The organism is Streptomyces sp. AC512_CC834 (assembly GCF_019049325.1).
GTDB lineage: Bacteria > Actinomycetota > Actinomycetes > Streptomycetales > Streptomycetaceae > Streptomyces.
Window position 1 is genome coordinate 1 of the sequence record NZ_JAGMUO010000104.1, and the last position, 47,923, is coordinate 47,923.

Annotated in this window: 44 protein-coding genes and 1 pseudogene; 26 read left to right on the forward strand and 19 right to left on the reverse strand. The window is 71.3% G+C overall.

Features of this window, described 5'->3' with window-relative positions:
* Positions 1–235 precede the first annotated feature (235 nt).
* From KUM40_RS33565 to KUM40_RS33575, 3 genes are read right to left on the reverse strand one after another with little or no spacing between them, the layout of a single operon-like run.
* Positions 236–997: a TIR domain-containing protein gene (locus KUM40_RS33565; protein WP_217170082.1), complete on the reverse strand. Its 762-nt coding sequence runs from the start codon at positions 995–997 to the stop codon at positions 236–238.
* Positions 994–2,586 carry a hypothetical protein gene (locus KUM40_RS33570; RefSeq protein WP_217170083.1) on the reverse strand — a complete coding sequence of 531 codons (1,593 nt, stop codon included), beginning with the start codon at positions 2,584–2,586 and terminating at the stop codon, positions 994–996. Before KUM40_RS33570 ends, KUM40_RS33565 begins: the two co-directional genes overlap by 4 nt.
* Positions 2,587–2,592: 6 nt before the next feature.
* Positions 2,593–3,330 carry a hypothetical protein gene (locus tag KUM40_RS33575; protein ID WP_217170084.1) on the reverse strand — a complete coding sequence of 246 codons (738 nt, stop codon included), beginning with the start codon at positions 3,328–3,330 and terminating at the stop codon, positions 2,593–2,595.
* Between the two features lie 259 nt (positions 3,331–3,589).
* On the opposite strand from KUM40_RS33575, the gene KUM40_RS33580 reads away from it, so the two are divergent.
* From KUM40_RS33580 to KUM40_RS33590, 3 genes are all read left to right on the forward strand, one after another.
* Entirely contained in the window at positions 3,590–4,045 is a 456-nt protein-coding gene (locus KUM40_RS33580) for a DUF4396 domain-containing protein (RefSeq protein ID WP_217170085.1), read from the forward strand.
* Between the two features lie 467 nt (positions 4,046–4,512).
* Positions 4,513–6,546: a flotillin family protein gene (locus tag KUM40_RS33585; RefSeq protein WP_217170086.1), complete on the forward strand. Its 2,034-nt coding sequence runs from the start codon at positions 4,513–4,515 to the stop codon at positions 6,544–6,546.
* A gap of 84 nt (positions 6,547–6,630) precedes the next feature.
* Entirely contained in the window at positions 6,631–11,736 is a 5,106-nt protein-coding gene (locus tag KUM40_RS33590) for a DNA repair ATPase (RefSeq protein ID WP_217170087.1), read from the forward strand.
* Positions 11,737–11,772: 36 nt separating this feature from the next.
* Here the strand turns inward: KUM40_RS33590 and KUM40_RS33595 are convergent, their stop codons facing one another.
* Positions 11,773–12,228, reverse strand: a complete 456-nt coding sequence (locus KUM40_RS33595) for an arsenate reductase ArsC (RefSeq protein ID WP_217170088.1) — start codon at positions 12,226–12,228, stop codon at positions 11,773–11,775.
* 95 nt (positions 12,229–12,323) lie between these two features.
* On the opposite strand from KUM40_RS33595, the gene KUM40_RS33600 reads away from it, so the two are divergent.
* A complete protein-coding gene (locus tag KUM40_RS33600) occupies positions 12,324–12,632 on the forward strand; it encodes a helix-turn-helix transcriptional regulator (protein WP_217170089.1) in 309 nt (102 codons plus the stop codon).
* Entirely contained in the window at positions 12,629–13,747 is a 1,119-nt protein-coding gene (gene arsB, locus KUM40_RS33605) for an ACR3 family arsenite efflux transporter (RefSeq protein ID WP_217170090.1), read from the forward strand. The genes KUM40_RS33600 and arsB overlap by 4 nt, the downstream gene beginning before the upstream one ends.
* Positions 13,748–13,817: 70 nt before the next feature.
* Here the strand turns inward: arsB and KUM40_RS33610 are convergent, their stop codons facing one another.
* Positions 13,818–14,183: a helix-turn-helix transcriptional regulator gene (locus KUM40_RS33610; RefSeq protein WP_217170091.1), complete on the reverse strand. Its 366-nt coding sequence runs from the start codon at positions 14,181–14,183 to the stop codon at positions 13,818–13,820.
* A gap of 154 nt (positions 14,184–14,337) precedes the next feature.
* On the opposite strand from KUM40_RS33610, the gene KUM40_RS33615 reads away from it, so the two are divergent.
* On the forward strand, positions 14,338–15,759 hold the full coding sequence (locus tag KUM40_RS33615) for an FAD-dependent oxidoreductase (protein WP_217170092.1): 1,422 nt from the start codon (positions 14,338–14,340) through the stop codon (positions 15,757–15,759).
* Between the two features lie 92 nt (positions 15,760–15,851).
* On the forward strand, positions 15,852–16,646 hold the full coding sequence (locus KUM40_RS33620) for a cobalt-precorrin-6A reductase (protein WP_217170093.1): 795 nt from the start codon (positions 15,852–15,854) through the stop codon (positions 16,644–16,646).
* An 83-nt stretch (positions 16,647–16,729) separates the two neighbouring features.
* Here KUM40_RS33620 and KUM40_RS33625 read toward each other — a convergent pair whose 3' ends face one another.
* Positions 16,730–17,374: a precorrin-8X methylmutase gene (locus tag KUM40_RS33625; RefSeq protein ID WP_217170094.1), complete on the reverse strand. Its 645-nt coding sequence runs from the start codon at positions 17,372–17,374 to the stop codon at positions 16,730–16,732.
* 89 nt (positions 17,375–17,463) lie between these two features.
* Positions 17,464–18,708 (reverse strand): cation:proton antiporter, encoded by a 1,245-nt coding sequence (locus KUM40_RS33630; protein ID WP_217170095.1) that lies wholly within the window; start codon positions 18,706–18,708, stop codon positions 17,464–17,466.
* A 291-nt stretch (positions 18,709–18,999) separates the two neighbouring features.
* Between KUM40_RS33630 and KUM40_RS33635 the strand changes: the two genes are divergently transcribed.
* Genes KUM40_RS33635 through KUM40_RS33645 form a run of 3 tightly spaced genes read left to right on the forward strand, consistent with a single transcriptional unit; the run spans position 19,000 to position 22,866 of the window.
* Complete coding sequence (locus tag KUM40_RS33635) at positions 19,000–19,584, forward strand: (2Fe-2S)-binding protein (protein WP_217170096.1); 585 nt, start codon at positions 19,000–19,002, stop codon at positions 19,582–19,584.
* 10 nt (positions 19,585–19,594) lie between these two features.
* A complete protein-coding gene (locus KUM40_RS33640; protein ID WP_217170097.1) occupies positions 19,595–20,623 on the forward strand; it encodes a xanthine dehydrogenase family protein subunit M in 1,029 nt (342 codons plus the stop codon).
* The gene (locus tag KUM40_RS33645; protein WP_217170098.1) at positions 20,620–22,866 is read left to right on the forward strand and encodes a xanthine dehydrogenase family protein molybdopterin-binding subunit; all 2,247 of its coding nucleotides are present in this window, start codon (positions 20,620–20,622) and stop codon (positions 22,864–22,866) included. The genes KUM40_RS33640 and KUM40_RS33645 overlap by 4 nt, the downstream gene beginning before the upstream one ends.
* A gap of 16 nt (positions 22,867–22,882) precedes the next feature.
* Here the strand turns inward: KUM40_RS33645 and KUM40_RS33650 are convergent, their stop codons facing one another.
* Complete coding sequence (locus KUM40_RS33650; protein WP_374227443.1) at positions 22,883–23,308, reverse strand: winged helix-turn-helix transcriptional regulator; 426 nt, start codon at positions 23,306–23,308, stop codon at positions 22,883–22,885.
* A gap of 106 nt (positions 23,309–23,414) precedes the next feature.
* Between KUM40_RS33650 and KUM40_RS33655 the strand changes: the two genes are divergently transcribed.
* Both KUM40_RS33655 and KUM40_RS33660 read left to right on the forward strand, forming a co-directional pair.
* Entirely contained in the window at positions 23,415–24,128 is a 714-nt protein-coding gene (locus KUM40_RS33655) for a DsbA family protein (protein ID WP_217170100.1), read from the forward strand.
* Positions 24,129–24,189: 61 nt separating this feature from the next.
* Positions 24,190–24,837, forward strand: a complete 648-nt coding sequence (locus KUM40_RS33660) for an FMN-dependent NADH-azoreductase (protein WP_217170101.1) — start codon at positions 24,190–24,192, stop codon at positions 24,835–24,837.
* 81 nt (positions 24,838–24,918) lie between these two features.
* Here the strand turns inward: KUM40_RS33660 and KUM40_RS33665 are convergent, their stop codons facing one another.
* A complete protein-coding gene (locus tag KUM40_RS33665; protein ID WP_217170102.1) occupies positions 24,919–25,557 on the reverse strand; it encodes an HAD-IA family hydrolase in 639 nt (212 codons plus the stop codon).
* Positions 25,558–25,779: 222 nt separating this feature from the next.
* On the opposite strand from KUM40_RS33665, the gene KUM40_RS42745 reads away from it, so the two are divergent.
* Complete coding sequence (locus tag KUM40_RS42745) at positions 25,780–26,184, forward strand: DUF5753 domain-containing protein (RefSeq protein ID WP_374227448.1); 405 nt, start codon at positions 25,780–25,782, stop codon at positions 26,182–26,184.
* 131 nt (positions 26,185–26,315) lie between these two features.
* The gene (locus tag KUM40_RS33675) at positions 26,316–26,861 is read left to right on the forward strand and encodes a flavoprotein (RefSeq protein WP_217170104.1); all 546 of its coding nucleotides are present in this window, start codon (positions 26,316–26,318) and stop codon (positions 26,859–26,861) included.
* A 34-nt stretch (positions 26,862–26,895) separates the two neighbouring features.
* Here the strand turns inward: KUM40_RS33675 and KUM40_RS33680 are convergent, their stop codons facing one another.
* Positions 26,896–27,522 carry a hypothetical protein gene (locus KUM40_RS33680; RefSeq protein WP_217170105.1) on the reverse strand — a complete coding sequence of 209 codons (627 nt, stop codon included), beginning with the start codon at positions 27,520–27,522 and terminating at the stop codon, positions 26,896–26,898.
* 339 nt (positions 27,523–27,861) lie between these two features.
* On the opposite strand from KUM40_RS33680, the gene hemL reads away from it, so the two are divergent.
* The 7 genes from hemL (at position 27,862) to ccsB (ending at position 35,834) form a co-directional block, all read left to right on the forward strand.
* The gene (hemL, locus tag KUM40_RS33685) at positions 27,862–29,178 is read left to right on the forward strand and encodes a glutamate-1-semialdehyde 2,1-aminomutase (protein WP_217170106.1); all 1,317 of its coding nucleotides are present in this window, start codon (positions 27,862–27,864) and stop codon (positions 29,176–29,178) included.
* A 26-nt stretch (positions 29,179–29,204) separates the two neighbouring features.
* Positions 29,205–29,903: a histidine phosphatase family protein gene (locus tag KUM40_RS33690; RefSeq protein ID WP_217170289.1), complete on the forward strand. Its 699-nt coding sequence runs from the start codon at positions 29,205–29,207 to the stop codon at positions 29,901–29,903.
* A gap of 186 nt (positions 29,904–30,089) precedes the next feature.
* Positions 30,090–31,388 (forward strand): hypothetical protein, encoded by a 1,299-nt coding sequence (locus KUM40_RS33695; protein WP_217170107.1) that lies wholly within the window; start codon positions 30,090–30,092, stop codon positions 31,386–31,388.
* A gap of 66 nt (positions 31,389–31,454) precedes the next feature.
* Positions 31,455–32,168: a TlpA disulfide reductase family protein gene (locus tag KUM40_RS33700; RefSeq protein WP_217170108.1), complete on the forward strand. Its 714-nt coding sequence runs from the start codon at positions 31,455–31,457 to the stop codon at positions 32,166–32,168.
* A 1-nt stretch (position 32,169) separates the two neighbouring features.
* Positions 32,170–32,940: a cytochrome c biogenesis CcdA family protein gene (locus KUM40_RS33705; RefSeq protein ID WP_217170109.1), complete on the forward strand. Its 771-nt coding sequence runs from the start codon at positions 32,170–32,172 to the stop codon at positions 32,938–32,940.
* A gap of 3 nt (positions 32,941–32,943) precedes the next feature.
* On the forward strand, positions 32,944–34,695 hold the full coding sequence (locus KUM40_RS33710) for a cytochrome c biogenesis protein ResB (protein ID WP_217170110.1): 1,752 nt from the start codon (positions 32,944–32,946) through the stop codon (positions 34,693–34,695).
* Positions 34,692–35,834, forward strand: coding sequence for a c-type cytochrome biogenesis protein CcsB (ccsB, locus tag KUM40_RS33715; protein ID WP_217170111.1), 1,143 nt, complete (start codon positions 34,692–34,694; stop codon positions 35,832–35,834). The genes KUM40_RS33710 and ccsB overlap by 4 nt, the downstream gene beginning before the upstream one ends.
* A gap of 53 nt (positions 35,835–35,887) precedes the next feature.
* Here the strand turns inward: ccsB and KUM40_RS33720 are convergent, their stop codons facing one another.
* From KUM40_RS33720 to KUM40_RS33750, 7 genes are all read right to left on the reverse strand, one after another.
* Positions 35,888–36,853 carry an SDR family NAD(P)-dependent oxidoreductase gene (locus tag KUM40_RS33720; RefSeq protein WP_217170112.1) on the reverse strand — a complete coding sequence of 322 codons (966 nt, stop codon included), beginning with the start codon at positions 36,851–36,853 and terminating at the stop codon, positions 35,888–35,890.
* Positions 36,854–37,027: 174 nt separating this feature from the next.
* Positions 37,028–38,437 carry a condensation domain-containing protein gene (locus KUM40_RS33725; RefSeq protein ID WP_217170113.1) on the reverse strand — a complete coding sequence of 470 codons (1,410 nt, stop codon included), beginning with the start codon at positions 38,435–38,437 and terminating at the stop codon, positions 37,028–37,030.
* 149 nt (positions 38,438–38,586) lie between these two features.
* Positions 38,587–39,291 carry a MerR family transcriptional regulator gene (locus KUM40_RS33730; protein ID WP_217170114.1) on the reverse strand — a complete coding sequence of 235 codons (705 nt, stop codon included), beginning with the start codon at positions 39,289–39,291 and terminating at the stop codon, positions 38,587–38,589.
* A 10-nt stretch (positions 39,292–39,301) separates the two neighbouring features.
* Entirely contained in the window at positions 39,302–40,024 is a 723-nt protein-coding gene (locus KUM40_RS33735; RefSeq protein WP_217170115.1) for a hypothetical protein, read from the reverse strand.
* Between the two features lie 8 nt (positions 40,025–40,032).
* The gene (locus KUM40_RS33740) at positions 40,033–40,380 is read right to left on the reverse strand and encodes a hypothetical protein (protein ID WP_217170116.1); all 348 of its coding nucleotides are present in this window, start codon (positions 40,378–40,380) and stop codon (positions 40,033–40,035) included.
* A complete protein-coding gene (locus KUM40_RS33745) occupies positions 40,377–40,931 on the reverse strand; it encodes a DUF6232 family protein (RefSeq protein ID WP_217170117.1) in 555 nt (184 codons plus the stop codon). The genes KUM40_RS33740 and KUM40_RS33745 overlap by 4 nt, the downstream gene beginning before the upstream one ends.
* Positions 40,932–41,204: 273 nt before the next feature.
* The gene (locus KUM40_RS33750) at positions 41,205–42,053 is read right to left on the reverse strand and encodes an alpha/beta fold hydrolase (protein WP_217170118.1); all 849 of its coding nucleotides are present in this window, start codon (positions 42,051–42,053) and stop codon (positions 41,205–41,207) included.
* Positions 42,054–42,331: 278 nt separating this feature from the next.
* Between KUM40_RS33750 and KUM40_RS33755 the strand changes: the two genes are divergently transcribed.
* Complete coding sequence (locus KUM40_RS33755; protein WP_254396073.1) at positions 42,332–43,771, forward strand: FAD-binding oxidoreductase; 1,440 nt, start codon at positions 42,332–42,334, stop codon at positions 43,769–43,771.
* Between the two features lie 39 nt (positions 43,772–43,810).
* Here the strand turns inward: KUM40_RS33755 and KUM40_RS33760 are convergent, their stop codons facing one another.
* Both KUM40_RS33760 and KUM40_RS33765 read right to left on the reverse strand, forming a co-directional pair.
* Complete coding sequence (locus KUM40_RS33760) at positions 43,811–44,278, reverse strand: cupin domain-containing protein (protein ID WP_217170119.1); 468 nt, start codon at positions 44,276–44,278, stop codon at positions 43,811–43,813.
* A 199-nt stretch (positions 44,279–44,477) separates the two neighbouring features.
* Positions 44,478–45,425, reverse strand: a complete 948-nt coding sequence (locus KUM40_RS33765) for an NADP-dependent oxidoreductase (protein WP_308401292.1) — start codon at positions 45,423–45,425, stop codon at positions 44,478–44,480.
* Between the two features lie 147 nt (positions 45,426–45,572).
* Here KUM40_RS33765 and KUM40_RS33770 point away from each other — a divergent pair, with 147 nt between their 5' ends.
* The 4 genes and pseudogenes from KUM40_RS33770 to KUM40_RS33780 all read left to right on the forward strand — a co-directional run.
* Positions 45,573–46,109: a MarR family winged helix-turn-helix transcriptional regulator gene (locus KUM40_RS33770; RefSeq protein ID WP_217170120.1), complete on the forward strand. Its 537-nt coding sequence runs from the start codon at positions 45,573–45,575 to the stop codon at positions 46,107–46,109.
* Between the two features lie 153 nt (positions 46,110–46,262).
* Positions 46,263–47,222 carry a helix-turn-helix transcriptional regulator gene (locus tag KUM40_RS33775; RefSeq protein WP_217170121.1) on the forward strand — a complete coding sequence of 320 codons (960 nt, stop codon included), beginning with the start codon at positions 46,263–46,265 and terminating at the stop codon, positions 47,220–47,222.
* Entirely contained in the window at positions 47,170–47,283 is a 114-nt protein-coding gene (locus KUM40_RS41800; protein ID WP_308401299.1) for a DUF397 domain-containing protein, read from the forward strand. Before KUM40_RS33775 ends, KUM40_RS41800 begins: the two co-directional genes overlap by 53 nt.
* Before the next feature lie 262 nt (positions 47,284–47,545).
* Positions 47,546–47,923 (forward strand): annotated as a pseudogene (locus tag KUM40_RS33780) (helix-turn-helix domain-containing protein); the annotation flags it as partial.

Genomic DNA, 47,923 nt, shown 5'->3' on the forward strand with positions numbered 1-47,923 from the left:
GTGGCGGGTCTTCCGGGGCTGGGGTGGCGCGGGTTCTCCCGGGCCGGGGACGGCGCTGGCCCCGGGGTGGCTGGTCTTCCCGGGCTGGGGGTGGGGCGGGTCTTCCGGGCCGGGGGAGTGCGGGTCCTCTCGGGCCGGGACGGCGCCGGCCCCCGGGGTGCGTTCCGTGGTGACGGGACGTGCCCCGGGGGCCGGTTGCGCCGGTCCCCCGAGCGGCGCGGGATCCGCCGGACGGCTACGGCCGGCGGTGGTAGGCGGACAGGTGCTGGAACGGGTAGGTGTGGCGCCAGTCCGAGCCGGTGTCGTTGACCGTGCAGCCCGCCAGCTTCAGCCGCTCCACGATCTTGCCGAGCGCCGTGTCGGAGCCGTCGAAGCGGATGACGTTGCGGCCCGCGATGTCGGCGATCGGCCGCACGCCGCCGACCTCGACGATCAGCGTGCGCTCGGGGTAGGCCATCAGGACCATGCCCAGCTCGATCAGGACGTTCGGGCGCGGCTGGCACACCGGTCGGGTCTCGTACTCGGGCTCGTTGTGACCTCGCAACTCCGGGTGGAGGGTGACGACGTCGTCCGGAGTCAGCAGGACGAGCGCCGCCTGGGCCTGTGCCGGGGCGGCGGCGACCACGTCACCTAGGAACGGGGAGGGGTGACCGGTCGCTCTGACCAGGTCCTCCCACTCCTTGGGGCGCAGATCGAGCCGGCGCAGCAGCTCGTACATCTCGCGCCGCACCTGGTCGTCGCGGCCGTGGACGACGAAGACGCCGCGCGCCCGGTCGGCGTTCGCGGGCACCGCGGCCGCGTCGCGCCCCCACCCGCCGGCGTACGGCTGTCCGCCCGGGGCCGGGGCCGGGACCGAGGGTGGGGCCGAGGGCGGGGCGTGGACCGGGGAGTTGTCCCCGGCGGTCTGGATGTTGTTGTCGCCGACGCTCTGGTTGCCCCCGTAGTTGTTGTTGCTGTTCTGGCCGGACCGGTTGCCGCGGATGTGCTGGCCGCTCATACGGGTCGTGCCTCCCTGGTGACGCCGGAGTTGTTGCCGGAGGTCTGGGTGTTGTTGTTGCCGACGCTCTGGTTGTTGCCGAAGTTGTTGTTGCTGCCCGCGCCGAAGTTCTGCTGGAGGATGTTGGTCTGGCGGGCCTCGTGCTCGCTGGTGTCCACGTCGTGGTCGAGCAGGAAGTCGCCGACGATCTGCAGCAGATGGCGCTCGATGATCTGGATGTACTTGATCGTGTCCGATTCCTGGAAGAAGTGGTGGAAGTCGTTGCTGGGCGCCAGTTCGCGGACGCTGGTGAGCGCGCCGCGGTCCACGACGGCCAGCGCGTAGCGGCCGAGCCGGAACTCGCTGGTGTCGGCCGGCTGGGCGACCAGTTTGCGGACGGTGTCGTTGCCGGATCGGCTGGGCAGCCGCTCGCGCAGCGGGTTGGTGATCAGCCGCAGGAGTTCGCCGGGCGCGCTGCGGGTCACGTCCCAGGCGATGCGCCACATGAGCTTGCCGTCGATCGTGGCGGGCAGCCGGTCGACGAGGTGGAAGCCCTCCGGGACGGGACCGAGCACGTACGTGTAGAACTCGGTGTGCAGGGTGCTGCCCTTGATGTCGAACCCGATGAACACCGAGGTGACCAGCTCCTGTTGCCAGGCGCCGATCCGGATGGACAGGTACTCGCGCCGCGCGTCGTAGTCCTCGCGCCAGTGTTCGTCCGGGTGGGCCGCGTCGGCCGCGTCGAGGAGCACGGCGACGGGCTCGTCGGCGTCGACCTTCCCGACGATCTTGGTGAATCGGCGCCGGTCGACGGAGAGCAGTTGGATCCGGTCGCTCGGCGCGGGTCTGTCGCGCAGTTCCGCGAGCAGTTGGGCGTGGACGCGTGTGGTGAGGTCCTCGACGGTGAACGGGATGATCGGCTTGCGCTCGGTCGGTCCGGTCCCGCCCGGCGACCCGTTCTGGGCGGAGCCGTTCTGGGCGGAGCCGTGCTGGGTCGGGACGCGCCCGTTGAGCAGGCCCTGCCCGAGCGTGTCGTCACGGGCCACCGGAGCGCCGAGCAGCAACTCCGCGTTGGCCCACCGGCGGACGGAGTGGCCGGCGCCGACGAACGGCTTGTAGCCGCCGTAGCAGACCGTGTCCTGTGCCTGCTCGGCGTTGATCTTGCCGACCAGCTCCGGGGTGAGGCGCGAGGTCACCGGGTGGGCGCCGTCGAACCCCCTGCGGTCGTCCGCCGGCGGTGCGAGGTGCTCGGTGAGGGTCTGGAGGATGGCGAGGCGGCGCAGGAACATCGTCGCCCAGGCGATCCAGAAGACGAAGAGGACCGCCGTGAGTCCGTTGAGTACTCCCGCGGCGAGCAGCAGGACGACGAGGAGGGTCCCCGTACCGAGGGCGATCAACTGGTTGCGGCGCAGGTTGTGGGCGGCGAGCGCGTGCGCCAGCACGGGCGCGGCGTCGTAGCCGTAGGAGGGGGCCACCACCCGGTAGCGGTGGGTCAGCAGCTCCCGGATGACCGCCTTGCGGTAGACCGGGTCGAGATAGGTGCCCGCGCACAGCAGGCGGGTGGCGTTGCTCGTGGTGTCCGGGGGCGGCGGGCCGGCGTGGGTGGTCATGGCTGCTCAGTTCCCTTCCCGCATGTCGGCCGAGATGATGACGCCGTCGCTCACCGTGTAGGTGCCCTCGTACGTCGTCTGCGTGCCGTCGGTCTCCCAGGCCACGATCGTGATCGACACGTCGTCGCCCGTGGTGCCGTGCACGGTGATGTCGTCCCGTTGGGTCGTCTCGAAGCCGGCGACGAAGTGGTCGTAGTCCTGGTCGAAATTCTTGCCGCCCAGCTCCCACGCGGTCGCGAAGTCGCGGTTGTTGATGGCCTCGAAGTAGGCCGTCACGGTCGCCTCCGGCCCTTCCCCGTCCCCGTCCTCGTCGGTGGCGGTGTCGTCCGTCGCCGTGTCGTCCGTGGTGTCGTCGTACGGGTCGTCGTACGTGCCGTCGTCGTACGTGTCGTCGGTCGGCTCGTCGGTCGTTCCGTCGTCGTCCCAGGGGTAGGTGTCCTCGCCGGTCAGGCCGCCGGATCCGTCGGGGTTGGTCCCGTCGTCCGAGGTCCCGTCGTCGGTCGTGCCCTCGTCCGTGCCGCCGGACCCCCAGTCCGGAAGCGCTCCGCTGCCGTAGAGCCCGTCGGTGGAGTACGTCCCGTCGTCGCGGCCGGCCGTGGCGAGCACGACGGCCAGCACGACTATGAGGACGAACGGGACCGCGATCACGGTCAGGGCCTGGTTGCGTACGTGACCGTGTGTGAGTGCGAGCCCGGGTGCGGGGTAGGAACCCCGGGCGCCGGGCGGGACGCGTGTATTACTCATCTGTCACCTCACTGCCGCCGGTATCCGGCTGAGCGGATACGGCACGCGCCCCGAGTGGGCCGATGTGCCTTGTGCATCGATCGATCCGACCAGTGCCGGCGCTTCCGGAACCAGATTTCTGCGGTTCCGATGCGCTTCCGATCGGCTTCCGGTATGACGCGGCGCGGTCGGTTCCAGGGTGCTGGGAATATACCCCTAGGGGGTATGGTTCTCCCTACGTACGAGATGTAAGAGACGCACGCACCGGAAGGAAAAGGCCATGGACCACTCCGCCCATCACTCGGCGTCCTGGGGAATGGCGGCGCGGGCGACGCTGCACTGCCTGACCGGCTGTGCCGTCGGCGAGATCCTCGGCATGGTCATCGGCACCGCCCTGGCCTGGGGAAACGCACCGACCATGGCCCTGGCGATCGCGCTCGCGTTCGTCTTCGGCTACTCGTTCACGCTGTTCGGCGTGGTCCGGGCCGGCCTGGACCTCAAGTCCGCCGTCAAGGTCGCGCTGGCCGCCGACACCGTCTCCATCGCGGTGATGGAACTGGTCGACAACGGGATCATCGCCCTCACGCCGGGCGCGATGGACGCCCAGTTGTCGGACGGCCTGTTCTGGTCCGCCCTGCTCGGCGGCCTCGCCGTCGCCTTCGTCCTCACCACGCCGGTCAACAAGTGGATGATCGGCCGCGGCAAGGGCCACGCCGTCGCCCACGCCCACCACTGACCCGCGCACCGAACCCGGCCCGCACGGCGCCCTCTTGGCGGATCACCGGCACTCAAGCCCTGGTGAACGCTTCCGGAAACCGGCAATGCGCACACGTGGCACCCTCACGCATCATGAGTGCACGGGGAGCACTGCGGAGAGGGGGCGGACGATGAGGACGATGACGACGAACAGTTCCTTCGTCCGCCCCCTCCACAGGCTCCGCCCTGACGAACCCGGCCGCGCCGCTCGCGCCGCCGGTGCCGCGGCGCACGACCGCCGTGCGGTCTGCGCAGTCCGCGCCGTCTGAAACACGCTGAAGCGCGCTGAAGCACGCCGACGCGCTGAAACACGCACATCTCGCCCCGGCCGGGGCCCCGGCACGGCTGCCGCCTGCCGTGACCCGGCCGCTGCCCCAGCCGGCTCATGCCGTCTCCCGTCGTCACATGCCGTCTCCTGCCGTCTCCTGCCGTAAGGACGTACGCCTCATGGAAGTCATCGGTGTCCTCGCCGTCGTCTGCCTGCTCCTCGTCGCCGTCGTGCTGTTCGGCGTCTCGCGGCTCTTCCGCAAGGTGGAGCAGGGCAAGGCGCTGATCGTCTCGAAGATGCGCAAGGTGGACGTGACCTTCACGGGTCAGGTGGTGCTGCCGGTGCTGCACAAGGCCGAGGTGATGGACATCTCGGTGAAGACGATCGAGATCACGCGGGCCGGCAAGGAGGGGCTGATCTGCCGGGACAACATCCGCGCCGACATCCGCATCTCGTTCTTCGTCAAGGTCAACAAGACCGCCGAGGACGTCGTCAAGGTCGCCCAGGCGGTCGGCACGGCCCGCGCCAGCGACCGGGACACCTTGCAGGAACTGTTCCACGCGAAGTTCTCCGAGGCCCTGAAGACCGTCGGCAAGCAACTGGACTTCACCGACCTCTACACCAAGCGCGAGGAGCTGCGGTACCGGATCATCGAGGTCATCGGCGTAGACCTCAGCGGGTATCACCTCGAGGACGCGGCGATCGACTACCTCGAGCAGACGCCGCTGACCCAGTTGGACCCGGCGAACGTCCTCGACGCCCAGGGCATCCGGAAGATCACCGAGCTGACCGCCGTGGAGCACGTACGCACCAACGAGGCGCGGCGCACCGAGGAGAAGGAGATCACCCGGCAGAACGTCGACGCCCGCGAGGCCGTACTGGAGCTGGAGCGCCGCCAGAAGGACGCCGAGATCAAGCAGAAGCGCGAGATCGACACGACCCGGGCCCGCGAGGAGGCCGAGACGGCGCGGGTGGTGGAGGAGGAGCGGCTGCGGTCGCAGGGGGCGTTCCTGCGTACGGAGGAGCAGCTCGGTGTGCAGCGCGAGAACCAGGCCCGTGAGGTCGCGGTCGCCGCGAAGAACCGCGAGCGGGTCATCGCCGTGGAGAACGAGCGCATCGAGAAGGACCGCATGCTCGAGGTCATCGGCCGCGAGCGGGAGACCGAGCTGACGCGGATCGCCGCCGAGAAGGAGGTCGAGGCGGAGAGGCGGGACATCGCCGAGGTCATCCGCGAGCGCGTCGCCGTGGACCGCACGGTCGCCGAGCAGGAGGAGTCCATCAAGAAGCTGCGCGCCGTGGAGGAGGCAGAGCGGGACCGGCAGACCGTGATCATCGCCGCCGAGGCCCAGGCGCAGGAGCGGCTGGTCAAGGACATCAAGGCCGCCGAGGCGGCGGAGTCGGCGGCGACCCACCGTGCCGCCGAGGAACTCACCCTGGCCGAGGCCCGGTTGAAGAGCGCCGACCTCGACGCGCAGGCCAAGCTGCGGATGGCCGAGGGACTCCAGGCGGAGGCCGCCGCCCAGGGGCTGGCCGCGGTGCAGGTGCGGGACAAGGAGGCCGAGGTCATCGAGAAGGCCGGCCGCGCGGAGGCGGAGGCGACCGAGGCCCGGATGCGGGCCGAGGCCGAGGGCGCGCGGGCCAAGGCCCTCGCCGAGGCGGAGGCCATCGGCGGCAAGCTCAAGGCGGAGGCCGCCGGACTCACCGAGAAGGCCGCCGCGATGGCCGCCCTGGACGACGCCTCGCGCGGTCACGAGGAGTACCGGCTGCGCCTGGAGGCCGAGAAGGACATCCGGCTCGCCGGTCTCGACGTGCAGCGGCAGGTCGCCGAGGCCCAGGCCACGGTGCTCGCCACCGGCCTGGAGCACGCCGACATCGACATCGTGGGCGGCGACACGGTCTTCTTCGACCGGCTGATGTCCTCGGTGGCACTCGGCAAGGGCGTCGACGGGTTCGTGAAGCACTCCGAGACCGCACAGGCTCTCGCCGGTCCCTGGCTGGACGGCTCGTCGAACTTCACCGACGACCTGACCCGCGTACTCGGCTCGTTCTCCACGGCCGACGTGCAGAACCTGACGGTCTCCGCGCTGCTGATGAAGCTGATGAAGTCGGGCGGCACGGACGCCGGGCAGGTGCAGCGGCTCCTGGACCGCGCCGGTGAACTGGGGCTCGCCGACACGCCGCTCACCGCCCTGAACGGCACGGCCAGGGTCTGACCGGCCACCACAGACCGGGTGCCGAGGCTGCCGCACGGGGGTCGGCGGCTTCGGCACCCCGCATCCTGGAAGGACCAACCGCTCATGGCCACCGCTCCGGAGACGGCTACGAGGGACACGTCGGGGACGACCGACACGACCGACGCGACGGGGACGACGGCTACGGCGGCTACGGCGGCTACGGCGGCTACGACAACGGGGACGACGGCTACGACGGCTACGACGGGCCCGCGCGACACCGCCGACACCGCCGACGCCGGCGCGTACGAGGTGCTGCGCGACCGGCTCGCCGCGCAGAGCGCCGAACTCACCCGCCGGGCCGAACTCCTCAACACCCGCCGGGTCGAGGAGTTCGGGTCGGCCCGGCTCGAACTGGCCGGCACCGAACGGCTGCGCACCGAGCACCCGGGCGTGCCGTGCGACATCGCCGCCGTCGGCGACACCCTGCTCCTCGGCTCCACCGGCCGCCCGGGTCACCGCGCGCAGACCGCGGTGGCGGACGTCTTCACGCTCTACGACCGCGACCTGAACCCGCTGCCCCACTCGGCCGTGCCCGGCCTGCTCGACGACCGGGCCTTCGTACGGGAGTTCGCCGACCTGCACCGCTACTACCGGCAGGCCCGGCTGCTGCGGCTGCGCCCCGTCGACGGCAGGCTGCTCGCCGTCTTCCGCACCGGCGAGAAGGCCGACGACATCCGCGTCCTGCGCTGGACGCTCACCGAGGACGGGCGGGCCCGGTTCCTGGACGCGCGGGGGGAACGCGACGACGTCTTCCCCCCGTCGCACGACTTCGAGTGGACCGGCGCGAGCCGCGAGGACCACGTCCTGGGCCGCCATCCGCACGTTTCCGTCCGGGGCGAGTTCTACGTCAGCGCCGTGGGCGGCACCCTCACCGTCAAGCTGGACAACGACACCGAGACGGACCGGGGCATCCACGGCGAGCCGGTCGCCGAGCCCCTCCAGGCGCTGGCCGACGCGGACATCGCGCACGCCCGGGTCGGCGCCCTGATCCTGCTGCGCGTACGGCCCTACAAGGAGGACACCGACCGCCACCTGGTGTTCAACACCCTCACCAAGTCGGTGGTCCGCCTGGACGGCATCGGCCTGGCCTGCCGGCGCCTGCCCGACGACCAGGGCATCGTCTTCCCCGGCGGCTACTGCCTGGCCACGGGCGTCCACAAGGCGTACGAACTCGACGCGGCGGGGCTGGAGTTCGAACGGGAGACGCGCTCCCCGAACGGTGAGGACGTGCTGTACGCCTTCCACGCGCGCGGCGAGAGCCGGGGCCTGCTGCTGTCGTACAACACCATCCGCAAGGAGGTCGCGAACCCGCTGCCCTGCCGGGGCTGGGCGCTGTCCGGCGACGGCACCTTCGCCGTGCTGCGCGCGGACGGCGACGAACCGGCCCAGGTGCATCCCGTGCAGCTATGGCACTCGCCGTACGTCTCCGACACGCACGCCGCCGACGCGCCCACCGGGAGCGGCCCGCTGGCCCGCGTGGGCAACGCCGACCTCGTGCGCGGCATCTCCGCCTGTCTGTCCGTCGCGGGGGCCGTCGGCGAGGGCATCACCACGGCCGAGGGCTACCGGGCGCTGACCGCGGCCTGCGTGCGCGCGGCCGACGGCCACCACTGGCTGGGCGAGGACGACCTGGGCGACCTGGCCGGCGCGCTGGCCGCCGTACGGGGGACCGCCGAGCAGGTACTGGCCGAGTTCGAGACGGTGCGGGACCTGACCCGGCGGGCGGCCGGGGCCCGCGACGAGGCCGCCGAGCGGATCGCCGCCGTGGTCCGCCGACTGCGCGGCGAGGCACCGCGCCAGGCCGCCGCCTGGGTACGGGGCCTCACCGAACTGCGGCACGCCCACGGGCACCTGCTGAACGTCAAGGAGATGCGGTACGCCGACGCCCCCGGCATCGACGCCCTCGCCGGCGAGGCCGAGGACGCCCTCGCCGACCTCGGACGGCGGGCGGTGACCTTCCTCGCCCGCGAGGACGCCTTCGACACCCAGCGCGAGGACGTGGAGCGCCTTGCCGCGGACGCGGAGGCCGTCACCACCGTCGCCGAGGCGGCCCCCGTCGCCGCCCGGCTCGACGAACTCGCCGACGGACTGCGCACGGTCACCGACGTCGTGGCCGAACTCGACATGGGCGACGCCACGGTCCGCACCGCCCTGCTGGAGCGGATCGCCGCGGTCCTCGGCGGGGTCAACCGTGCCCGCGCCGTCCTCGACGCCCGCCGCCGCGCCCTCCTCGACCACGAGGGCCGCGCCGAGTTCGCCGCCGAGACGGCCCTGCTCGGCCAGGCGGTCACCGCCGCGCTCGCCGCCGCGGACACCCCCGAGCGCTGCGACGACCAACTGGCACGGCTGCTGGCCCGACTTGAGGACCTGGAGTCCCGCTTCGCGGAGTTCGACGGCTTCCTCGGTGAACTCGCCGACCGGCGCGCCGAGATCTACGAGACGCTCGCCGCCCGCAAGCAGACACTCGACGACACCCGCGCCCGCCGCGCCGAACAACTCGCCGCCTCCGCCGCCCGCATCCTGGAGACGATCACCCGGCGGTGCGTCACTCTCGCCGACGCCGACGCGGTCAGCACCTACTTCGCCTCCGACCCGATGCCGGCCAAGGTCCGCCGCACCGCCGGGGAACTGCGCGCCCTCGGGGACACCGTCCGCGCCGAGGAACTGGACGGCCGCCTCAAGTCGGCCCGCCAGGAGGCCTCCCGCGCCCTGCGCGACCGCGTCGACCTGTACGCCGACGACGGCCGCACCCTGCGCCTGGGCGCCCACCGCTTCGCCGTCAACACCCAGCCCCTCGACCTCACCCTCGTCCCCGACGGCGACGGACTCGCCTTCGCCCTCACCGGCACCGACTACCGCGCGCCGGTCACCGACCCCGGCTTCGCGGCCACCAGCCCCTACTGGGACCGATCCCTGCCCTCGGAGTCCCCCGGCGTCTACCGCGCCGAACACCTCGCCGCCCGCCTGCTGCGCGGGCACGGCGCGAGCGCCCTCGCCACCGCCGACGACCTGCCCGCCCTCGTCCGCGAGGCCGCGCAGCAGGCGTATGACGAGGGCTACGAGCGGGGTGTCCACGACCACGACGCGACGGTCCTCCTGACCGCGCTCCTGCCCCTGCACGAGCAGGCCGGGACGCTCGCCCACGAGCCGGCCGCCCGCGCCGCCGCCCAGCTCTTCTGGGCTCACGGCACCACGCCCGCCGCGCGCCAGACATGGCAGCGGCGCGCGGTGTCACTGGCCCGGGCCCGCGACACCTTCGGCCTCTCCACCGCGATCGCGGACCTGGAGGCCGAACTGGCCCGCGCCATCTCCGCATGGACCCCGACCGCGGAGCAGGGGGAGGGGGAGGGGGAGGGGGAGGGCGCAGGCGAAGGGGGGACGACCGGTGTCGCCGGGGGCGCGGTCGCCTCGTACCTCTTTCACGAACTGACCGTCGCCCCCGAGGGCTTCGTCCTCGGCGCGGGTACGCGCACGCTGCTGGAGAAGTTCCGCCGCACGGTGGGCACCCCGGCCTACGACGAGGACCTGGCCGCACTCGACGACCTCGCCGCCCGCCGACAGCTCGCCGAGGCGTGGATCTCGTCGTACGCCACCACCGGCACCGGCACCGGCACCGACCCGACCCCCGGTGACCTGGCGGAGGCGGTCGCCGCCGAACTCTGCCCCGACCTGACCCGCTACGACGGGGACGCCCCGCCGACGGCCACGGCGGAGGGGCTGCTGGGCACGCACCCGCGCATCACCGGTGGCCGACTGACGCTGCGCCTCGACGAGTTCCTCGCCCGCACCGCGCGCTTCGCCGCGACGGACGTACCCGCGTTCCGCGCCTACCAGCGGCGGCGCACCGCGCTGGTCACGGCCGAACGCGCCCGGTTGCGGCTGGACGACCACCGCCCGCGGGTCATGTCCGCCTTCGTCCGCAACCGCCTCGTGGACGAGGTCTACCTCCCGCTCATCGGGGACAGCCTGGCCAAACAGCTCGGCGCCACCGGCGGCACGAAGCGCACCGACACCGGCGGCCTCCTGCTGCTCCTCTCCCCGCCCGGCTACGGCAAGACCACCCTGGTCGAGTACGTCGCCGACCGCCTCGGCCTGATGCTGGTGAGGATCAGCGGCCCCGCGCTCGGTCACACCGTCACCTCGCTCGACCCGGCCGACGCCCCGAACGCCACCGCACGCCAGGAGATCGAGAAGATCAACTTCGCGCTGGCGTCCGCGAACAACACGCTCCTCTACCTGGACGACATCCAGCACACCTCCCCGGAACTCCTCCAGAAGTTCATCCCGCTGTGCGACGCCACCCGCCGCGTCGACGGCGTGTGGGACGGGCGGCCCCGCACCTACGACCTGCGCGGCAAACGCTTCGCCGTCTGCATGGCCGGCAACCCCTACACCGAGTCGGGCGCCCGCTTCCAGGTCCCCGACATGCTCGCCAACCGGGCCGACGTCTGGAACCTCGGCGACGTCCTGACCGGCAAGGAGGAGGCCTTCGCGCTGAGCTTCCTGGAGAACGCGCTCACCGCGAACCCGGTCCTCGCCCCGCTCGCCGGCCGCGACCGGGCCGACCTGGAGCTGCTCGTCCGCCTCGCGGCCCAGGACCCCGCCGCACGCGCCGACCGCCTCACCCACGCCTGTCCGCCGGCCGAGCTGGAGCGCGTCCTGTCCGTCCTGCGCCACCTCGTCGCCGCCCGCGAGACCGTGCTGGCGGTCAACGCCGCCTACATCGCCTCCGCGGCCCAGGAGGACGCCGCGCGTACGGAGCCGCCCTTCCGGCTCCAAGGTTCCTACCGCAACATGAACAAGATCGCCCAGCGTGTCCGCCCCGTCATGAACGACGCCGAGCGCGCCGCCGTCCTCGACGACCACTACACCGCCGAGGCGCAGACCCTGACCCACGGAGCCGAGGCCAACCTCCTCAAGCTCGCCGAACTGCGCGGCACCCTCACTCCGGACCAGGCCGCCCGCTGGGCCGAGGTGCGCACCGCCCACGTCCGCGCCCGCACCCTCGGCGGCCCGGGCGACGACCCGCTCACCCGTGCCGTCGCCGCCCTGGGGCTCCTCGCGGACCACGTCGCCGCCGTCGAGTCCGCCATCACCCGCGCCGCCGACCCCCGCCACCTGCTCGCCAACCCGCACGCCCGGCATGCCGGCGGCGGAGGGGAGCGGTGAGTGCCGTATATCCATATGCCCGTATGTCCATCTCGCTCAGGCCGTCGCCTCCGGCTTCTCCGGGGCGGTCTCGGCGATCAGGCCCTCGATCAGGTCCTCGATCAGGCTCTCGACCAGGGTCTTGATCTCGTCGCGGATCGGGCGGACGGCCTCGACGCCCTGGCCGGCCGGGTCCTCGAGCTTCCAGTCCAGGTAGCGCTTGCCGGGGAAGACGGGGCAGGTGTCCCCGCAGCCCATGGTGATGCAGACGTCGGACTCGCGGACCGCGTCGACGGTGAGGATCTTCGGTGTCTCCTGGGAGATGTCGATGCCGACCTCGGCCATGGCCGCGACGGCCGCCGGGTTGACCTGATCGCCGGGAGCGGAGCCGGCGGAGCGGACCTCGACGCGGTCGCCCGCCAGGTGGGTCAGCCACGCGGCGGCCATCTGGGAGCGGCCGGCGTTGTGGACGCAGACGAACAGGACGGACGGCTTGCCGGAAGACTCGGCCATGGTGATCGTTCTCTCTCGTCGCACGGCGGAACCCGGCCGCCATTGACTTCAGCCTCCGCTGGTATCAGCGGACGATGATGTGAGAGTATCAGCGCATGCTGACTTCAGTCGATCCTGATGTGATCCGCGTGCTGGGTGATCCGCTCCGCCTGAAGATCGTGACCCTGCTGTCGCGCGAGACGCTCTGCACGACGCACCTGGTCGAGGAGACCGGAGCCAAACAGACCAACCTCTCCAACCACATGAAGGTGCTGCGCGAGGCCGGGATCGTGGAGACCGAGCCCTGCGGCCGCTACACCTACTACAGGCTCAATCCCGAGGTCCTGGCCGGGCTCTCCGAGCGGTTCGCCGAGCTCGCCGCCGCCGCCCGCACCGCCGCCGAGAACAAGAGGGCCTGCCCGTGACCTCCACCGAGCCCACCACCGCTTCCGCTCGGGCCGGGGGTGGGGGCGGGGACGACTCGATCGTCAGGAAGCTCTCCACCCTCGACCGCTACCTGGCCGTGTGGATCCTCGTCGCCATGGCCGTCGGCCTCGGGCTCGGACGGGTCGTCCCAGGGCTGAACGACGCGCTGGCGAAGGTGGAGGTCGGTGGGATCTCCCTGCCGATCGCGCTCGGCCTGCTGATCATGATGTATCCGGTCCTGTCGAAAGTCCGCTACGACAAGCTCGACGCCGTCACGGGCGACCGCAGGCTCATGGCCTCGTCGCTGGTGATCAACTGGATCGTCGGCCCGGCGGTGATGTTCGCGCTCGCGTGGATCTTCCTGCCGGACCTGCCCGAGTATCGCACCGGCCTGATCATCGTCGGCCTGGCCCGCTGCATCGCCATGGTCATCATCTGGAACGACCTCGCCTGCGGCGACCGCGAGGCAGCGGCCGTGCTCGTCGCGCTCAACTCGGTCTTCCAGGTCCTGGCGTTCGGCCTGCTCGGCTGGTTCTACCTCGACCTGCTGCCCGACTGGCTCGGCCTGGGTGACGGCGAACACCTGGACATCTCCATGTGGAAGATCGCCCTGAACGTCGTCATCTTCCTCGGGGTCCCACTGCTCGCGGGCTTCCTCACTCGACGCATCGGCGAGAAGAGGCTCGGCCGAGAGAAGTACGAGTCCAACTTCCTGCCGAAGATCGGCCCGTGGGCGCTCTACGGCCTGCTGTTCACGATCGTCATCCTCTTCGCCCTGCAGGGCAGGACCATCACCTCCCAGCCGCTGGACGTGGTCCGCATCGCGCTGCCGCTGCTGGTGTACTTCGCGGTCATGTTCTTCGGCACCTTCCTGCTGGGCAAGGCGATCGGCCTCGCCTACGACCGCACGGCCACCCTCGCCTTCACTGCCGCCGGCAACAACTTCGAGCTGGCCATCGCCGTCGCCATCGCCACCTTCGGTGTCACCTCCGGCCAGGCCCTGTCCGGCGTCGTCGGACCGCTCATCGAAGTCCCGGTCCTGATCGGCCTGGTCTACGTCGCGCTCGCCTGGCGCAAGAGGTTCACCACCGACGCGGTGACGACGGCCCCGTGACGCGAGGGGCGGAGCGCCAGCGGGGGTACGGTCCGGCCGCGGTCGGCGGCGTCAGCCGCGTCGGCGGGTGTCAGCCGCGCAGGTCGAGCATGGCGGACATGGCCGCCACCACGGACGGGGCGACCTGGTAGTAGACCCAGGTGCCGCGCCGCTCGGAGGTCAGCAGGCCTGCCTCGCGCAGCTTCTTGAGGTGGTGGGAGACGGTCGGCTGGGAGACGCCGACGTCGGCGATGTCGCACACGCACGCCTCTCCGCCCGGATGGGAGGCGATCTTGGAGAACAGGCGCAGTCGCACCGGGTCCGACAGGGCCTTGAACATGGCGGCCGTCTTCTCCGCGTCTGCCTGGGACAGTTCCCCGGCGGTGATCGGGGGGCAGCACGGCACGACGTCACCGTCCTGCGGGACGGGCAGCTCCACGACCTCTGATTTCGACATACGTCTATGTTGACACTTGTCGATACGGGTGGCAAGCTCCGAGGCGTGGACACGTATCGACTGACATCGATACACCGAACGCCGGCAGCACATCCGGCTGACGCCTTCACTCACCCGCGCTGACCCCCTTCGCCCCTCAAGGAGACCGAGCATCATGAGCACGCAGCAGCTCCCCGTCGTCGTCATCGGAGCCGGTCCCGTCGGACTCGCCGCCGCCGCCCACCTGACCGAACGGGGCATCGAGCCACTCGTTCTGGAAGCGGGGGACGGCCCCGGCGCGGCCGTGCGCGAGTGGAGCCACGTACGCCTGTTCTCGACCTGGGGCGAGGTCGTCGACCCGGCCGCCGAGAAGCTCCTGGCCCCCACCGGCTGGACCCGGCCCGACCCCGCGACGTACCCGTCCGGCGGCGACTGGGCCGAGCGCTACCTCGAGCCGCTCGCCGACGCCCTCGGCGACAAGGTCCGTACCGGCGCCACCGTCACCGGCGTCTCCCGGGCCGGCCGCGACCGCGTCGTCGACGCCGACCGCGACGCCCAGCCCTTCGTCGTCCACGCCGAGTACGCCGACGGCCGCGAGGAGCGGATCCTCGCCCGCGCCGTGATCGACGCCTCCGGCACCTGGACCACCCCGTCCCCGGCCGGCGGCAGCGGCCTGCCCGCGCTCGGCGAGAGGGCGGCGGCCGACCGCATCTCGTACCGCGTCCCGGACCTGACGGACCCGGCCGTCCGCGCCCGCCACACCGGCAGGCGCACCGCCGTGATCGGCTCCGGCGCCTCCGCCTTCACCGCGCTCGCGTACCTCGCCGAGCTGGCCGAGGCGGCCGACGGGGCCGGCACGAAGACGGTGTGGATCCTGCGCCGTGGCATCTCCGGCTCCACCTTCGGCGGCGGCACCGCCGACCAACTGCCCGCCCGCGGCGCGCTCGGCCTCGCCGCGAGGGCCGCCGTCGACGACGGCCACGCCGACGCCGTCACGGGCTTCCGCACCGAGTCGTTCGAACGCGACGGTGACGGCCGCCTGGTCCTGGTGGGCGAGGACGGCCGCCGCCTGGAACCGGTGGACGAGGTGATCGTGCTGACCGGATTCCGTCCCGACCTGTCCTTCCTCTCCGAGATCCGCCTTCGCCTCGACGAGCGCCTCCAGGCCCCGGCGGAACTCGCCCCGCTGATCGACCCCAACCAGCACTCCTGCGGCACCGTGTACCCCCACGGCCACCGCGAACTGTCCCACCCCGAGCAGGGCTTCCACCTGGTCGGCATGAAGTCCTACGGCCGCGCCCCGACGTTCCTCGCCATGACCGGGTACGAGCAGGTCCGCTCCGTCGTCGCCGCGATCGCCGGCGACCTCGACTCGGCCGACCGCGTCGAACTCACCCTCCCCGAAACCGGGGTCTGCGGCGGCGCGGGCCTGTTCGACACCTCCGACGCCCCCGACGCCCCCGACTCCCAGCAGGCCGACGGTGGTGGCTGCTGCGCGCCCGCGCCGCAGCAGCCGGTCCAGCTCGGTGCGATCGCGACGACGGGGGTGGCCGTGGCCGTCGAGGAGACTCAGGAGGGTGGCTGCTGCGGCTCGTGACCACCCGAGGGAGGCCCGTGTGCTTGGGTGTGGGGCGCTGCGACAAACTCCAACTCTCCGCCCAGCCGCTCCACGAAGGGACCAAGCGTCACGTGCACGTGCTGATCCTCGGCGGCACCACGGAGGCCCGCCGCCTCGCCGAACTGCTGGCGGCCGGACCGCTGCCGGGACTGCGCGTGACGAACTCCCTGGCGGGACGGGTGTCCGCGCCCCGGACGCCGCCGCCCGGCGAGGTCCGCGTCGGCGGCTTCGGCGGCGCCGAGGGACTCGCCGCCTGGCTCCGCGAGCACACCGTCGACCTGCTGGTCGACGCCACCCACCCCTTCGCCGGCACGATCGGCTTCCACGCGGCACGGGCCGCCGCCACCGCCGGTGTCCCCCTCCTCGCCCTGCGCCGCCCCGGCTGGACGCCGGTCGAGGGGGACGTCTGGCATGACGCGGGCTCCTTGGCGGAAGCCGCCGCACTGCTGCCCGCGCTCGGCCGACGGGTCTTCCTGACCACCGGCCGAATGGGCCTCGCGGCCTTCGCGGACTTCGCGGCCTCAGCAGACCCGGCCGACCCGGCCGACCTGTGGTTCCTCGTACGCTCCGTCGAGGCCCCCGAAGGGCATCGTCCGCCCCGTACGGAGGTACTGCTCGACCGCGGCCCCTTCACCCTCGACGGCGAGCGCGAACTGCTGCGCCGGCACCGGATCGACGTCCTGGTCACCAAGGACAGCGGGGGAGCGGCTACCGCACCCAAGCTGACGGCCGCCCGTGAGGCCGGGGTGCCCGTGATCGTGGTGCGCAGGCCGCCGGTGCCCGACGAAGTACCGGTGGCGACCGGGCCGGAGCAGGCGGCGCGGTGGGTCCTTGAGGCGCACGCGAGACGCCCGCCCCGGGACTGACGCGGCGCCGACACCACCGGGCCCGGGACGCCCGGGACCGACCCGGAGCCCGTCCGCTCCCCCCCGTGCCACCTACCCCCCGCTCACTCCTCCTCGCTCGCGATCGCGTTGATCGCGGCGGCGGCCATGGCACTGCCGCCGCGACGGCCCCGTACGACCAGGTGCTCCAGGCCCGAGGGGTGCGCGGCCAGGGCGTCCTTGGACTCGGCGGCACCGACGAAGCCGACGGGCACGCCGATGACGGCGGCCGGGCGCGGCGCCCCCTCCTCGATCATCTCCAGGAGGCGGAAGAGCGCGGTGGGCGCGTTGCCGACGGCGACCACGGCCCCCTCCAGCCGGTCGCGCCACAGTTCGAGGGCGGCGGCGCTGCGCGTGGTGCCGAGCCTGGCCGCCAGCTCGGGGACGGCGGGGTCGGAAAGGGTGCACACGACGTCGTTGTTCGCGGGCAGCCGCCTGCGCGTGACGCCGCTGGCCACCATCCGCACGTCGCAGAGGACGGGCGCACCGGCCCGCAGGGCCTCGCGGGCGCGGGCGACCACACCGGGCGTGTGACCGAGGTCGCGGACGAGGTCGACCATGCCGCAGGCGTGGATCATCCGGACCGCGACCCGGCTGACGTCGGCGGGCAGGCCCGAGAGGTCGGCCTCCGCGCGGATGGTGGCGAAGGACTGGCGGTAGATCGCCGCGCCGTCCTTCTCGTAGTCGTACGTGGTCACGGCGGGGAGCATACCGACCCGACCGTCACCCGCGGGCACACTCCGCCCTCCGCGACGAACCGCTCGCCCACCTGGGCCGAGATAGGACGCGCAGACGGGCGTCACCACGCCTCCGAGTCCTTCGCGCCGCCCTTCTCGCCGTCGTGCGGCGGGTGCGCCCTACGGCCCGTTCCGCGGGCCCCCGCCCCCGACCGCAGCCGCATCGCGGTCAGCGGGAGCACGAGTACGGAGATCATCGCGGCGCCGACCAGCGAGGCCGCCTGATCCGTGCCGAGGAGTTCCTGGTCGACGCCGATGGTCGTGATGGCGACGACCAGCGGCAGGCACGTCGAGGCGAACAGCGCCAGCGCCACCCGGTCCGTACGGCCGAGATCCCTGGGCGCGAGCGCGTACACCGGGACACCGCGGACCAGCAGGACGAGCAGGAGGAAGCCCGGCACCAGCAGCAGGGCGCCCGGGTCGTGCAGCAGCGCGGCCAGGTCGAACTCGATGCCCGTGACCACGTAGAAGAGGGGCACGAGGAAGCCGAAGCCCATGGCCTCCACCTTCCCCAGGACCACCTCGCTGCTCGCCGGCGCGGCCCGGTGCAGCACGAGACGGGTCAGGACGCCCGCGGCGAACGCGCCCAGCAGGACGTCGAGGCCGAAGGCCTCGGCCAGGCCCAGCATGCACGCGAGCAGCAGCATCACGAACCGGACCGCGAACTGGCCGCTGCTGTGCAGGGTCAGCTCGGTCAGCCGGGCGAACCACGGCGGCCTCGGGCGCAGCGCCCAGAACACGGCGGCGGCCGTGATCGCCCCGAACGCGGCCAGCAGCGCCGCCGACTCGGCCGGCCTGCGCCCACTGAGCAGCAGCGCCACCGCGACCACGGGCCCGAACTCGCCGACCGCGCCGAACGCCGACATCACCGCCCCGAACCGGCCGCGCTGTTCGCCGCTGTCCCGCAGCATCGGCAGTACGGTGCCCAGCGCGGTGCTGGTCAGCGCGGTACCGATGACGAACGCCTCGAAGACGTCCCCGCCGCTGATCGCCAGGGCCAGCGCGATGCCGGCGGCGAGGGAGACCAGCCAGGACCACATGGAGCGGCGCAGCGTGTCGCCCCGGACGGCGGCGAAGTCGATCTCGTACCCGGCCAGGAAGATCAGCATGGACAGGCCGAGGTCGGCAAGCGTGTCGACGACGTCGTCGGGGTGGGCCCAGCCGAGTACGTCCGGGCCGACCAGGATGCCCAGGCCGATCTCGAAGATGACCAGGGGGATGCGGATCCGCCGCCCCGTCGCGTGGACGAGGAGAGGCGCCAGCACGGCGGCCGCCATGATCAGGACGAGGGTCCCGGGGTGCGTCATGAGGTGGGACGGCGGGGCGCGTCCGCCGGCACGGCGGGCCGCGACTCCGTGGTCCGAGACATCGACGCTCCCTCGCAGACGGTGGACCGGGACCGAGGCTTGGATCCGGGCCGACGGCGCACGGCCAGTGCCACTGTCGCCCCCCGAGGAGACCCGGACTACTGGGCGTACGCCGTTAGGGGGCGTGCGGACCGGATTCACGCATACGCCGGCGTACAGAGCGTGAAGCCACCTTTTGCGCCCCAAATGAACCCATAAGAGAATAGGACGCGTTGCACTTGGAGGTGCGCCATGTCCGCTCCCGGCCCGGCCCTCACACGGCGAGGCACGACTCCGGCAGAACGAGGACTGGAACGAGGACCCGATCCGGTCCGGATCACCCTGTCGATCAACGGCACCGAGCACAGCCTCGACATCGAGCCACGCGTCAGCCTCCTGGACGCGCTGAGGGAACACCTGGACCTGACCGGCGCCAAGAAGGGCTGTGACCAGGGCACCTGCGGAGCCTGCACCGTGTGGGTCGACGGACGGCGGGCACTCGCCTGTCTCACCCTGGCGCTGACCTGCGAGGGCCACGAGGTCACGACGATCGAAGGACTCTCCCCGGGCGAGGGTCCGGGCGCGGGTCCAGGCGAGGGTCAGGGCGAGGGTCCTGGCGAGGAACTGCACCCCGTGCAACGGGCCTTCGTCGAGCAGGACGCCTTCCAGTGCGGCTACTGCACGCCCGGCCAGATCATGTCCGCGGTGGCCCTGATCGAGGAAGGCCACGCGGAGGACGACGCCGAGATCAAGGAGTGGATGAGCGGCAACATCTGCCGATGCGCCGCCTACCCCAACATCCGGGCCGCGATCCGCGCCGTCCGCGACCAGAGTTAGGGAGACTCCTGTGCGGCCCATCTCCTACCTCCGTGCCACCGACGCGGCGAACGCCGTCGAGGCCGTCAGTACGGACCCCACCAGCGACTTCCTCGCCGGCGGCACCACCGAGGTCGACCTGCTCCGGCAGGAAGTGCTGAACCCCCGCCGGCTGGTCGACATCAACGACCTGCCGCTGACCGGCATCGACGTCACCCCCGAAGGCGGCCTGCGCATCGGCGCACTGGCCCGGATGAGCGACGTCGCCGCCGACCCCGTCGTACGCGAGCGCTTCCCGATGATGGCCGAGGCGCTGGAGTCGGGAGCGTCTCCGCAGTTGCGCAACATGGCGTCCATGGGCGGCAACCTGCTGCAACGCGTGCGCTGTTCGTACTTCCGCGATGCCGAGTCCCCGTGCAACAAGCGGGAACCGGGCACCGGCTGCTCGGCGATCGAAGGCTTCAGCCGCACGCACGCCGTGCTCGGCACCAGCGAACACTGCATCGCCACCCACCCCTCGGACCTGGCCGTGGCCCTGGTGGCCCTGGACGCCCGGGTGCACACCCTGGGACCGAAGGGCGAACGGACCCACGCCGCCGACGACTTCTTCCTCCTCCCCGCTCACTCCCCGCACCGCGAACACCCCATGGAACACGGAGAGTTGATCACCGGCATCGAGGTGCCGGCCACACCGGTGGCGCGCCAGTCGCTCTACCTCAAGGTCCGGGACCGCGCATCGTACGAGTTCGCGCTGGTCTCGGTGGCGGTCGCGCTGTCCGTGGTGGACGGCACGATCGCGGACGTACGCATGGCCCTCGGCGGCGTAGCCACCAAACCCTGGCGGGCCCGACGGGCCGAGGACTTCCTCGTCGGCGCGACCACCGAACCCGACAACTTCGCCATGGCCGCACGTGTGGAGCTGGCCGACGCCCGGCCCACCCCCATGAACGCCTTCAAGGTCGAACTCGCCCAGCGCGCGATCGTCCGCGCCCTGCGCACACTCGGCGACGGAACGGGAACGGGGCCGTCGCCCAGGCCTGGAACCGGGAGCCCGTCATGACCGCGACCATCCGGCCCGCGCCCGCCGCCACGGGACAGCCCCTCGACCGCGTCGACGGCCACGCCAAGGTCGGCGGACACGCGCGGTACTCCGCCGAGATCCCCATCCCGGACATGGCGTACGCGTACGTCGTCGGCTCCCGCATCGCCGCCGGACGAGTCACCGGGATCGACGCCGGTGCCGCACTGGCCGAGGAGGGCGTACTGGCCGTCCTCACCCACCAGACGCTGCCGAGAATCGCCGAACAGCCCCCGCTCATCCCCTCGCTCGGCGGCACGGCGGCACCCGGTCAGACCTTCTTCCCCATGCAGGACGACACCGTGCACTACGCGGGCCAGCAGATCGCGCTGGTCGTCGCCGACACCTGGGAGCGGGCCCAGCACGCGGGACGGCTGCTGCGCGTCTCCTACGAGGAGACTCCTCCCGTCACCACCCTCGACCAGGGGCGCGACCTGACCTACGAACCCGAGCGGATCTTCGGGGGCTGGCTGCCGGGCCGCATCGAACGCGGCGACGTGGACGCCGGGCTGCGGGAGGCCGACGTCACGGTGGACGGCACGTACACCTACGCGGCCAACCACCACAACCCGCTCGAGGCGTCCTGCACCACGGCCCAGTGGGACGGCGACGACCTGCTGCTGTACGACGCCACCCAGGGCGTCAACGCCACCCAGATGACCGTCTCCCGGCTGCTCGGCGTTCCGATGGCGCGGATCCGGGTCCTCGGCCACTACGTCGGCGGCAGCTTCGGATCGAAGGCGATGATCCACGCCCATCCGACGCTCGCCGCGATGGCGGCACGCGCGGTCGGCAGGCCCGTCAAGCTCTTCCTCACCCGCGAGCAGATGTTCACGTCGGTCGGTCACCGCGAGGAACAGGAGCAGCATCTGACGCTCGGTGCGACCCGCGAGGGCCGGCTGACCGTCATACGGCACCTCAAGCTCTCCCCGACCTCCCACTTCGACGACTGGGCGGAACCGTCCATCGGCACGTCCTCGCAGATCTACGCGTGCCCCCACTACGAGGGCGCCTACCGGCTGTTCCGTGCCAACACCATGACTCCCACCTTCATGCGCGCACCGGGCGAGGCCAGCGGCATGCACGCGCTCGAGTGCTCACTGGACGAACTCGCGCACGAACTCGGCCTGGACCCGATCGAGCTGAGGCTGCGCAATCACACCGACGTCGACGCCATGACGGGACATCCGTGGTCCAGCAGCGGCCTGCGGGAGTGCTACGAGCGCGGCGCCGACCGCTTCGGCTGGGCCGGCCGTGACCCCCGCACGGGCATCCGCAGAGAAGGCGACTGGCTGATCGGCACCGGCATGGCCACCGCCAGTTACCCGGTCGCCCCGCTCGCCAACCCGCAGCGGGCCCGCGCGCGTCTCTACGCCGACGGCACGGCGGTCGTCCAGGCCGCCACCCCCGACTTCGGCACCGGTGTCGCCACGGTCATGACCCAGGTCGCGGCCGACGGCCTGGGGCTCGGCGTGGACCGGTGCCGCTTCGAGAACGGTGACACCGATCTGCCCAGCATCGCCGCCGCGGTCGGCTCGGCCGGCGCCGGCATGATCAGCGCGGCCGTGCACAGCGCCGCCACGGCTCTGCGCCGGCAACTCGTGGCCGCCGCCGTCGCGGACCCCGGCTCGCCGCTGTACGGTGCGGACCCGATCCGCGTGGTCGTGCGGGACGGCGTCATGACCGCCGAGGACGCGTCCGAGTCGTACAGCGACCTGCTGCGGCGCACCCTGCGGCCGGACGCCGAGGCCGTGGGGCAGTGGAACCCGCCCGCCCACGACATTCCCTACGGGATGATGACCTTCGGCGCCCAGTTCGCCGAGGTCGCCGTGGACGCGGACCTGGGCGTCGTACGGGTGCGGCGGCTGACCGGGGCCTTCGCGCCCGGCCGGGTCCTCAATGCCAAGACGGCCCGCAGCCAGCTCATGGGCGGCATGCTGTGGGGCCTCGGCCAGGCCCTGCTGGAAGCCAACCACACGCACCCGGACACGGGACGCTGGGCCAACGCGAGCCTCGGCGAGTACCTCGTGCCCGTCAACGCGGACGCACCCGACGTCGACGTCGAACTGATCGAAGTCGAGGACGACGTCGTCAACCCCCTGGGCGTCAAGGGCGTCGGCGAGATCGGCCAGGTCGGCGTCTCGGCCGCCATCGCCAACGCGGTGCACCACGCCACGGGCCGACGGATCCGCACACTGCCGATCACCATCGAGGACCTGATCTGAGCCCACGCGCTTCCGCTCAGGAGCGGGGCGAGGCGGTGGTGCCGGTGGGGGTGCCGGTGCGGGAGCGATGGGCGCGGATCTCCTCGTGGTGGTCCGCGGCCCAGCCGATCAGCCGCATGGCGATCTCGTGCAGGCCGCGGCCGAGCGGGGAGAGGGCGTACTCCACCCGCGGCGGAACCTCGGCGTATGCGGTGCGCGTGATCAGGCCGTCCTCGGCGAGCTGGCGCAGGGTGTGCGTGAGCATGCGCTGGGAGATGCCGGGGATCCGGCGCTGCAGGTCGGTGTAGCGCACTGGGCCGTTCTCCAGGACGGCGATGATCAGCATGCTCCACTTGTCGCCGACCCGGTCCAGCACCTGCCGGACGAAGGCCATGCTGTCGGCGGGGATGCTCGCACACGGCCCGACCGCGGCCGCCATCTCCGTATCGGTGCTGTCCGGCATGGCACCCATTCCTCTCCGTCGCGCACACCCATGTGCCTTTTGTAACAACTTCCATACTGTCGCATCATGGCGCTACGAACAAACAGTAGGAATTGGAGTTCGGGCCATGAAAGTAGAGATCTGGGCCGAGGTCACCTGCCCCTGGTGCGGGCTCGGCAGCCACCGTGTGGACCGGGCCGTGGAGCGGTTCGAGCACAGCGACGAGGTCGAGGTCGTCCACCACCCCTTCCCGCTGGGCGACAGCCTCCCCACCGACCGCACGATCAGCGTCCGCGAGCTCCTGCTGCGCAAGTACGGCATGAGCGGCGCGCAGGCAGAGGCGGCGACCGGGCAGATTGAGACGCAGGCCGCCGCCGAGGGCCTGATCCCCTACCGGGTGCTGGACAACGTCGTCGGCAACACCGACCTGGCACACGAGTTCCTGGCCCACGCCTCCGCGCAGGGCAAGAACCGCGAGGCCTGGGACACGGTCTTCCGCACCTACTTCGGCAAGGCGGAGCCCGTCTTCACCCTGGACGACCTGCTCCGCCTCCCCGACGAGCTGGGCCTGGACCATGACCTGACGCGCCGGGCGCTCACCGAGCGCCGCTACCGCACCCAGGTCCAGGAGGACGCCCGCCGCGCCCGTCGCCTGGGCGCCACCGGCGCCCCGTTCACCGTCGTCGACGGCCGCTACGGCGTCCCCGGCGCCCAGAACAGCGACGCCCTGCTCGACCTGCTCCGTACCGCCTGGGACGAATCCCACCCGGTCACCCTCACCCCGGCGGGCGACGCCCCGGCCTGCGGCCCCGACGGCTGCGCCGCCCCGACCCGCCCCTGACCGTCACCCCTCTTCGCAGCTCTTCGCATCTCTTCGCACCCCTTCGAAAGGCCCAACCGCCATGTCGTACCTGCTGCATATCGACTCCTCCTCGCTCGGCGAGGCCTCCGTCTCCCGCCAGGTCGCCCAGTCCTTCCGCGACCAGTGGCAGGGCCCGGTCGTCCACCGCGACCTCGCCGCCGCACCGGTGCCACACGTGACGGCGGCGGGCGTGACGGCCCGCACCACCGACCCGGCCCGGCACACCCCCGAGCAGGCCAAGGCCCAGGCCCTGCAGGACGAGCTGATCGAGGAGTTCCTCGGCGCCGGCGCGTACCTGTTCACGGTGCCGCTGTACAACCTGTCCATGCCGTCGGTGTTCAAGGCGTGGCTGGACCAGATCCTCGTCACAGACCGGACCTTCACCCACACGGGCGACGCCTCCCCGGCCGCGGGCCGCCCCGTCCTGCTGATATCCGCCCGGGGCGGCAGCTACAGCCCCGGCGCCCCCAGGGAGGGCTTCGATTACCTGGTGCCCACGCTGGAAGCCGTCCTGGGCCACGAAGACCTCCTCGGCCTGGACGTCACCACCGTGACGCCCGAACTGACCATGGCCCCCCACGCCCCGGCCCTCGCCTCCCTCCTCCCCCTGCACGAGGCGTCCATGAAGTCCGCCCACGACCGCGCCCGCACACTCGCCGCGGCCTTCGACACCCGACGAGCCGCCTGACCTGGCGGAACAGATGTCCTGGCTCGAGAGGGAGCACCCTCCCGAGCCAGACCTGTTCCCCTACTTCCACTTCGGCAAAGTTCAGCTCGCGCGCTTCTCTGAACTGGACCCGCCGAACAACGGTGCGAGCGCCCGGCGTAGATCTTCGAACCGGCGGTAGTGAAGGGCGGTCATTCCCGCTTCGCGCGCTGCCACGACGTTGGCGGCGGTGTCGTCTATGAAGAGGCAGCGGTCTGCTGCGGCGCCAAGTTGTCCGGCGGCGATGCGGTAGACCTGCGGGTCGGGCTTGGCGACGCCGATGCGGGCGGTGTTGACCACGGTGTCGGCCAGGTCGGCGAGTCCCTGTCGTTCCAGGTCGCACTCCAATCGGGTGGTCGCGTTGGAGACCAGGGCGACGGCTGCGACTTCGCGCGCCTGCCGAAGCAGTGCGACCACTTCTTCATCGACCACCGGAAGGAGATCCGACCAGGCCGTGACCGCGGCGCAGGCCCGCTCGTGGGATCCGTAGGTGTCGGTGAGGTCGGCCGCGACTGCGGCCCGCCATTGCGCATCAGTGATCCTCCCCGTGATGGCGGGCAGCAGACGGCCTGGTGCGAAGGCCGCGGTTGCGAGCGCGCCGAGGGGCAGTCCGTGGGCTTCCTCAAGCGCGTCGGCGGCGGGCCAGTGCCGGACGACGCCGTCGATGTCGCAAAGCACGGCGTCATAGGGCGGAAGCGGCATGGTCGACTACTCCTCGTTGGTCGTTCGACGGCTGATCTCGGCGGCGTGGGTGGCCCAGCCCCCGGCGGCGGCTCGCCGCCAGTTGACGGCGAACTCGTGCGTGCCGACAAGTAACAGCAGAAGCCCTGGTGGCGCACATACTCCACGGTTCTCACTCCGACCCGCTACGACGGTTACCCAGCCCTGGAAGCAGGTGCCGCCGAGCCGGACAGCTACCAGCCCCTGCTCGTTCCCGGCCTGCTCCAGACCGAGGACTACGCTCGCGCCGTCATCGCCCAGATGCGTCCTGATCTCACTCCCGATCAAGTCGACGCACTGGTCAAGGTACGCATGGAACGCCAGGCAGGCCGGGAATCCGGCGAGCACCCCGCCACCCTGTGGGCCGTCTTGGACGAAGCAGTCCTTCACCGCGTCATCGGCTCGCCCGCCGTGATGCGCCAGCAGTGCGCGCACCTCGTCCAGGCCGGCGAACAGCCGAACGTCACCGTCCAGTTCCTCCCGTTTTCCCTCGGTGCGCACCCCGGCCTCTACGGCCCGTTTGTCATCCTCACCTTCCCCCGACCTACGGCCCCGCTGGTCTGGCTGGAGAACCCCAACCAACTCCGTGTACCTGGAGTCCGAGAGTGACCCGTCCCGTCGCCCGCGCGCCGAGATCGCTGACCTTGGTGCGTACGCAGCGCGGAACTCGCGTCGGCTGAGACCCTGAGCGAGCCGCACGTGCACCGTGTCATCCGTCACCTGGACCTGGGAGTGCCCGCGTGAGTGATCAGCAGGACAAGCCGTTCCTCCAGATCGTGGTCTGCGCGGCCGGGGTCGCAGCCGACGTCGGCCGGCTGATCACCGCGGCACAGGAACGGCACTGGGACGTAGGCGTCGTCGCCACCCCGCAAGGGCTCGGCTTCCTGGACGCGGAGGCGATCGAGGCCCAGATCGGCCGCCCCGTCCGTTCGGCCTGGCGGTCACCGGGGGAGCCGCGCCCGAGTCGGCCGGCGGATGCGGTCGCGGTCGCCCCGGCCACCTTCAACACGGTCAACAAGTGGGCCGCCGGAATCTCCGACAACCTCGCGCTGGGCATCCTGTGCGAGGCCCCGGCGATGGGCGTTCCGGTCGCAGTGCTGCCGTACCTGAATTCCGCCCAGGCCGCCCACCCCGCCTATCGCCGGAGTCTGGACGTGCTGCGCGAGATGGGCGTCCTGATCGGTTCCTACGAGCCCCACCGGCCGAAGGCGGGCGGCGGGGCCGAGCGCTACCGCTGGGAGGAAGTGCTGGAACTGCTTGCTCCCACGCTGTCCGTCAGGTCGTGATCAGGCCCCCGCCCGATCCGCAAGAAACCCCGGCTCAGGGCCACACCAGGCAATACGGCTGATGCCCCGCCTCGTGCAGCCGGTGTGAGAAGTCCTGCCACTCGTGCAGGAGCTGGTACACGTTGAACGCGTCGCGCGGGCCGCCCCGGTCCGGGACCGTGGACCAGATGAAGGCGGCCGCGCCGACCGCCTCCTCGCCGATGCCGCGCAGGGGGTCGACGACGGTCATCGGGAGTTTCACGACGGCGTAGTCGGGGTGCAGGACGACCAGTTCCAGTGGGGGGACCTTGTGCAGGGGGACGCCCTCGATGCCGGTGAGGACCATGGCGGCCATGGTCTCCGGCTTGATCTTGGTGAACATGCCGTTCATCCCGAGCTCGTCGCCGCCGAGTTCCTCGGGGCGCATCGAGATCGGGACGCGGGCCGCGGTCGCGCCGTCGGGCGCGCCGAAGTACTTGTAGGTCACCCCCACCCGACCACCATTCCTGCTCTCCGCCCCCAGCCGGTCGGTCCGCCGGTCGGCCCGGTCGGGCTCGCTCGGTGTGCCGTGTGTCTGACGTGCTTCGGACGCTTCCTCCGCCTCGCGTCGGTGCCTTCCCCGCCGGGCACGTCGAGGACCCAGGTCGTCGGTCCCCTCGCCCAGTCCGCCACCGCGATGCATATCTCCACCCGACTGCTTTTCTAGGACGCGTGGCCCCCGCCGCGCAACCCGATCATCGTGTCAGTGACCTCCCCCACGTCCGCTCGGCGAAACGTGCGGTGAAACATATGTCCGCAGGACGCCGGCGGCCGCTCTCCACGCCGCCCTGGTGAGCTGTGTGGACGGGCTCCAGTCTGGCAGACGGTACGGCGGTCGGGGCGGTTGTCTACCCTGAGGAGGTCACCCTGGGCAACCAGAGGCCGGGCACGGGCCGAGCAGGGTCCGAGCAGGGTCCGAGCGGAGCCCGAGCAGAGTCCGATACGTCGGAGAAGGTCAAGAAGGTCGGAGAAGTCGCAGGTCATGAGCGAACTGGCATATCCATACGAAGTACCGGCCTCGCAGGCTCTGTTCGACCGTGCGGCGGCCGTCACGCCCGGCGGTGTGAACTCCCCGGTGCGGGCCTTCCGCGCCGTCGGCGGCACGCCCCGGTTCATGGTGTCCGGCACGGGGCCGTATCTGACCGACGCCGACGGGCGGGAGTACGTCGACCTGGTCTGCTCCTGGGGGCCGATGATCCTCGGGCACGCCCACCCCGAGGTGATCGCCGCGGTGCAGGACGCGGTGGCGCGCGGGACGTCGTTCGGTACGCCCGCCGAGGGTGAGGTCGCGCTCGCGGAGGCGATGGTCGAGCGGGTCGCCCCGCTGGAGCAGGTGCGGCTCGTGTCCAGCGGGACCGAGGCCACCATGTCCGCCATCCGGCTCGCGCGCGGGTTCACGCGGCGCACCAAGGTGATCAAGTTCGCCGGGTGCTACCACGGTCACGTCGACTCGCTGCTGGCCGCCGCCGGCTCCGGCGTCGCCACCTTCGCGCTGCCCGACACCCCCGGTGTCACCGGCGCCCAGGCGAGCGACACGATCGTGCTGCCGTACAACGACCTGGAGGCCGTGCACGCCGCCTTCGCCGCCCACCCCGGCGAGATCGCCTGCGTGATCACGGAGGCGTCCCCCGGCAACATGGGCGTCGTGCCGCCGCTGCCCGGGTACAACCAGGGGCTGAAGGACGCGTGCGCCGCGGGCGGCGCGCTGTTCGTCTCCGACGAGGTCATGACCGGGTTCCGGACCAGCCGGGCCGGGTGGTACGGCGTCGAGGGCGTCGTTCCCGATCTGATGACCTTCGGGAAGGTCATGGGCGGTGGGTTCCCGGCCGCGGCCTTCGGCGGGCGGGCCGACGTCATGGCGCACCTCGCCCCCGCCGGGCCCGTCTACCAGGCCGGCACCCTCTCCGGAAACCCCGTCGCCACCGCCGCCGGTCTCGCCCAGCTACGGCTCCTCGACGACGCGGCGTACGACACGGTCAACGCCGTGTCGGCGCGGATCCAGTCGCTCGTCACCGAGGCGCTCGCCAAGGAAGGCGTAGCGCACACGCTGCAGAGCGCCTCCAACATGTTCTCCGTGTTCTTCACCGACCGGCCGGTCACCAACTACGACGAGGCCAGGGCGCAGGACTCCTTCCGGTTCACCGCCTTCTTCCACTCGCTCCTCGCGAACGGCGTCTATCTGCCGCCCTCCTCCTTCGAGTCCTGGTTCGTGTCCACCGCCCACGACGAGCGGGCCGTCCAGCGCATCGCCGACGCCCTTCCGGCGGCGGCCCGCGCGGCCGCGGAGGCAAAGGCATGAGCGGCGACGGCATCAGCGGCGACGGCATGAGCAACGGCAACCGTGACAGCGGCGAAGAGCTGACCGTCGTCCACGTCATGCGGCACGGCGAGGTCGAGAACCCCACCGGCGTCCTCTACGGCCGGCTGCCCGGTTACCACCTCTCCGAGCTGGGCCGGCGCATGGCCGACCGGGTCGCCGAGCACCTCGCCCCCCGCGACGTGACGTACGTCGTGGCCTCCCCGCTGGAGCGGGCGCAGGAGACGGCGACGCCCATCGCCAAGACGCACGGGCTCGACCTCGACACCGACGCCCGGCTCCTCGAGGCCGAGAACGTCTTCCAGGGCAAGACCTTCGGCATCGGCGACGGCGCGCTGCGCCGGCCCGCCAACTGGAAGCACGTGGTCAACCCCTTCAAGCCGTCCTGGGGCGAGCCGTACGTCGACCAGGTCGTGCGGATGAAGGGCGCCCTGGACGCGGCCCGGGACCGGGCGCGCGGGCACGAGGCCGTGGTCGTCAGTCACCAGTTGCCGATCTGGATCCTGCGTTCGTACGTCGAGCGGCGGCGGCTGTGGCACGACCCGCGCAAGCGGCAGTGCACGCTGGCGTCCCTGACGACGTTCACGTACCGGGGCGACCGGATCGTCTCCGTCGGCTACACCGAGCCCGCCCGCGACCTCGTCCCGGCCCACCTTCTCGCGGGGGCCAGGCCCGTGAAGGGACAGGGGAAGGCCTACGGGGCCTGAGGGTCGGCCGGTCCCGTCCCACCGCCGAGGGTCGTCCCGGTCCCTGAGAGGGTCGTCCCGTCCCGCCGCCCCAGGTCCGTTCCTGTGGGTCCGCTGTTACTCAATCCGCACAAATTTCCGGAACCCGCTCGTTCGTCGCGTCCTCTCACCTAGTGACCACCCAAGGACGCGACGAACGAGGTTGCGATGCGCACTTCCAACCGCACTCTCACCCGCAGGGGGATACTCGGACTCGGCGCGGGCGCCGCGGCCGCCGCCGGGCTCGCGGGCTGCGGATCCGGCTCCGGCTCATCGGGGGACGGCTCGCACCAGGCCGGCGATGCCGGGAAGCCCTCGCCCTCCGGCAGCGACAAGGCCCCCGCGAAGCCCATCGGTGACGGCTCCACGTCGTACACCGGCAAGCAGCCGCACCAGCCGGATGCGCCCGTGCCGCTGGAGCCCGGCCAGACCCCGCCGCAGTTCGTCGTCTTCTCCTGGGACGGGGCGGGCGAGGTCGGCAACGGGCTCTTCCCGCGCTTCCTGGACCTCGCCCAGGAGCACGGCGCGCACATGACGTTCTTCCTCTCGGGCCTGTATCTGCTGCCCGAGTCGAAGAAGCGCCTCTACGACCCGCCGAACAACCAGCGCGGCGCCTCCGACATCGGCTACCTCACCGACGAGCACATCAAGGCGACGCTGAAGAACGTCCACCGGGCCTGGCTGGACGGCCACGAGATCGGCACCCACTTCAACGGCCACTTCTGCGCGGGCGGCGGCAGCGTCGGCAACTGGACGTCCGCGCAGTGGCGCAGCGAGATCGACCAGGCGAAGTCCTTCGTGAAGGAGTGGCGGACCAACAGCGGCTGGACCGACCTGCCGTCCCTGCCCTTCGACTACGACAAGGAACTCGTCGGCGGCCGCACGCCCTGTCTGCTCGGCCAGGACAAGCTGCTGCCCACCGCCCGTGAGCTGGGCTGGCGCTACGACGCCTCCTCGCCCGGCGGCCGTCAGGTGTGGCCGGCGAAGAAGGACGGGATCTGGGACCTGCCGTTGCAGCAGATACCCTTCCCCGGCCACTCCTTCGAGGTCCTCTCGATGGACTACAACATCCTCGCCAACCAGTCGGTCAACTCGACCAACGCCCCCGCGCACAACTACCCGGGCTGGCGCAAACAGGCCACAAAATCGTATATATCCGGCTTCAAGCGGGCGTACGAGTCGAACCGGGCACCCTTCTTCATCGGCAACCACTTCGAGGAGTGGAACGGCGGCATCTACATGGACGCCGTGGAGAGCGCCCTCAAGCACATCGCGCAGGAGAAGGAGAAGGGCGGGGACATCCGGCTCGTCTCCTTCCGCCAGTTCACCGACTGGCTGGACGTGCAGAAGCCGGAGGTGCTCGACAAGCTCCGCACCGTCGAGGTGGGACAGCAGCCCGCCGGTGGCTGGAACGCGTTCCTCAAGGACTCGCCGGCCAGCTCGGGAGCGCCCTCGAACGCCGCCTGAAATGCGGGTTTCCGCCCGTGAGGGGGGTGCGCAAGATCCCTGGAACGGACATGCGAAACTTTTCACATGAGTGCCGCCAGCCGCGCCCCCCTGCGCTCGAACCGCTCGAACCGCTCGGACAGCTCGAATCGCTTGAGCCGCTCGAACCGCTCGAATCGCCCGAGTCGCACGTCCGGGGGCGGCATCACCGCCCGCGCCCGTCGCCGGGTCGTCCTGACCACCGGCGCCGCCGCGGTCGTGCTGCTCGCCACCGCCTGCAGCTCGGGCGGCACCTCGGGCGGCGGCGGCGACACCGGCTTCGTCACCGGCGCGGACGGCATCTCCACCGTCGACAAGGGTGAGCGGGCCGACGCCCCCGACCTGTCCGGCAAGACGGTCGACGGAGGACAGCTCGACGTCGACGACTACAAGGGCAAGGTCGTCGTCCTCAACGTGTGGGGATCCTGGTGCCCGCCCTGCCGCGCCGAGGCCAAGAACTTCGAGACGGTCTACCAGGACGTCAAGGACCAGGGCGTCCAGTTCGTCGGCATCAACACCCGCGACACGTCCACCGGACCGGCCCGCGCCTTCGAGAAGGAGTTCGGGGTCAGCTACCCGAGCCTGTACGACCCCACCGGCAAGCTGATGCTCCGCTTCGAGAAGGGCACCCTCAACCCGCAGGCCATCCCCTCCACGCTCATCATCGACCGGGACGGGAACGTCGCCGCGCGCACCCTCCAGGCGCTCAGCGAGGAGAAGCTGCGCAAGATGCTCGACCCGTTCCTCCAGTCGGAGAAGTGACGTGTCCGCAGTGACCACGCTCGCCGTCGAGGGCTACAACGGCACGGTGCTGAACGGCGCCCTGCTCGTCGCCCTCCCCATCGCACTGCTCGGCGGTCTCGTCTCCTTCTTCTCGCCCTGCGTCCTGCCGCTCGTCCCCGGCTACCTCTCCTACGTGACCGGCGTCACCGGCACGGACCTCGGCGAGGCCCGGCGCGGACGGATGGTCGCCGGAGCCTCCCTCTTCGTCCTCGGCTTCACCGCCGTCTTCGTCTCCAGCGGGGCGCTCTTCGGCTACTTCGGCTCCACGCTCCAGGAGGAACGCGGCACCCTGACCAAGGTGCTCGGCGTGCTCATGATCCTCATGGGCGTCTTCTTCGTCGGCCTCATGCCCTGGTTCACCCAGCGCGAGTTCCGCTTCCACAAGCGCCCCGTGACCGGCCTGGTCGGCGCACCCCTGCTGGGCGCGCTGTTCGGCATCGGCTGGACGCCCTGTATCGGCCCGACCCTCGCGTCCGTCCTGGCGCTCTCCGCCGACCAGGGCACCGCCGGCCGCGGCGCCATACTGACCGTCGCGTACTGCGTCGGCCTCGGCGTGCCCTTCGTGCTCGCCGCGGTCGCCTTCCGCAAGGCGCTCGGCGCCTTCGGCTGGATCAAGCGCCACTATGTCTGGGTGACGCGGATCGGCGGCATCATGATGATCGCGACCGGCGTGCTGCTGCTGACCGGCGCGTGGGACAGCATCGTGCAGGACATGCAGACCTGGTCCAACGGCTTCACTGTAGGGATCTGACCGATGAGCAACACCACCACGGGCAAGACCCCGACGACCGACGAGGACCAGGACCTCGGCGCCGCCGGCTCGCAGCTCTCCACCGCCCCCAAGGAGGAGGCCCCGAACCTCCCCTCACTCGGCGTCATCGGCTGGGCCCGCTGGTTCTGGCGACAGCTCACCTCGATGCGGGTCGCGCTGCTGCTGCTCCTGCTGCTCTCGCTGGGCGCGATCCCCGGCTCGCTGATCCCGCAGGACGGCGTCGACGCCGTGAAGGTCGAGGAGTTCCGCCAGAGCCACGACATCCTCGGGCCGCTCTACGACAAGCTCGGCCTCTTCCACGTCTACGGCTCGGTGTGGTTCTCCGCGATCTACATCCTGCTGTTCACCTCCCTCGTCGGCTGCATCGTCCCGCGCACCTGGCAGTTCGTCGGCCAACTGCGCGGCCGTCCGCCCCGCGCCCCCCGGCGCCTGAACCGGCTGCCCGCCTACACCACCTGGCGCACCGGGGCCGAGCCCGAGCAGGTCCGCGAGGACGCGCTCGCCCTGCTGAAGAAGCGCCGCTTCCGCGCCCACACCGTCGGCGACGCCGTCTCCGCCGAGAAGGGCTACGTCCGCGAGGCCGGCAACCTGGCCTTCCACGTCGCGCTGATCGTCATGCTGATCGCGTTCGCCTGGGGCCAGTTGTTCAAGTACGAGGGCAACAAGCTGATCCTGGAGGGCGACGGCTTCTCCAACACCCTCACCCAGTACGACGACTTCAAGTCCGGCAACCTCTTCGACCCGGACCACGACCTGGCCCCCTTCAGCTTCACCCTGAAGGACTTCCACGGCACGTACGAGGAGACCGGCCCCAACCGCGGCACCCCGCGCGTCTACGAGGCCAAGATCGACTACAGCGAGGGCGCCTACGGCGAGGAGCGCGCGACCACCATCAAGGTCAACGAGCCGCTGGACATCGACGGCTCGAAGGTCTACCTGGTCAGCCACGGCTACGCGCCCATCCTCACCGTCAAGGACGCCAAGGGCAACGTCGTCATGGACCGCGAGGCGACCGCCCTGCTGCCGCTGGACTCCAACGTCACCTCCTCCGGCGCCGTCATGGTCCGCGACGGCTACCGCAACGCCAAGGGGGAGAAGGAGCAGCTCGGCTTCAACGCCTTCTTCCTGCCGACGTACGGCGGCCAGGGCAGCACGATGCTGTCGACCTTCCCCGCGCTGAAGAACCCGATGCTCGCGCTCTCCGCCTACCACGGCGACCTCGGCGTCGACGCGGGCTTCGCGAAGAGCATCTACCAGCTCGACAAGGACAACCTGAAGGAGTTCAAGGACTCCGACGGCGAGCTGTTCAAGAAGCAGCTCAAGGTCGGCGACACCATGACCCTCCCGAACGGCGCCGGCACGGTCACCTTCAACGGCGTCCAGGAGTGGGCGGGCTTCCAGGTCACCCGGCAGCCCGCCGGCGGCTGGGCCCTCGGCGGCGCCGTCGTCGCCATCCTCGGCCTCGCCGGCTCCCTGTTCATCCAGCGCCGCCGGGTCTGGGTGCGCGCGGTCAAGGGCGCCGACGGCGTCACGGTCGTCGAGATGGCCGGCCTCGGCCGCAGCGAGTCCGCCAAGGTCCCCGAAGAACTGGGCGACCTCGCCGGAATCCTGTACGAGCGGGCACCGGACGCGCCCGCGAACGACGCGCCCGACAACGACGCGCCCAAGAACGACGACGACACCCCCGATACCCCCGACACCCACGTCGTATCTGCCGAAGGGGCTGAGAAATGACTCTCGCCGCCGCAACCGAGCTGGCCGCCGCGACCAACGAGAATCTCGCGAACGTCAGCAACACGCTGATCTACTCCGCGATGGCCGTCTACACACTGGCGTTCTTCGCGTACATCGCCGAGTGGCTCTTCGGCAGCCGCAGCAAGGTCGGCCGTACCGCGGCCGCCCTGACCGCCCAGGCCAACCAGGCCGACACGAAGGCGAAGGCCGCTCCGGCCGTCACCGTGAAGAAGGCCGGCGGCACCGCCGTACTGGAGCGGCCCCAGGTCGTGGTCCGCGCGGCGACCGGCAGCCGTGACGTACCCGACGGGCCCGGCGCGCACGGCGGCACCGTGCAGGGCGACCTGTACGGGCGGATCGCCATCTCGCTCACGGTCCTCGCGTTCGCCATCGAGGCGGGCGGCGTGCTGGCCCGCGCCCTGTCCGTGCAGCGGGCGCCGTGGGCCAACATGTACGAGTTCAACATCACGTTCACGACGGTCGCCGTCGGCGTGTACCTCGTACTGCTCGCCCTGAAGAAGAACATCCGCTGGCTCGGCCTGCCCCTGATCATCACCGTCCTGCTGGACCTCGGTCTCGCCGTCACGGTCCTGTACACCGAAAGCGACCAGCTCGTCCCGGCGCTGCACTCGTACTGGCTGTACATCCACGTCTCCACGGCGATCTTCTGCGGCGCGGTCTTCTACGTCGGCGCGGTCACCACGATCCTGTACCTGTTCAAGGACTCCTACGAGAACAAGCTGGCCACCGGCGGCACGCCCGGCCGCTTCGCCAACTCCGTCCTGGACCGCCTGCCCGCCGCCGCCTCCCTCGACAAGTTCGCCTACCGCGTCAACGCGGCCGTCTTCCCGCTGTGGACGTTCACGATCATCGCGGGCGCCATCTGGGCGGGCGACGCCTGGGGCCGCTACTGGGGCTGGGACCCCAAGGAGACCTGGTCCTTCATCACCTGGGTCGCCTACGCCTGCTACCTGCACGCCCGCGCCACCGCCGGCTGGAAGGGCCGCAAGGCCGCCTACCTGGCGCTGGCCGCCTTCGGCTGCTGGCTGTTCAACTACTACGGCGTCAACATCTTCGTCTCCGGCAAGCACTCCTACGCGGACGTGGGCCTGGGCGCCCTCCAGTCGGTCGGTTTCTGAACCACCTGAACGACCTGAACCACCTGAACCACCTGAACCAGGAGCCGCACGCCTCACCGGGCCGGAAGGAGCCCCAGGTGGGGTTCCACGCCGGTCAGTTCGCAGGAGGCGGCCCACAGGCGGGCAGCCACGGCGGCGTCGGCCATGTGGGCCGGGACGCGCTCGGACCGCGGTGCGCCGCGCATGCGGAAGACCCTGGGCCCCCACATCTGGCCGCCCCGCACGTCCGGGTCCAGCGTCGCCCGGACGACGGGCCACGCACCGGCCTCCTTGCCCTGCACCATCAGCGCGGCGGGCAGACCGCGCAGCCGCTCCCCGGCCGTCGTCGTGTGGACCGGCGGCCGGGACGGGGTGAGGGAGTCCAGGGCGCCGCCGGGATGGGCCACCACGCTCGACACGGTGCTCCCGGCGGCACGCAGACGCCGGTCGAGTTCGAAGCCGAAGGCCATCTGCGCGAGCTTGGAGCGGCTGTAGGTGCGCTTGGGCCGGTAGTCCCCGGCGGACTCCAGGTCGTCCAGGTCCAGCCGTACGGACCGGGCCGCGAAGCTCCCCACGGTCACGACGCGGGCGGCCGGCGCCGCGGACAGCAACGGGGCCAGCCACCGGGTCAGCGCGAAGTGGCCGAGGTGGTTGGTCCCGAACATCAGCTCGTGCCCGTCCCCGGTCTCACGCCGCGGCGGGTCGTCCAGCGCGACCCCGGCGTTGTGGACGACGGCGTCGAGACGCTCCACGTCCAGCCGGTCCACCGCGCCCTCGAGGGACGACAGGTCGGCGAGGTCCAGCCGCAGGTGCCGCACCCGGGCGCCCGGGACATGTGAACGGATCGAGTCCGCGGCGGCGCCCGCCTTCCTGGCGTCCCGGCTGCCGAGCCACACGACCGCGCCGGTGGCGGCCAGTTGTTCCGCGACGAAGTAGCCGATGCCGGCGTTGCCTCCGGTGACCAGGAAGGTTCTGTCCGCGCAGGCCGGCAACCGGTGAACGTCCCACGGCGGAGTCTGGGGTGCGGAAGACGAAGCCATGGACGAAGACGTGGACGAAGAAGACATGACGGTGGACTCCTTGGTGCCGGGGCGGCGGACCGGACGGTTGCGCCGACTCCGCCAAGGTCGCCCGTGCTGCCGACATAACGCCGACAGACTCCCTGCACCACCGACAGATCTCCGACGGGGGACGACGGACGACCGACGCCCGGGTCAGTTCCCCGCCGAACGGGAACGCGCGACGCCCGTGACGACGTCCCGCAGCCGCTCGACGTACAGCCGCAGGTTCTTGTGCGCGATGTCGGTGTCCGGGTAGCGGCTCGCGAACCACAGGCCCTCCGGGAGCCGGGTGACCCACGCGCACACCTGGTCGCCGTACGAGACCCGGAGCAGAGCGTACGCCGACCGGTCAGGCCAGTGGCCGGAGCCGGGGACGTCGCGGGCGTCGACGTACGACACGATCGAGTACAGGTCGGGCGAGGTCGGCCGGAAGTCCGTCCCGAGCAGGCGCAGCACGCGGTCGATCGGCATGCGGGACAGCCGCCGGTTGGCGTGGAGCTCGGCGCGGACGGTGCGCAGGGCGCTCGGGAAGTCGTGCGCCCGCGCCACCGGGACCTCGATCGGGGCGCCGCCGACGTACCACCCCACGGACTGGGACCACTGGGACCGGGAGCGGGTGTGGAAGGGGACGACGGTGCGGTAGACGGGCTCGCCGCCGATCTCGTGGACGATCAGGGCGGTGGCGGCCAGGATGCCGACCAGGCTGCCGCCGTACGGGCGGCAGTACGCCTCGAAGGCGGCGGCGTCGGCCGCGTCCACCAACGGTTCGCGCAGCAACCGCTGTTCGGGCAGTGTGCCGCCGGGCTCCACACCGAGGTCGACGGGGAAGGAGGGCAGCACCCCGCCGCAGCGCCGGATGAACTCCCGCCAGCGGGCGACGATGTCGTGGGTGCCGTCGATCCGGTCCGCGTCCGCGCGCTCGGCCTCGCAGAAGTCGACGTAGGAGCCGACCCGGGGCTGCGGCACGGTCCGGCCCTCGACGCCGGCCGTGTACAACTCCTGGACCTCGGCGGGGATGCGGTAGATGGAGTAGGCGTCGACGTTGCTGTGGTCGAAGGCCATGTAGACGCTGACGCCGTCGTCGCGGACGACCGCCGTGTAGATGAGGTTGGGCCAGCGCAGCGCGTCGGCGACACGGTCGAAGCGGTCCTGGAGATGCCGGGCGAGGCCGGTCGCGTCCGGAAAGTCACCGACGACCTCGCGCCGCAGGGACACCGCGTCCGCGTCGAGGGTGAAGCGCCGCATCACGTCACCCGCCGCGCCGCTCCACCGGAAGCCGCTGCGCAGCGTCTCGTGCCGCAGGGTCCAGGCGCGCAGCGCCTCCTGGAGCACGTCGAGGTCGACCGGGCCCGGGATGTCGAAGGCCGCGCCGAGCCACGTCGGCACGAACAGGCCGTCCTCGCGCACCGACCGGGCCGTCCGGATGTGCGACTCCTGGATGTACGCCGGCGGTCGCGCGTCCTCGGGCAGCGCCGCCGCGATGTCGAGCGTCCTGGGACTGAGCGTCCACTCGACGAGGCGCCCGGGCCGGATCTCGCAGCGCTGGATGTCGGTCATTCGCACGAGGGGGGTCTCCGTTCGCAGATGTAACAGACCCGACCAAGGGAATGCCGTGTCCGCGACCGCGCACCTGGTGTGTCGGCACTGTTCAACGGAACGGATGGCTCATCGAACGCCGATACGCCCACAACCCCGGACCGCCGGAACGCCGTTCACGCGAGGTACGCGTGCAGGGCGCCCGCTCCCGCCAGCATCGCCCGGGTCCGCGCGGTGAGCCGGTGCCCTCGTTCCTCGAGTGCCGTCCGCAGCGCCTCGCTGCCGCCCTCGCGCCGCAGTCCGTCCAGCACGGGCCGGATCTGGTCGAAGAGCTGGTGGCCGCGACGCAGGGTGCGCACCACCCGCGCGTCCCGTACGTCGGCGGGTCCGTACACGCGGTACCCGGTGCCGCGTTCCCTCCCGGGCGTGAGCAGCCCCGCGGCCTCCCACACCCGCAGCGCGGACGTCCGTACGCCGATCAGTGCGGCCACCTCGCCGATGCGCAGGCCGCCCGGACCGGGCAGCGGCTCCGGCTCCTGACCGGCCAGCGCCTCAAGCGCCTCGCTCGCGGCCCGCAGCGAGACCCGCTCCTCGTGCAGCGCGGCGTGCGCGGCGTCGACCAGCGCGAGCGCGCCGGGTACGTCCCCGTCGTGCACGGCCCGCATGACCTGCGGCGCGGTCACCGGGCCGTACCCCTGCCGCAACGTCCGGTACGTCAGCAGCGCGGCCCGGTGCCGCTCGCCGAACACCCGGTACCCGGCGTCGGTCCGCCCGGCAGGGGGCAGCACACCGGCGTCCTCGTAGTTGCGCACCTGCTGCGTCGAGAGCCCGACCGCGCGGGCCAGATCGACGGTGCGGAGACGGCGGTCGGCTGGCGTCACGCCCCGCAGCCTAGGGTAGCTGCCAGACCGTCGCCGCGACCGTCAGATGGTAGGGGTCTGGGACGGCGGTCACCTCGAAGGCACCGACCCGGCCACCCTCCGTACCGAAACACACCCGGTCGCCGACCCGTACGTCGAACTGGCGCTTGCCGAGGTGGGTGTTGAGGAGTTCCACGCACTGCTTCCGGCTCGGCGGGTCGGAACCGTTCCATGCGGCCAGCGTGTTGCCGTAAACCTGTCCGGGCCCGCGGATGGCGAGATCGCCGACCGGCGCCCGCCCCGGCGGGACCGGGTCCATGAACCAGCCCCGCACGCCCGCGCTGCCGTCCAACACGAGCGTGCCTCTCCAGCGCTCCCTGACCGGCGGGGCGGGCGGAGTCGACGTCGGTGTCACAGGGGGAGTCGGCGTGGGCTCGGCGCTCGTCGGGGTGCCGGACGTATCCGTGCTCACCGTTGTGGTCTCTGGCTCGGAGGGCGGCATTTCCGGGTCCTGGCCGGGCGGGCCGGTGCCCTGTCCGGCCGGGGTGGTGGACGGGCTGGTGGGTGGCGCCACCGCGCTCGCACCGTCGCGGGACCCGATCAGCGCGATCGCCAGTGCCGCCGCGGCCCCGATCAGCGCGGCGACGACAGCACCGGCGAAGCCGATGACCGCCGCCCGCACGCCGGAATCCTGGCCCCGATACCAGGCCGCGAACCGCGCGCGGCGCCCCCGGGGAATGACCTGGTCCGTCATCGCGTCCGCTACTGCGCGCCCAGGAGCTGGAGGATCGCGTTCACCGCTTCCACGATCGGCACGCCCAGCGCCCCGGCGGTCGCGGCGACGCCGGCGACGGCCATCAGGGCGCGGGTGCGGGCCTGCGGCTGGACCACGGCGTCGGGGGCGAGGAGGGGCAGGGAGTCGTCGATCGTCTGGGCGCCCACAGGTGACACTCGCGGACGCAGGTCTCTCAGCAGCTCCGTCAACGCCACGATCGCGGAACGCAGTTCGGGGTCCGCAGGGGCCGGTGCCGCGTTCTTCACCATGCCGGTGTTCTTCATGCCGCCGATCATGGTGACGTTGTCACCCACGTGGTAACTGTCCCCGCTCATGCCTTCTCCATCCCCACGTTGCCCGATCCGCCGTACATGTTCACGTTGTCGCCGAAGTGGTAGTACCTGGGATTGATCGCGACCGACTGGACCCATACGTAGTACTCGGACTCGGGGTCCTCGATCGCGTGCACGACGTGGCCGACGAGCTGATGGAGATGCTGGGTGTCCTTGCTGGTCACCAGGGCCGTCGACGCACCGGAAGTCTCCACGGCCAGCACCCAGTGCGAGGCCGCGGTCAGTACGCTCATCAAGTCCCCGACGCAGTAGATCATTGCCACGACAGCGCCAATCCAGACCCACTTGACGATCGTCTCGGCGGGAGAGGTCTCGTCGCCCCTCCGGGCCAGGTCGATGAACTGGCCGAGAATCGTCATGGCGACGGCCACCGACAGAATGATCCCGACGCGCTTGAAGAAGAGCACGGTGGCGTCGCCGCGCCGCGGGGTGAGCAGAAACGTGTACACACGCGTGATGTTTCTGATCGGATAGGCCGCGCCGCCGACCCATAGCAGCCGCCGGCCGACCCGCAGCTCGACGCCGCCCGCCAAGTGCGGGGGTAGCGGCGGAGGGGGAGGGGGAACGTTGTGCCAGGGCCTGTCGTTGCCGGCATCCCTGGACCGAGACGCCGGCGGTTGCCGCCCCGTCTCCGGTCTCTCAGGGTTCTCCGATCTCTCCATATACCGTCCGCCCCCTGAGGTGTGTGATGCCTGTCACCGAGTGACGACCCTAGTGGGGCCCAGACGAACACCGCCGCCTCTTTCAGGGCATCGTCCGGTCCGTCCGATGCCCGCACACGATCGGGCGCGCGGCGTCCGCCGTGGTCACCTTCGTCCGGCGAACGTGGTCAGTGCGGCGGCGTACTCGGCGGGATGCGTGGTGTGGGGGACGTGTCCCGCACCCTCGATGTCCACCCGCCGTACGTCAGGCAGCGCTTCGGTGAGCCGGTCCAGGACGGTGACGAACCACGGCGGACTGTCGGTGCCGTGCGTGAGCAGCACCGGCAGCGCACCGCGATCGAGCGCACCGCTGCCGAGCCCGCCGCTGCCCAGCGCGTCGAGGTCGAGCGTCGCCCAGTCGGGGTCGGCCTGCTCGTCGGCGAAGGTGTCCGCGAGTGCGGCGACGGCACGGCGGTCCTCCTCCGGCATCTCCTCCCAGGCCCCCGGCCCGAGCGCGACGTCGTTCACGAAGACCCGCGCGGCCCGTTCGCGCTCTCCCTCGCGGATCAGCGCGACCACCGACGCGATGCCCGTCACCGTCGGCCGCAGCAGCCCGGCCGCCGCCGGATCGTCGGCGACGACCCCGAGCAGCGGGGGCTCGTGGACGCCGACGCTGCGGAACAGTTCGGGCCGCCGGGCGGCGAGCCCCAGCGTCACCGAGCCGCCGAACGAGTTCCCGACCACGTGCGCGGGCTCCCCGACGGCCTCCTCCAGCAGGGTGGCGAGGTCGTCCTCGTCCTGCCGTCGGCTGCCCGGTTCGGGCGCCGCCCCGCTCCCGCCGTGGCCACGCCGGTCGTACGCCACCACCCGGAACGACTCCGGCAGACCGGCGTCGAGGAGGGGAGCCCAGTCGGTGCGGTCCGCCCACGAACCGTGCACCAGGACCAGTGGCTCGCCCTCGCCGTGCACCTCGTAGAACAGGTCACCGCCGTCGCCGTCGCGTTCCAGTCGCATGCCGTGTCTCCTCGTCCGTCGGGCGGGCACGCGCAGTCTTCCACGCGACACCGGAGCGTGAGCGCCCGTGCCCGTCCGTGCCCGTCCGGGAAGCGTGTTGCGTGGCGGGCCAGGCGGCGAGACGCTGGAAGAGTCGGCCCTCGGCGGGGCACGGCGGGGCATGGTGCGGGGTGGTGCGGGGTGGTGCGGGCGGCCGGCGCGGACGATCGGGTACCGGGGGGCTTCGCGGAGGGAGGCTCCACACGCCCGCGCGTCACATCCGATCCGAGGAACACATCATGAGCAGCCCAACCCTGGATGCTCCCGCCCTGGACGCTCCCGCCCTGGAATCCCTGCGCGCCGCGCTGCGCGGCCCGGTCGTCGCCCCTCAGGACGCCACGTACGACGAGGCCCGGCACATCTACAACGCGATGATCGACCGGCATCCCGCAGCCCTGGTGAGCTGCGCCGACGCCGGAGACGTCATGGCCGCCGTGAACCACGTACGGGACGGCGGACTCGAACTCGCCGTGATGGGCGGCGGCCACAGCGGGCCCGGCCTGTGCGTCGTGGACGGCGGCGTCACGCTCGACCTGTCGCCCATGCGCTGGTGCAGGGTCGACCCTGCCGCCCGGACGGCCCAGGTCGGCGGCGGCACCCTGATCAGCGACCTGGACCACGCCACGGCCGCGTTCGGCCTCGCCACGCCGGCGGGGGTCATCTCGACCACCGGCGTCGGCGGTCTCACGCTCGGCGGCGGACACGGCTACCTGACCCGCAAGTACGGCCTGACCATCGACAACCTGCTCGCCGCGGACGTCGTGCTGGCCGACGGCGGCTTCGTCACCGCGAGCGAGACCGAGCACCCCGACCTGTTCTGGGCGCTGCGCGGCGGAGGCGGCAACTTCGGCGTCGTCACCTCCTTCACGTTCCGTCTGCACCCGGTGGCCACGGTGGGCGCCGCGGTCACGCTGTGGCCGGTCGACCGCACCACCGAGGTCCTCAAGTGGTACCGCGAGTACCTGCCCCAGGCCCCGGACGACGTCTACGGCTTCTTCGCCGAACTGGTCGTACCGCCCGCGCCACCCTTCCCGGAGGAGCTCCACGGGCAGAAGTCGTGCGGCGTCATCTGGTGCTGGACGGGCCCGCTGGACCGCCTGGAGGAGACCTTCGCCGTCGTCAACGAGGCCGGACCGCCGTCCTTCCACTTCACCGCCCCGATGCCGTACGAGACCCTGCAGAGCAACTTCGACGCGCTGCTCCCGGCCGGCTTGCAGTGGTACTGGCGGGGCGCCTTCTTCGACGCCGTCCCGGACGCCGCCGCCGAGGTGCACCGCAGGTACGGCGAGGCCGTCCCCACCGACCTGTGCACGATGCACCTCTACCCGGTCGACGGAGCCGCCGGCCGCGTCGGAGCGGACGAGACGGCGTGGAGCTACCGGGACGCGACCTGGTCCGGCGTCTTCGGCGGCATCGACCCCGACCCCGGCAACGCCGGCCTGATCAAGCGCTGGTGCACCGACTACTGGTCTCAAATGCAGCCGTACTCGATGGGCGGCGGCTACGTGAACTTCGCGGGCGCGGACGAGCGGGCCGACCGGGTGCGTGCCACCTACCGGGACAACTACGACCGGCTGGCACGGATCAAGCACTCCTACGACCCGTACAACCTCTTCCACGCCAACCAGAACATCCGCCCGGCCCAGGAACGGAGCTCCACGCGTTCCAGCACGATGTAGTCGGCGAAGAGGCGCCTTCCCGCTTGCGGCCGGTGAGGGTCAGCGGGGCGGGCCGACGATGATGTTGCCGCGCAGTGCGGCGGCTTCGGCGAGCTTGTCCTTGGTGATTTCGAAGTTGTCCGGGCGGGGGGCGGTGATGTCGCGTCCGGCGTGCCGGAACATCTCTTCCATGCCGGCGGGGGTGGCGATGACCAGCAGGTCGGCGCGGTCGGAGGTGATGCGGTAGCCGTGGGGGATGTTGCGGGGCAGGTAGACGACGCCGCCTTTGGACAGTTCGTGGCGTTCGTCGCCGACCCAGACCAGCGCTTCGCCTTCGAGAAGGAGGAAGACCTCGTCTTCGCGGGTGTGCGTGTGGAAGGGCGGCGCTTCGCCCTTGGGGACGTCGAACCGGCCCACGGTCAACTGTCCTTCGGTGGCCTGGCTGTCGAGGAGGACCGTGAACAGTCCGCCGTCGATCCATTCGAGGGTCTGCTGCTGGGCCCGTTGGGCGAGGTAGGGGATGGTCATGGTGGTCTCTCCTGGAGGGTGGTGGCGCGGGCCGCCGCACCGGTGGGCCGGCGGACCGCGGCGGTGATGCATGCGGGTTTGGATCTGGTCGGATTCGGCTTGGATTCGGGTGGGCGGGGTTCAGGCCGGGACGGGATCGAACGCGATGGGCGGAACAGCCTGGTCTGCCGGGGTGGACCAGTCGGTGCCGGGCGCGCGGTCAGACGGTGATGACGGTCTTGCCGGGCAGCCGGCCCTCGGCGGCCGCGGCGTGGACCGCGGGCAGGTCGGCCAGCGGGCGCCGGTCGGCGATGTGGATGTGCAGGTCGCCGGAGTCGACGAGGGCGACCAGTTCGGCGAGCAGGTTCGCGTCGCTGCGGGCGAACACCCGCGCCGTGCGTACCGCGCGCGCGGGATCCGGGACGGCGTCGACGGTCGTTGACACCAGCACGCCACCGTCGGCCACCAGGCCGACCAGTTCCGCGGTCTCGGCCGGTGAAGTCGTCACCAGATTGAGCACGGCGTCGAACGTCCCCACCCCGGCCTCGGCGAGGGTGGTGGCGGTGTGGTCGACGATCCGGGCGGCGCCGTAGCCGCGCACCCGGTCGGCGTGGGGCGGGCTCGAGGTCGCGGTCACCACGGCCCCGGCCCGCGCGGCGAGCTGGACCGCGTACCCGCCGACGGCTCCGCTCGCTCCGTTCACCAGCACGGACCGGCCCGTTCCCGCTGCGAGCCCGGCGTACTCGAACAGCGCCTCCCACGCGGTCAGCGCGACCGACGGCAGCGCCGCCGCGTCGGCCGGATCGGCCGTCTTCGGTGCCGCGGCCAGCACCGCAGCGGGGGCGAGGACGTACTCGGCGGCCGCTCCGGGAGCGTTCATCGGCAGGAAGCCGATCACCGCGTCGCCGACGGCGAACCCCTCGACGTCGTCGCCGGTTTCGGCGACCGTCCCGGCCACGTCGATGCCCGGCACGTGTGGCAGCTCCAGCGGGAAGACCTCCTTCAGATATCCCTCCCGGATGGTCGCGTCGACCGGGTTGAACGTGGTGCCGGCCACTTTCACCAGTACCTGCCCGGCCCCCGGCGCCGGCCGCTCGGCCTGCTCGATGCGCAGTACCTCACTGCTGCCGTAGCGCTCGTAACGCACTGCCTTCATGTCTGTCCGCATGACTGCCTCCCAAAATTGCTTCGATGTCGAAGCGATTGCCTCCACTCTAGGCATGCTTCGACATCGAAGCAACCCCTTGGTTTCGTGTCCCCCTCGCCATGGCAGCCCAGGGGTACGCTTCGATGTCGCAGCGCCTATGGTGGGGAGATGACTCCCGACGACATCCCGGACGCCGGAACGCTCCGGCCCGAACAACTCGGGACGTACTTCGCGCTCATGGAGGCCGTGAGCCTGCTCCAGCGCGCCGTCGAGCAGCAACTGCAAACGGAGGGCGACCTCAGCTACGTCCAGTTCCAACTGCTCGCGCGTCTCGCCGACGCAGGCCAACCGCTGACCATGACAGATCTCGCGGACGGCGTCGTCTACAGCCGCTCCGGCCTCACCCACCAGGCCGGACTCCTGGCGAAGGCCGGCCTGATCACCCGCGGCCCGTCCCCCCAAGACCAGCGCGCCACGATGGTCACCCTCACCGACGAGGGCCTCGCCCGGGTCGGCCGTGTCCTGCCCGGCCACATCGACATCACCCGGCGCCTGCTCTTCGCCCCGCTCACCGCCGACGACGTCGACGCGCTCGGCAGCATCATGACCCGGGTCCGCAACCACATGCGGCAACAACCGGACAGTACCGCCCGCGGCCGACGCACCGCTCCGAAACATTCCCGGAGCGCAGCTCCGTCCGAGTAGCCCGCCCTCTGAGCCTCCCGGTTTCATCGTGCAACCTCTGTGACTCTGGGTGTATTGAGAGTTGCGCAGGGGAATCGTCGGTATCAACGCTTGACGCGTGACACACGTCCACTGTCACGCAGGTGTCACGCGGGGGAGGGGAGGTGGGGGACCGTGGGGCGACGCAACGCCGTTGGTTCGGGCGCGAGTACGGCCGCCGTGTTCGGTGAGGTGCTGCGGCACTTCCGGGAGGCGGCTGGGCTTACGCAGGAGGGTCTTGCGGTCCGTATCCCCTGCGACCGGTCGCACATCGCCCGGGTGGAGGCGGGGACGCGGGTGCCGCAGGACACGTTCGCGAAGTCGTGCGACGAGCTGCTGGGCACGGGTGGGGTGTTGGCGCGGTTGTGGGGGCGCATCGACTGGTATCCGGAGGTGGAGCATCCGGACTGGTTCGAGCGCAGGGCGCGCATGGACGCCAAAGCGGTGGCCATCCGTGCCTATCAGACGCAGGTGATGCCGGGTCTGCTGCAGACGCCCCACTATGCGACCGCGTTGTTCGCGCGACGCTTGGCGGACGGCGACGAAGTGGAGGAGCGGGTACGGGCGCGATTGAGTCGGCAGCAGCGCTTCTACGGTGGCGGTGACCCGTTCTATTTCGTCGTCCTGGACGAGACCTGCCTGCGTCACGTGGTGGGCGGGCCGACGGTGATGCGAGACCAGTGCGCCCACCTGCTGTCGGTTGGCCGTCTTCCCAACATTCGTGTGCAGGTAGCGCCGTTGGGCCGACCGGACATCGACCGCCCAGACACTTCACTGTCCTTGATCGAACTGCCCGGCGGGGAGCGATGGGTGTACTCAGAGTCGTTGGAACGTGGTCATTTCAGCGACAATCCGACCGTCTTTGCCCGCCGTAGCGCGACCTATGATGTTCTGCGGGCGGACGCTCTGTCAGGCCCTGAGTCCGCCGCTCTGATCAGCGACGTGATGGAGGGGTACGAGCATCATGAACAGCCACGATTTCGGCGCGGTCAACTGGATCAAGAGCAGCTACAGCGGCGCCAACGGCGGAGACTGCGTGGAAATCGCCCCCGGTTTCCCCGACTTGGTCCCGGTCCGGGACAGCAAGAGTCCTGACGGCCCTGCCCTGTTGGTCAGCCACGCGGCGTGGTCCGCGTTCGCCGCTGCCCTGCGCTGACTCCGGAACCCGGGTTCTCGCGTTCCGGAGGCTCGGGCGACTCCCTCCAAGGACGACTTGGGGAAAAGACCCCTGCCAAACCCCACCCCACCCGCCCACGGCGTCGAGTCACCCGCCTGGGTGAACATCACCGGTTGGGCTGGATTTCGGTACCCCCAGCTCCCTTACTCTCAGCGCATTAACCGCTGACATATGTCAGCCCCCGTCGACGAGTTGCGTCGCTGACGAGGGCCTGACCACCGAGGAAGAAGAGCCCTTCCAGATGGCTACCCCAAACCCTAGCGTGCCCGCACGCGCCGAGTCCGCCGCTGACGACAATCGCCCCCGCTCGGGCGTCATCCACGACAACGTCCGCCACACCGCCAACTTCACCGTAGTCGGCAACCACCTCGCCCAGCACCCCAAGCTGTCCCTGCTGGCGATCGGCCTGGGCCTGTACGTCCAGTCCGTACGCGGCGGCACCTCCGTGGACATCAAGAGCCTGACCGCCCGCTTCAAGGAGGGCGCAGTCCGCATCAGCGCGGCGCTGCGCGAACTGGAGACCCACGGCTACCTGCGCCGCGAACGGAAACAGGCCCCCGACGGCCGCTTCGTCACCCGCACCGTCTCCTGCAACGACCCCCGGACCCGGCACCGTGCA

Excerpts from the sequence above, each read along its gene's own strand:
- KUM40_RS33735 (WP_217170115.1), bottom strand. The coding sequence starts at position 40,024 with ATGACGGACCAGGTCATTCCCCGGGGGCGCCGCGCGCGGTTCGCGGCC.
- KUM40_RS33585 (WP_217170086.1), top strand. The coding sequence starts at position 4,513 with ATGGAAGTCATCGGTGTCCTCGCCGTCGTCTGCCTGCTCCTCGTCGCC.
- KUM40_RS33765 (WP_308401292.1), bottom strand. The coding sequence starts at position 45,425 with ATGCGGACAGACATGAAGGCAGTGCGTTACGAGCGCTACGGCAGCAGT.
- KUM40_RS33740 (WP_217170116.1), bottom strand. The coding sequence starts at position 40,380 with ATGAGCGGGGACAGTTACCACGTGGGTGACAACGTCACCATGATCGGC.
- KUM40_RS33770 (WP_217170120.1), top strand. The coding sequence starts at position 45,573 with ATGACTCCCGACGACATCCCGGACGCCGGAACGCTCCGGCCCGAACAA.
- KUM40_RS33595 (WP_217170088.1), bottom strand. The coding sequence starts at position 12,228 with ATGGCCGAGTCTTCCGGCAAGCCGTCCGTCCTGTTCGTCTGCGTCCAC.
- KUM40_RS33625 (WP_217170094.1), bottom strand. The coding sequence starts at position 17,374 with ATGCTCCCCGCCGTGACCACGTACGACTACGAGAAGGACGGCGCGGCG.
- KUM40_RS33580 (WP_217170085.1), top strand. The coding sequence starts at position 3,590 with ATGGACCACTCCGCCCATCACTCGGCGTCCTGGGGAATGGCGGCGCGG.
- KUM40_RS33695 (WP_217170107.1), top strand. The coding sequence starts at position 30,090 with ATGCGCACTTCCAACCGCACTCTCACCCGCAGGGGGATACTCGGACTC.
- KUM40_RS33755 (WP_254396073.1), top strand. The coding sequence starts at position 42,332 with ATGAGCAGCCCAACCCTGGATGCTCCCGCCCTGGACGCTCCCGCCCTG.
- KUM40_RS33645 (WP_217170098.1), top strand. The coding sequence starts at position 20,620 with ATGACCGCGACCATCCGGCCCGCGCCCGCCGCCACGGGACAGCCCCTC.
- KUM40_RS33655 (WP_217170100.1), top strand. The coding sequence starts at position 23,415 with ATGAAAGTAGAGATCTGGGCCGAGGTCACCTGCCCCTGGTGCGGGCTC.
- KUM40_RS33680 (WP_217170105.1), bottom strand. The coding sequence starts at position 27,522 with ATGCATCGCGGTGGCGGACTGGGCGAGGGGACCGACGACCTGGGTCCT.
- KUM40_RS33665 (WP_217170102.1), bottom strand. The coding sequence starts at position 25,557 with ATGCCGCTTCCGCCCTATGACGCCGTGCTTTGCGACATCGACGGCGTC.
- KUM40_RS33690 (WP_217170289.1), top strand. The coding sequence starts at position 29,205 with ATGAGCAACGGCAACCGTGACAGCGGCGAAGAGCTGACCGTCGTCCAC.
- KUM40_RS33660 (WP_217170101.1), top strand. The coding sequence starts at position 24,190 with ATGTCGTACCTGCTGCATATCGACTCCTCCTCGCTCGGCGAGGCCTCC.
- KUM40_RS33610 (WP_217170091.1), bottom strand. The coding sequence starts at position 14,183 with ATGTCGAAATCAGAGGTCGTGGAGCTGCCCGTCCCGCAGGACGGTGAC.
- KUM40_RS33565 (WP_217170082.1), bottom strand. The coding sequence starts at position 997 with ATGAGCGGCCAGCACATCCGCGGCAACCGGTCCGGCCAGAACAGCAAC.
- KUM40_RS33750 (WP_217170118.1), bottom strand. The coding sequence starts at position 42,053 with ATGCGACTGGAACGCGACGGCGACGGCGGTGACCTGTTCTACGAGGTG.
- KUM40_RS33650 (WP_374227443.1), bottom strand. The coding sequence starts at position 23,308 with ATGCCGGACAGCACCGATACGGAGATGGCGGCCGCGGTCGGGCCGTGT.
- KUM40_RS33600 (WP_217170089.1), top strand. The coding sequence starts at position 12,324 with ATGCTGACTTCAGTCGATCCTGATGTGATCCGCGTGCTGGGTGATCCG.
- KUM40_RS33700 (WP_217170108.1), top strand. The coding sequence starts at position 31,455 with ATGAGTGCCGCCAGCCGCGCCCCCCTGCGCTCGAACCGCTCGAACCGC.
- KUM40_RS33710 (WP_217170110.1), top strand. The coding sequence starts at position 32,944 with ATGAGCAACACCACCACGGGCAAGACCCCGACGACCGACGAGGACCAG.
- KUM40_RS33615 (WP_217170092.1), top strand. The coding sequence starts at position 14,338 with ATGAGCACGCAGCAGCTCCCCGTCGTCGTCATCGGAGCCGGTCCCGTC.
- KUM40_RS33760 (WP_217170119.1), bottom strand. The coding sequence starts at position 44,278 with ATGACCATCCCCTACCTCGCCCAACGGGCCCAGCAGCAGACCCTCGAA.
- KUM40_RS33720 (WP_217170112.1), bottom strand. The coding sequence starts at position 36,853 with ATGGCTTCGTCTTCCGCACCCCAGACTCCGCCGTGGGACGTTCACCGG.
- KUM40_RS33635 (WP_217170096.1), top strand. The coding sequence starts at position 19,000 with ATGTCCGCTCCCGGCCCGGCCCTCACACGGCGAGGCACGACTCCGGCA.
- KUM40_RS33575 (WP_217170084.1), bottom strand. The coding sequence starts at position 3,330 with ATGAGTAATACACGCGTCCCGCCCGGCGCCCGGGGTTCCTACCCCGCA.
- KUM40_RS33630 (WP_217170095.1), bottom strand. The coding sequence starts at position 18,708 with ATGACGCACCCCGGGACCCTCGTCCTGATCATGGCGGCCGCCGTGCTG.
- KUM40_RS33590 (WP_217170087.1), top strand. The coding sequence starts at position 6,631 with ATGGCCACCGCTCCGGAGACGGCTACGAGGGACACGTCGGGGACGACC.
- hemL (WP_217170106.1), top strand. The coding sequence starts at position 27,862 with ATGAGCGAACTGGCATATCCATACGAAGTACCGGCCTCGCAGGCTCTG.
- KUM40_RS33570 (WP_217170083.1), bottom strand. The coding sequence starts at position 2,586 with ATGACCACCCACGCCGGCCCGCCGCCCCCGGACACCACGAGCAACGCC.
- ccsB (WP_217170111.1), top strand. The coding sequence starts at position 34,692 with ATGACTCTCGCCGCCGCAACCGAGCTGGCCGCCGCGACCAACGAGAAT.